The following is a 57671-nucleotide window of genomic DNA, read 5'->3' as shown; positions in this document are numbered from 1 at the left end:
GTGGATCGGCGTCACCTGCCCGGGCCGCCAGACGAGCCCTACCAGGGAGAAGGTGCCGCCGGGCTCGACGTACAGGGTGTGGCTGACGTACCGGTCGGGGTCGCCGAGCCGTTCCTCCGCGGTCAGCACGTCCGGCGTGGGCAGGTGGCGCCGCAACTCGGCCGCGACGAGTCGTGCGGTCTCGCGCCAGTCGGCGTGACGGTTCACGGCGGCGCGTACCCCCGTCACCAGATCTTCCAGGCCAGGGCGCACGGTCTCGAGAACGGCCGTCATCTCGGCTACCTCCTTCGTCTCCCCCAGGCTGCCGGAGGACGCACTCATCGGTCCAATGCCAATCCGCTGCCGCTCTCATAGACCGAATCGATATATTGACCGCATGCTGGACGTTTCCCGGCTCCGGGTGCTCGTCGCCGTCGCCCGTACGGGCTCGGTGACGGCCGCGGCCAAGGAGCTGCACTACTCCCAGCCGTCCGTCAGCCACCACCTCGCGCGGCTGGAGGCCGAGACCGGCGCCAAGCTCGTGCAGCGCGCCGGCCGGGGCATCCGCCTCACCGAGGCGGGCCGGACGCTCGCCGAGCGCGGCGCGGAGATCCTCGGCCGGCTCGACGCGGCCGAGGCCGAACTGTCCGCCCACGTGGGGCTCGACCAGGGCCGGGTACGCCTGGCCGCGTTCCCGTCGGCGCTCGGCACATTCGTGCCCCGCGCCGCGTCACTGCTGGCCGAACGCCATCCCGGCCTCCGCGTCAGCCTCACCGAGGCGGAGCCGCCCGAGGCCGTCCGCATGCTCCGCGCCGGCTACGTCGACGTGGCGGTGATCTTCCGGTACGACCCCGGCACCGAGGAGGACGACATCCGCACGCGGCGGCTGCTGGACGAGCCGAGCCACCTCGTGACGGCCGAAGCGGCCGAGCCGGACCTGGCGGCGTACGCCGACGCCGAGTGGATCGCCGGCTGCGACCGCTGCCGCCTGCACCTACTCGAGATGTGTGAACGCGCGGGGTTCAGCCCGCGCGTGTCCTTCACCACGGACGACTTCGTCGCCGTCCAGGCGCTCGTCGCGGCCGGTCTCGGCGTGACGGCGCTGCCCGCCCTGACCCTGCGGGCGGCCCGCAACCCGGACGTGCACACCGTCGCGCTCCCCGGCTCGACGCGGTACGTCCTCGCCGCGACCTACGGCGAGCCGCCCGAGCCCCCGGCCACCGCCGCGCTCATCGACGCTCTCATCGAGAGCACCGGGACGGAGCCCTCACCCCTGGTCGGCGGCTGACCGGACCTCGCGTCCGGCCCCTGCCGCGGATTCGCCCTGACCACGGCCGGTCAGTCCGGCCGCGGTCAGGGTGAGGTGCCGGGCCAGAACCTCGGCCGCGGTGTCGGCGTCGCGGGCCAGCGCCGCCTCCTCCAGCCGGCGGTGCTCGCCGATCGCGTCCCGGCCGGGGGTGCGGTGCGCCGAGAGGCGGCGGGCCAGTTCGCTGGCGGTCCACATCCGGTCGAAGGTCTCCAGCAGGACGGGGTTGCCGCACCCCTCCAGCAGGGTGCGGTGGAAGACCCGGTGCGCCTCGGCCCACGCATCGCTGTAGTACTCCCCCTCCCCCGGCGCGTACGGCGGGGTGCGGGCCAGACGGTGGTGGGCGGCTCGTACGCGGGCCTCCCAGTCGACGTCGCCGCGCTCGATGGACATGCGCAGCACGATCGGTTCGATGGTCCGGCGGGCCTCCGCGATCTCTTGCCAGCGGCGGTCGGAGAAGGCGGGGACGGCGAAGCCGCGGTTGGGCAGCCGGTCGGCGAGGCCCTCGCCGACCAGCCGCACGAGCGCCTCGCGCACGACGGCCAGGCTCACGCCCTGCTCCTTGGCGAGGTCCTGCGGTTTGAGGGCGTCGCCGGGGGCGTGGGCCCCACGCATGATCGCATCTCGCAAGTGTGCGTGGACCTGGTCGGAGAGCATCCGTTTCCCCGACGAAACCGGGGTTCGGGTCGTCTGACTCATGACCTCAGGATAGACGATTCGACAAATAATCGATTATCTGTGTTATGGTCGATTCCGTTCGGGATGCTCGGCGCGACGCCCGCGGGCCGCTTCGGCGGCCGCATTCCCGTCACCCGAGAGCACGACCTGGAAGGAACGACCGATGAGCTTCAACGACCCCTTCGCCCGCCTCCCCGAGACGGCCTCCTTCACCGTGACGAGCACCACGATCACCGACGGCGCCGCCTGGCCGCCCGAGCAGTGGTCCTCCGGCGTCCCCGGAGGGAAGGACCTCTCCCCGCATCTGGCCTGGCACGGCGCGCCGGCGGGCACCAAGAGCTACGCCGTCACCGTCTACGACCCCGACGCCCCCACCGGGTCCGGGTTCTGGCACTGGGCGGTCGCCGACATCCCCGCCACCGTCACCGAACTGCCCGAGGGCGCCGGCGACGACACCGGGTCGGGCCTGCCCGAGGGCGCCTTCCAGCTGCCCAACGACGCCCGGCTGCCCCGCTACATCGGCGCCGCCCCACCGGCGGGGCACGGCCCGCACCGCTACTTCGTGGTGGTGCACGCCCTCGACGTCGAGTCCATCGGCGTCCCTGCCGACGCCACCCCGGCCCTCCTCGGCTTCACCATGGCCGGCCACATCCTCGGCCGCGCGGTCCTGACCGCCATCGCCGAGACCCCCGCCTGACGGGCAGGGCCCCCGGACGGCCGCCGGCCACGATCGTGGCCGGCGGCCGCGAGCCCTCTCGGCCGCCCCCTGCCACGGGCGCTCCGCGCCGAGGATTCGTTCGTTATAGTGAACGAATGGTTCATCGAATTGCGGTATGTCGTCCTCAGTCGGCCGTCTACCTGGAGGACTGCTACCTCACGACGATCAGCACGAGCGTCGCGGTGACGGGCCGGGAGGCCGACGGCGGGGCATGGGTCGCACTGCGGGAGAACATCTTCCATCCGCAAGGGGGCGGGCAGCCCGCCGACCGGGGGCGGCTGGGCGAGTGCGCGGTGGTCCCGGTTCGCCACCCTGATACGGGCCTGGTCGTCCTGCGCGCGCGGGACGAGGAGGGCGGCGCGCTTGACGCGCTGGCCGAAGGCGACCCCGTGGAGGCCCACGTCGACAGGGACGCGCGCCTGCTGCACGCGGCCCTGCACACGGCGGGTCACCTCATCGACGCGGCCGGGCGGAGCCAGGGCTGGTATCTCGCCGGCAACATGCACTTCCCCGGTCAGGCCCGCATCGAGTTCACCCCGCCGGAGACGGCCACGTCTCTCGCCGCACCAGAGGCCCGGGAGGAGGCAGCCGACCGCCTGCGGGCCGAGATCGCGGCGGCGATCGCCGCCGACCTCCCGGTGAGCAGTGAGTACGACATCGATGGGCGACGCGTCGTCCGGCTGGGCGATCTGCATGCCCAGCACTGCGGCGGGACGCACGTACGGAGCCTCGCCGACCTCGCGGACGTTACGATCACGGCCGTGAAGCTGAAGAAGAGCCGGATCCGGGTCTCCTACACCGCGTTCCACGGGCCGCGACGGTGACGGCTCCGGACCGGGAACGCCGGGCGGCCAGCAGCGCGGCGGCCGCGGCCGGGGCCCAGATCCAGCGCCGCCGCCGGCAGCGCGGAATGAGCCAGGCGGAACTGGCGCGGCGCACCGGCCTGAGCAAGGCGACACTGTCGCAACTGGAGGCCGGCGCCGGCAACCCGACGATCGACACGCTCGACGCCATCGCCGTCGCGCTGAGCATCCCGCTCACCGACCTGCTGACCCGCGACGCGTCACCGGGCACCGTGCATCTCCCCGCGACCGCCGCGAGCGACGAGGGCCCGACCCGCGAATTGCTACGGCGGATCAGCGGCGGTCACAGTCTCGAGCTCTGGCGGCTCCGCCTCCCGGCGCACACCTCGGTCGACGGTGTGCCGCACGCGCCGGGCACCGTCGAGCACCTCCTCGTCGCCTCCGGGCGGCTCGTCGCCGGCCCGGCCGACGACTCCCGGCCGCTCAAGACGGGAGATCTGCTGGCCTTCGCCGGAGACGCCCCCCATGCCTACCGCACCGAGGACGTCCCCGCGGACGTCACCGTCGTCATCGCCTCGCCGGCCGTCGGCTGAGGGCGCGGGCAGGAGGCCGTGGACGGTCAGCCGAGCTGTTTCACCCGCTCGATGACCTCCGGCGAGACCTCGTTGTTCCGGGCGAGGTAGCGGAGCACGGTCCGGAGGTCCTCGTCGCTGTAGCCGGCCAGCACCTTCTCGTACATCTCGGCCACCGGCATGAAGCGCCTGCCGAGCTCCGCGATCGGGCCCTCTTCCAGGGCCTCGACGATGACGCGGCGCCGGTCCTTTTCGTCTCGCCGGCGCCGCACCATCCCGGCCCGCTCCAGCCGGTCGATGACGGCCGTGATGGCCCCTCCGGTGGTGAGGAACATGGCGTCCGCGAGCTGGCCCGGCGTCATCGGACCGCGGAGCTGCAGGAGGTTGATGCACTGCATGTCGGTGACGTTGATGCCCGACCGGCTGGCGATGGCGTTGTGCAGGAGCACCGTCCACATCGTGCTCACCCGCGCCTGGTGGCTCAGCTCCGCGATGAGCTCCGCACGCTCGGACGCCGCCATCGAACCTCACATCCGGTCGACTCAAGACGCTCTCATTTAGAGCTATCACTCTCAGTCTATCCGTGGCCGACGAGGATCCGACTCGCAACACGGCCGATTTCGGGGGAACCGAAATGCGCACCACCGGGCCGGGGCCGGCGCGACGCTCGCCGGTGACACGATCTCGCCGACCATGACGAGCCCATCGGTGAAGACCTCCCGCTCGCCCCAGCGTGGTGCGTCCTTGGACGCCATCGCGAAATCCGGCTCGAACGGCTCCCTCGCGCCGGGCAGGCACACGTCGAGCCCCGGATGCACCCGCCACCCCCGCTCTCGCGCCAGCGGAGCCAGCGCCTCACTCAGCACGGCGGTCATCCAGCGCTCACCGGGAGTACCGCGTGGCCCGATGATCAGCCTCCTGTCGATGATCTCCGCACGCCACCGGCCAAGGCCCGGTACCAGGCTGTCGTACAGCTCACGAAGCCGCACATCACCCGACGGCGTTCCGTCACCCCCATGCGCAGTCATGCACCTTATGTAGCATGTTGGTGACTCTGCGCGATCAATGTTCTCCTAAACAGGCGGCCTGCTGGGCGACCTGTTTCGCCCAGCGGTAGTCGGCCTTGCCGGCCGGGGAGCGTCGCATCTCCGGGACGAAGGCGTACGCCCGGGGGACCTTATAACCGGACAGGACGCCGCGGCAGTGGGCGTCGAGGTCGGCGGCGGCGGGCGGCTCGCCGTACGGCTGGACGACGGCGGCGACGCGGCTGCCGAAGCGCTCGTCGGGGATGCCCGTGACCAGCGCGTCGAAGACGGCGGGGTGGCGTTTCAGAACCGCCTCGACCTCCTCGGGGAAGACCTTCTCCCCGCCGGTGTTGATGCACTGCGAGCCCCGGCCGAAGATCATGATGGTGCCGTCCGCCTCAACGGTCGCGATGTCGCCGGTGAGCAGCCAGCGGACGCCCTCGACCTCGACGAACGTCTTCGCCGTCTTCGCCGGGTCGCCCCAGTAGCCGAAGGCGATGGGGCCGCTCTTGGCGACCTGTCCGATCACGCCGGAGCCCGGCTCGACCTCCTTCAGCGTGTCGTCGAGCACCCGCAGGCGCGTGGTGTTCGGCCGGTAGCGCATGCCCGATTCCGGTGAGGAGCCCTCGACGCCCGACGCGGTGAAGCCGGACTCCGAGGAGCCGAAGTTGTCGAGGATCATCACGTTCGGCAGCAGTTCCCGCAGCCGCTCCCGTACGGCACCGGACAGGATCGCGCCCGTGGAGCTGAGCACGCCGAGAGAGCTCAGGTCGTAGGAGCCGGCGGCGATGGCGTCGGTGAGGGGCCGGGCCATCGCGTCGCCGGTGACGTTCACGGTGAAGACCTTCTCGGCCTCGATGGCGCGCAGCACCTCGGCGGCGTCGAAGCGGCGGGTGTAGACGATGGTCGCGCCCATCCACCAGCCGATGAACGTGGCCATCTGCGCGGCGCCGTGCATGAGCGGCGCGGCGGCCATCATCACGAGCGGCCCGGAGCCCTTGGCGGCCTCGATGACCTCACCGGGGGTCCGGCGCGGTTCGCCGAACGGGTTGCCGCCGCCGAACGCCATGAAGAGGTCCTCGCACCGCCACATGACGCCCTTGGGCATGCCGGTCGTGCCGCCCGTGTAGATGATGTAGACGTCCTGGCCGGACCGCTCCGGGAAGTCTCCGGCGGCGGGCCGCTCCGCGAGGGCGCCGGCGTAGGGAACGGCGCGGGTGGACTCCCCGCCGACGACGATCCGGTGCCGCAGTAAGGGGGCGCCGGCGGCCGCGGCCTCGACGCGGTCCTCGAACTCCGCGTCGTACACCAGCGCCACCAGGTCGGCGTCGGCGTAGAGGTAGGCCAGCTCCGCCTCGACGTACCGGTAGTTGACGTTGACCGGCACGGCGCGGATCTTCAGCGCGGCGAGCAGCGCCGTCACGTACTCGACGCCGTTGTACAGCTGGATCCCGACGTGGCCGCCGGGCTCGACGCCCGCCTCCCGAAGGTGGTGCGCGAGCCGGTCCGCCTCGTCGTTCAGCTCGGCGTACGTCCGGCGTTCGGTGCCACCGGCCGAGTCGAAGACGACCACGGCGGTGCGCTCACCGATCGCGTCCGCGAGTCCTTCGAACAGGTCGGCGTGGTTGAACTCCATCACGGGCCTCCCTGGGGGCCGGTCCGGGTGTCAGGGCCGGTCGGAGCCGACGACCCACATCGCGTAGAACTGCGCGCCGCCGCCGTACGCGTGGCCGAGGGCCCGGCGCGCGCCCTCGACCTGGTGCTCGCCGGCCAGCCCGCGGACCTGCAGGGCCGCCTCGGCGAAGCGGATGAGCCCGGACGCGCCGATCGGGTTGGACGACAGGACACCGCCCGAGGCGTTCCAGGGGATGTCGCCGTCGAGGCCGGTCGCGCCGCTCTCGGTGAGCTTCCACCCCTCGCCCTCACCGCAGAACCCGAGGTTCTCCAGCCACATCGGCTCGTACCAGGAGAACGGGACGTACACCTCGGCGCAGTCGAGTTCGCGGCGCGGGTCGGTGATGCCCGCCTGCCGGTACACGTCGGCGGCGCAGTCCTTGCCGGCCTGCGGGCTCACGGTGTCGCGGCCCGCGAAGAAGATCGGCTCGGAGCGCATGGCGGTGCCGTGCACCCAGGCGGGCGGGTTCGGGGCCCGCCGGGCGGCGCTCTCGGAGGCGAGCACCATGGCGGCCGCTCCGTCGCTGGACGGGCAGGTCTCCAGGTAGCGGATCGGCTCCCACAGCATCGGCGTCGACTCGACCATCTCGCGGGAGATGCCGGGGATGCGCAGGTGGGCGTAGGGGTTCTTCAGGGCGTTCTGCCGGTCCTTGACCGCGACGAGGGTGCCGATGTGGTCGGGCGCGCCGGTCCGCCGCATGTACGCGCGGATGTGCGGGGCGAAGTAGCCCCCCGCGCCGACGACGATGGTCGGGGACAGCGGCGGGTGCGTGGACAGCGCCCAGGTGGCGTTCGACTCGGACTGTTTCTCCCAGGCGACGACGAGGACGCGATCGTGCACGCCGGCCTGTACGAGGCTCGCCGCGACGAGGGCGGTGGACCCGCCGACCGACCCGGCGGTGTGCACGCGGATCATCGGCTTGCCGCGCGCGCCGAGCGCGTCCGCGAGATACGCCTCGGGCATCATGACGCCCTCGAACAGGTCGGGCGCCTTGCCGATGACGACCGCGTCGATGTCCTTGAACGTCAGCCCGGCGTCCTCGAGGGCGCGCAGCGCCGCCTCGCGTACGAGACCGGCGATGGACACGTCGGTGCGTTTGGTGCGGTACTCGGTCTGGCCGACCCCGATGACCGCGCAGGGCTCTCCCATGACTCAGGCCTCCAGGACGCAGACGAGGTTGTGCTGCAGGCACGGCCCGGACGCCGCGTGCCCGAGCGTGCGGCGGGCCTCGCCGCGGTGGATCCACGACGCGGCCTCGCCGATGCGGATCAGGCCGGTGGCCATGACCGGGTTGGCGGCCAGCGGCCCGCCGGAGGGGTTGACGCGGACGCCGTCGGCCAACCCGATCGCCTCCCGCAACATGAGCTCCTCGTGGCTGAACTGCGCGTGCAGCTCGGCCACCTCGACGTCCCGCGCGCCCGCCCGCTCGGCCGCCAGCGCCGCCGACTCCGACCGGCTCAGGTCGCGGGCGCCGAGGGAGTGCGCCTCGATGCGGTGGTCGATGCCGCGGATCCAGGCCGGGCGCTCGCTCAGCTCCCGGGCGCGGTCGCCGGCGGCCAGCACGACCGCCGCCGCGCCGTCGGTGATCGGCGCGCAGTCATGCGGGCGGAGCGGCGCGACCTCGTAGCCCTCATCCGCAGGGTCGGGCAGATCGAGGGCGTACGGGTTGGCGCGCCCGGCCGCGCGGGACCGGGCGGCCACGGCGCGCAGGTCGTCCTCCTTGTGCCCGGCGTCGAGGAACGCGCGGGCCTGCAGGGCGGCGAGCGACACCTGGTCGGGGCCGAGCGGCGCGAGGTAGTACGGGTCGAGCTGCAGCGTCATGAGCTCCCGCAGCGACCCCTGGGTGGACTTGCCGAAGCCGTACACCAGCGCGGTGTCGACGTCGCCGTGCCGCAGCCGGGCCCACGCCTCGTACAGCGCCCACGCGCCGTCCATCTCGACGTGGCTCTCGGAGATCGGCGGCCAGGCCCCGACCGTGTCCAGCGCGGACACGAACGAGAACGGCGCCCCGGCGAGGTAGTCCAGCGACCCGGAGCAGGTGAACCCGAAGCGGTTCAGCCCGGTCGCCTGCTTGATCTCGGTGATGACCGGGGCGAGCAGCTCGACCTCGGTCAGCCCGGCGTCCTCGCCGGTGTGCTTCGTCTGCGCGAACGCGACGACCGCGACGTCCCTGCTCACAGATACTCCTTGATGGCGTCGAAGGGGACGTCGGGCTCGCCGGTGGGTTCGAACCACCGGATGTTCTCCATGGTCCGGCCCCACTCCTCGCGCGGCTTCCAGGCGGCCTTCACGCGCATGCCCATCCGCACCCGGTCGGCGTCGATGCCGGCGACGAGCGCGAGCAGGGAGATGTCGGAGCCGTCGAGCAGGATGTACGCCGAGACGAACGGCACCTGCGGGGCGCGCGGGTCCGGGATGTTGTTCACCGCGAACGTCGTGACCGTGCCGGTGTCGGCGACCTCCACCTCTTCGGTCGTGGGCACGCCGTCGACCGGGCACAGCCCCCGCATCGGCACGTACACCTTGCCGCAGACGTCGCAGCGGTGGCCGAGGAGGCGGCCCTCCGACACTCCGTCGAGGAACCTGGTCAGCGCCCGGCCCGCGTTCAGGCGGTACTCCGCCCGGCTCGGCGCGGTGATCATCGTGACGTCGGGCCGGAAGCACGCGATGTCCCGGATCGAGCCGGTCCGCTCCGCCCGGAAGCTCGGCCGTACGCGCATGCCGGTGCGCAGGGACCTCGGCGGGTCGGCGCCCGGTTCGAACGTCCCCACGTCGAGGGCGTGCAGGAGGGCCGTGTCGGCACCGTCGGGCCGGATCAGTGCCCAGGCGAACGGCCGGTCGAGGGGATGGGTCGCGCGCGGCCGGGACACCCACGACCAGGACGTGACCGTGCCACCGGGCCCGACCTCGACGTACTCGTCCGTGACCGCCTCGCCGTCGGCGTCGTACTCGGCCGGTGGGAACAGCACCCCGCCGGAGGCCGTACGGACCCCGACGAGGCGGCCGTCGCGCAACTCGGTCAGGAACCGCCCGATCACCGGCCCGACCGACCGCGTGTACCCGCCGGGAAACTCCAGGACGTGCTCGGCGACGAGCGGTTCCGAGCGGTCGGATGGCTCAGATGGCATTCTGGCGGTCCTTCCAATATGGGTCCCGCAGTTTGCGTTTGAGGAGCTTGCCGTTGGGTTCGCGGGGCATTCGCTCGATGAAGTCGAACGAGCGCGGCCACTTCATCCGGGCGAGCCGCCCGTCCAGGGAGGCGAGGATCTCCTCGGCCAGCTCCGGCCCCGGCGGCACGCCCTCCGCGGGCTCGACGACGGCCTTGATCTGCTCGCCCCACTCATCGTCCGGGACACCGAAGACGGCGACGTCGGCGACCTTGGGATGGACGATGATCTCGTTCTCGATCTCGGCGGGGTAGATGTTCGCCCCACCCGAGATGATCAGGTCGGCCTTGCGGTCGGACAGGAACAGGAACCCGTCCTCGGTGAGATGACCGACGTCGCCGACGGTGAAGTAGTCGTCGAGCCGGTTCGCCCGCGTCTTCGCCGGATCGCCCTTGTACTCGAACGAGGTGCTCGCCATCTTCATGTAGATGGTGCCGGGGGTGCCCGGGGGGACCTCGTTGCCGTCGTCGTCGACGATCAGCAGCTCACTGATCGGCCAGGCCCGGCCGACGGTGCCGGGGTGCTCGCGCCACTCCTGGGGGCTCGCGATCGTGCCGCCGCCCTCGGTGGCCGCGTAGTACTCCCAGACGCAGTCGCCCCACCAGTCGAGCATCGCCCGTTTGAGCGGCACCGGGCAGGGCGCCGCGGCGTGGATCGCCCACCGCATCGACGAGACGTCGTACCGCTTGCGCACCTCCTCGGGCAGCGACAGCAGGCGCTTGAAGTGGGTCGGCACCATGTGCGTGTTCGTGATCCGGTACCGCTCGATGAGGCGCAGCGCCTCCTCTGCGTCCCACTTGTCCATGTAGACGAGCGTGTGCCCCATGTGCAGCGCCGACCCGCCGAACTGCGTGACCGCCGTGTGGTAGTTCGGCGAGGTGACGAGGTGCGCGTTCGGCGGGCCCGGCGTGAAGCCGAAGAACGTCAGCAGGAACGTCATCAGCTCCGCGCTGTCGTCCGGGTCGATCCCGGCCAGCGGACGGCGGACCCCCTTGGGCCGGCCCGTGGTCCCCGACGTGTAGTGCATGGTCGCGCCGTTCGTACGGTCCGGCGGGAGCGTGTCCGGCCGCCCGGCGACCAGCTCGCCGAAGTCCCGGAATCCCGGCACCTCGCCACGGCGCCCATTCCGCGTCTCCGGCACGAGCGAAAACCGCCGCCGCGGATCGAGCCCCGCCTCCTCCGCGCCCCGGGCGCCCTCCGCGGCGTACCGCTCGTGCACGAAGAACGCCTTGGCCTCGCTGTCCGCGACGATGTAACCGATCTCCGGGCCGGTCAGGTGCCAGTTGATCGGCGTGTAGTACCAGCCCGCCTGCAACGCTGCGAGGTAGAGGACGAGGCCGTCGACGCCGTTGGGCACGAGCCCGCAGATGCCGTCGCCCGGCTCGAGCCCGAGGTCGCGCAGCCCGTGGACGACCCGGTTGCAGCGGACGAGCAGGTCCGCCGCGCGGTACTCCGTCCCGTCCGGGTCCACGGCCGCGACCCAGTCGGGGTTCTGCTCCGCCAGCCGCCAAAAGCCCAACGAGCCCATGGACTACTCCCTGTACGTCTCGGCATCGGTCGTACGGAGGTTCCGCTCGCAGTAGATCACGTTCTCGTTTTGGTCGACAACCCCTGTTCGGATGCGATGAACATTACTAGAATCCGTTCTTGTTTCGGCGTCGCGTGACAGCGTGCGCGGCCGCGAGCAGGGAGGACGGCCATGGCGGAACGCCTGCCCATCAGCACCCCGCACTGCACGGTCGAGCGGGACGGCCACGTCGTCATCGTCACCATGAACCGGCCCGAGGCCCGCAACGCCCTCAGCACCGACATGCTCGTCGGCATGGCCGACGCGTGGGCCTACGTCTCCGATACCCCGGAGGTGCGGGTCGCCATCCTCACGGGGGCCGACGGGCAGTTCTGCGCGGGCGCCGACCTGAAGGCCATGGGCCGGCCGTCGGATAACGAGCGGGTACGGCGGCGGGCGGCCGAGATCCAGGACTTCCACTGGAAGGGCCTCCTGCGCGCCTGCCGGCCGAAGAAACCGCTGATCAGCGCGATCGAGGGGTACGCGGTGGCCGGCGGGACCGAGCTGCTGGTCGGCACCGACCTCCGCGTCGTCGCGGAGGGCGCGACCCTCGGGCTGTACGAGGCGAGACGCGGCCTGTTCCCCATGGGCGGCAGCGCGATCCGGCTCCCCCGCCAGATTCCGTACGCCTTCGCGATGGACATCCTGCTCACCGGCCGGTCCGTCACTCCGGAGGAGGCGCTGCGGATGGGCCTGATCAACCGGATCGTCCCGGACGGCCGGGCGCTCGCGACCGCCCGCGAGATCGCCGACCAGATCGCCGCCTGCGGCCCCCTCGCCGTCCAGGCGATCCTGGAGACCTGCCGCAGGACCGAGGGCCTGCCCGAGGCCGACGCACTGAAGATCTCCGACGAGCTCGGCTGGCCGGTCATCGGCTCCGCCGACGCCAAGGAGGGCGCCCGCGCCTTCAAGGAGAAGCGCCCCGCCGTCTTCACCGGCGAATGAGAGCCTCGACCGCCACGGCCAGGTTGCCGCCACCGTCGTCTCGTTGCCGTCGATGTCGACGAACGGCGACCGGTTCGCCGGATCTGTGACGTCGTCACCGGCGTCACAGTGATCCCGATCCGCCCGGCGGGAGGTGTGAGTTCTCCCATCTGGTTGACGCTTCGCAGTGAGCGAGGCACACTAAGCGACAAGGCCGCCGCTTTGCGAAGCGGTAGGAAGTGGGCCCGGGAAGTTCCCGCCGGACGACGGGGTCCCGGGCTTGCGTCTTTCTAAGCTTCGATCATGCAGATGGTCACGAGCGGCATGAGTGAGGCAAGGTGGCACGGATCGCCGCATCGCGCAGCCACTACCGAGCCGGCGACGACATCCGGTAGCCAGAGAAGAGGCTCTTCCGAGCCGAAGGCGTGGTCGACCCGAAAGCCCGAGGGTACTTCCTTGCGCGCGCGCAGCGCTCTGACAAGCGACAGATCATGGCGGTTCTGCTTAGCCTCCCTGCCTTCCATCAACATTCCGTGCACGCCCATTGCGGACAACTCGAACAGCAGCCGCTCCCTGGTCTTACGCCTGCGGCGTTCCGAGGGCTCGCCGACGTAGCCCCGCCTCACTACGACGAGGTGCAACGCATCGAGAGAGGCGACCGCCTCAGCCAGCCATCGTCGCCGCTTTTCCGACTCGTCACGCCAGTGCACCTTTCGCTGGCCAGGTAGCCTAAATCGGCGGACGGCGTCTCGCACCGCCTCGCACGAGTCGGCGGAAATGATCGACGCGGCGAGGATGTAGACGTCGGGGTCGAGTTTGCGGTTGGACTCGGACTCGTCGACGAAAGCGGACCAGGACAACGCGCCCTCCTCCGCGCGAAGCGCCTCTCTCCTTCCGCAGGTCGAGGGCGAACTGACCTTCGATTTCGGCTGCTCACCATGCCAGGTGGCGCTGAGCGCCGCAGGCGATTACGGGAAGTGACCGTTTAGTGGCTTTTCTCTGAGGGACAACTCCGTCAAAAGACGGGCCTCTGAGGAGGAACAGATGGCCACGCAGATATGGCGGCGCCGGCGTGAATCGGCGGCGGAGACGACGGCCCCGGCCGGGGCGGTGAGCGGCGCCCGGACCCGGCGATGGGACACCACGCGTGTCCGGCGGTTCCAGCGGCACGACGGGCTCAGCGCGTTCGTGTGGCTGGCCGCCTGGACCATCACACTCGTCCTGCTGTTCGGCATCGCGCTCACCTGGGGCGGCGCCAACCAGGCCAACAACGTGGTGCACGGCGTGATGCGGGCCGGCACCTGGCTGGCGTCCCCGTTCGACGACGTGTTCCGCAACGACGACGCGCGCAAGCAGTTGACGGAGAACTGGCTGTTCGCCGCCGGTGTCTACCTCGTCGCGGGCCGCGTCCTCGCCTGGCTGCTGCGCTGGTGACGCGCGAAACTTGACCAATCCGCGTCAGGTTCGGCGGATTTCTCTGGCTCGGGGCGATCCGGCGCTGTTAGCTTCGCCGCCATGACCGTTACCGACGACTTCATCGACGCGCTGCCCAAGGCCGAACTTCACGTTCATCTGGTCGGTTCGGCCTCCGTACCCACCGTGCTGGAGCTGGCCCGCCGGCACTCCGGCCACAACGTGCCGACGAGCGAGGCGGCGCTGCGGGAGTTCTTCGAGTTCCGCGACTTCCCACACTTCGCCGAGGTCTACTTCGCGGTCAACGGCCTCGTCCGGGAGCCGGAGGACGTCGCGACGCTGGTCACCGGGGTGGCCCGGGACCTGGCCGCGCAGAACGTCCGGTACGTCGAGCTGACCGTCACGCCGTACTCCCACGTGTCGGTGGGGATGACGATGCCGGCCGTGACCGAGGCGCTGGACCTCGCGGCCCGGGAGGTGGCGGACCGGATCGAGGTGGCCTACGTCTTCGACATCCCCGGCGAATTCGGGGAGGACGCGGACCGCGGGACCCTCGACCACGCGCTGAACCACCCGCCGGAGAGGCTCGTCGGCTTCGGCATCGGCGGGGTCGAGCAGGATCGGCTCTCGCACCAGCAGTCGATCCGGGACGCGTTCCGAACGGCGGTCGCGGCCGGGCTGCACAGCGTGCCGCATGCCGGGGAGATGACCGGTCCGGAGACGATCTGGGAGGCGATCCGGGAGCTGAAGGCCGAGCGGATCGGGCACGGGATCAGCTGCCTCGACGACCCGGAGCTGGTGGCGTACCTGCGGGAGACGCGGCTGCCGCTGGAGGTGTGCCCGACCTCGAACGTCTGCACCAAGCAGGTGCCGGACATCGCCGCGCATCCGCTCCCCCGCATGCTGGCCGAGGGCCTGTACGTGACGCTGAACAGCGACGACCCGCCGATGTTCGGCACGACGCTGACCAATGAGTACCGCGTCGCGGCGCGGGACCTGGGGCTCGGCCGCAAGGAGCTCGCGGACCTGGCCCGTAACGGCGTCCGCGCGTCCTTCCTGAGCGAGGGGCGCAAGCGGGCGATCCTCGCCGAGATCGACGCCGTCGAGCCCGCCTGAGCCGGGATCAGGGGTCGGTGAGGGTGTTCAGGCGTTCCATCGTCTCGACGTACTCCTCGATGAGGTCGTAGATGACCTGGGCGGCGGGCCTGACCTGGTTCATCGAGCCGACGATCTGGCCGACCGGGAAGGTGGTCAGCTCGCCCGCGCCGGCGCGGTTGATCCGGCGGAGGGCGTCGGAGATGAGCATGAACTGCATCGGCATCGGGAGTGTGCCGGGCGACTCCGGGGACTCCCAGGCGTCGGTCCAGGCGGTCTTGAGCATCCGCGCGGGCTTGCCGGTCCAGGAGCGGGACCGCACGGTGTCGCGGGACGTCGCGGCGAGGAGCCGGTCGCGGGACGCCTCGGGGGTGTCGGCCTCCTCGACGGTGAGCCAGATCGAGCCGGTCCAGACGCCCTCGGCGCCGAGCGCGAGGCCGGCGGCGATCTGACGGCCGCGGCCGATGCCGCCGGCGGCGAGCACGATGGTGCCGGGGCCGACGGCGTCGACGACCTCGGGGATGAGGACCATCGTCGCGACGTCGCCGGTGTGGCCGCCGGCCTCGGTGCCCTGCGCGACGATGATGTCGACGCCGACCTCGACCTGCTTGCGGGCGTGGCGGGCGTTGCTGGCCAGGCCGGCGACCTTCACGCCGTGGCGGTGGGCCTGCTCGACGACGTCCGCGGGGGGCGGCCCGAGCGCGTTGGCCAGGAGGGCGATCGGGTGCTTGAGCGCCACCTCGACCTGGGGGCGGGCGGTGGCGTCGGTCCAGCCGAGGAGGTAGTGACCGGCGCCCTCCTCGGTGAGCGGGTCGATGCCGTGGCGTTCGAGCAGGTCGTTGACGAATCGCCGGTGGCCTTCGGGGATCATGCCCTGGAGCCTGGTGAGCAGTTCGCCGGCGTCGCCGAGGTCCGCGCCCTCGTACTTGGCGGGCATGACGACGTCGACGCCGTACGGCCTGCCGCCGACGTGGTCGTCGATCCACGCCAGCTCGGTCTCCAGCTGCTCGGGGGTGAAGTAGAGGGCGCCGAGGACGCCCATGCCTCCCGCGCGGCTGACCGCGGCGACGACGTCACGGCAGTGGCTGAAGGCGAAGATCGGATATTCGATGCCGAAGAGTTCCGTTACCCGTGTCCGCACAGTCCCGACCATAGGTGCCAGGACCGCCAACTGCAACAGGTTCTAGTTCTATTCCATTGGAAGCCCGGGCCGGTGTGCCGCTCCGCACACTGAAACATGTAACAGACGAATGCGGAGAACATCCCGACCAGAGGTGTTGACGGCCGTATGACCGATTGTTAGCTTGCCCGCTCGGGGCTCCTGCACCAGGAGCGCACCCCGGAGGGCCAGCGCGGATGACCGATCCGTTCGGATCAGCCAATGGAACGGCCGCCCGGCCGGCGGCAACGCGGCCGCGGGTCAGGGGACCGTCGTCGCCTGCCCTGGGGCAGGCGCGGATCGAGAGACCGCCGCCGCCCGCGCCGGTGGACCGCGCGCCCCTTCTCGCCCGTGCCCGCGACCATCTCGCCGTGGGCGGCAGCGTCGTACTGACCGGGCCCGCCGGCATCGGCAAGTCCACACTGCTGGCGACCCTGGCGGAGGAGTTCACCGGGCACCAGGTGCTGCGCTGCTCCCTGTCGGCGACCGAACGGCACCTGCCGTTCCTCGGTCTCATCGACCTGCTGGCCGAGACCGGCGACGAGCTGCTGGAGACCCTCCCGAAGCACCAGCGGGCCGTCCTGGAGGCGGCGCTGCTGCGCCGCGACGACCCGGTCGGCGAGCGCGACGTCCTCGGCCTGCGCGTCGCCGTGCTGGCGGCCTTCCGTACGCTCTGCGCCGCCGGGCCGGTGCTGCTCGTCGTCGACGACGCGCAGTGGCTGGACGCGCCGAGCGCGGAGTTGCTGGCGTTCATCGCCCGGCGCGCCGACGGACTCCCCCTGCGCGCCCTGGTCGGCCTGCGCGCCGGTCCGGGCGACCCGCAGGATCCGCCGGGGCTCTGCCCGCCGCCCGTGCTGACGCTGCCCGTGCCCGCGATGACGACCGCGGAGATCGGCGGGCTGCTCGCCGACCTGCGGCTGCCGCGTCCGGTCCTGGCCAAGGTGCACCGGGCCAGCGACGGCAACCCGTTCTTCGCCCTCGAACTGGGCCGGGCGCTCGCCGACCACCGCGAGCCGCTCGATCCGGCGGCGCCGCTGCCGGTGCCCGACGGGCTGCGCACGCTGATGATGGGCCGCCTGCTCGCGCTGTCCTCCGGCGCGCGGCGGACGCTGCTGGTCGCCTGCGCGGCGGCGCGGCCGACGCTGGCCCTGTTGCGCGCCGCGGGCCGGCCGGAGGCCGCCGCGGACATCGCCGAGGCGCGGCACGCCGGGATCGTCGCGCCAGGGGACGTCATCCGCTTCACACATCCGTTGCTGTCCGCGGTGCTGTACGCCGAGTCGGCCGAGCGGGACCGGCTCGCCGCCCACAGGGCCCTCGCCGACGCGGTCACCGACCCGGTCGAACGCGCGCACCATCTCGCGGTGGTCGCGCCGGGCCGTGACGCCCAGGTCGCCGAGACCCTCGCCGAGGCCGCCACCGCCGCCCGCCGGCGCGGGGCCCGCGCCGCCGCCGCGCGGCTGGGCGTCCTGGCCGCCGAGCGCACCACCAAGCCGGAGGCGGAGCCGGGGTTGCGGCTCACCGCCGCCGAGGACGCGCTGGCCGCGGGTGAGTTCGCCATGGCGCGCGGCATCGCCGAGAACGTCCTGGCGTCGGCCGTACTGCCCGCCGAGCGGGTACGGGCATGGATCGTGCTGCTGGACTCGTGCGGGCAGGCCCTCGCCGAACTCGACGAGGTGTTCCCGCGCGCGCTGGCCGACGCGCGGGACGACCCGGCGCTGCTCGCCCCGCTGCACTACCGCCTGGCCTGGCGGGCCTGGCTGGTCAAGGGCTCCGCGTCGCAGGCCCGCGCGGAGGCGGCGACGGCGGCACGGCTCGCGGCGGAGGCGGGCGACCGTAGCACGGAGCTGCTGGCCCTGACCAAGCAGGCGCTCGCGGAGTTCCACATCGGGTCGCCGGAGGCGGAGCGGACCATGGCGCGGGCGCTGGCCGGGCCGCAGGATCCGGCGATCCGGCTCGGCCACAACGGCCCGGTGTACCTGCGCCACAAGCACCACCTGCTGCACGACCGGCTGGAGGAGGCGCGCGCGGAGCTGCGCGCGCTGACCTACGCGGTGCGCCAGCGCGGCGCCGTGGAGAGCCTGTTCATGTGCCTGTACGGGTCCGCGCAGGTGGAGACCGCGCGCGGCCGCTGTGACCGGGCCCTCGACCTGGCCTACCAGTGCCTGCGGCTGGCCCAGGACAGCGAGCTGAGCCAGGGGCCCGCCTGGTGCGTGGTCGCGTCCGCCGAGGCCGCGGGCGGTTCGCTCGACCGCGGGCTGGCCGCCGCCGAACGCGGCGTCGGGCACAGCGAGGACGACGGGGACCTGCTGTTCCTGCCGACGACGCTGCACGCGCTGGGACACATCCGGCTGGTGCGCGGCGATCCGGCCGGGGCGGTCGAGGCCCTTCGCCGGGTCCGCGCCATGGAGGCGGCGCAGGGTCTGGCCGAACCCGGCCTGCGGCGCTGGCACGCCGACCTCGCCGAGGCGCTCGCGGCGGTCGGGGAGGTCGCGGAGGCGGACGCGCTGATCGAGGAGACGCGGCGGCAGGCCGTCCGGCTGGGCCGGCCGAGCGTGCTGGCCGCCCTGGACCGGGCCGCCGCCCTGGTCCTCGCCGCGCGCGGTGACCTGGAGGAGGCCGTACCCGCGATGGAGCGCGCCGTACGGGCCCAGGCGGCCCTCCCCTACCCGGTCGACGAGGGGCGGGCCCGGCTCGAACTCGGCCGCCTGCACCTGCGGGCGGGAGACGTTCCGGCGGCGCGGGAGGCGCTGCACGGGGCCCGCCGGGTGCTGCTGCGCGCCAAGGCCGCGCCGTGGATCGCGGCGGTGACCGCCGAGCTGGACCGGCTCGACCTGGGCGTTCCGGCGGCGGCCGGGGACGACGACCCGCTGCGCGCGCTGTCCGGCATGGAACGCCGGGTGGCCGCGCTGGTCGCCGAGGGCGCCACGAACCGGGAGATCGCCGCCCGGCTGTTCGTGAGCATCAAGACGGTCGAGGCGGCTCTGACCAGGTCGTACCGCAAGCTCGGGGTGCGGTCCCGCGTCGGCCTCACCCGGGCGGTCACGAGCCCGCGCGCGGCGGACCGGCCGGCGTAGGGATTTCCCTACGGCTGCGTGAAGAGTCTTCTCACCTTCTTCTCGGAATCGGACACTCTGCCACAAGGTCCTCCGCACCCCGGTGGGCCGAGACCCTGCACCTTCCGCCTGCCCGCGATGACGCGGGCCCACCCCCTTGGCGAAAGGATTTCTCCGCTCATGTCCAAACGACGCATCGCGACGGTGTCGGCCACGGCCGTCATCGCCGTCGCAGGCGGACTGCTGACGGCTCCGGCCGTCACCGCCGCCCCGTCCCAGGTTCCCGCGAAGGCCCCCGCCCAACCGCAGCCGGCGGGGCGTTCGGGGTTCACGCCGAACGACTTCACGGTCGACCCGTCCCCCTCCACCCGCGACAAGGTCGTCGCCGACGCCCGCAAGGCCCTCGCGGCGCACAAGAGCGCCGGGCACGTGAAGTCGGGTGACGCCTTCACGCCGCGTACGGTCGTGGTCGCCGAGAACGGCGCGGCCGACGTGCGGTTCGACCGGACGTTCCACGGCCTGCCGGTCTACGGCGGCGACCTCATCGTCCACCTCAAGCCCGGTGGCGCGTACCGCGCGCTGAACACGGCCACCCCCGCCGCGGCCGTGTCCACGACGCCGCACGTCGCCGCCGCCGACGCGGCCCGCACCTCGCGCGCGCAGCTGGCCGGCACGGTGTCCTCGGTCGGCACGCCGCACCTGGCCGTGTGGGCCACCGGCCGGTCCTCCCAGCTGGTGTGGGAGACCGTCGTACGCGGCGTGCGCGCCGACCGTACGCCGAGCGTCCTGCACGTCCTGGTCGACACGACCAAGGGCAAGGTCGTGACCACGCGGGACGAGATCGACACGTTCCTGTCGCCGGCGCAGCAGCGCGCCGCCGAAGCCCGCGCCAAGGCCGCGCCGGGCGGGGGTGTCAGTGCCCTCACCGCGGGCACCGGCAACTCGATCTACAGCGGCACGGTGTCGATCGACCTGACGCAGTCCGGCAGCACCTGGTCGATGAAGGACCCGTCGCACGGCAACGGGTACACCACCAACCTGAACCACGCGACGAGCGGCACCGGGACGACGTTCAGCAACTCGACCGGGACGTTCGGCAACGGGACGAACAGCGACGCGGCGTCGGCCGGCGTCGACGCGCACTACGGCGCGGCGAAGACGTTCGACTACTTCAAGAACGTCCAGGGCCGCAACGGCATCTTCGGCGACGGCCGCGGCGTGCCGTCCCGTACGCACTACGGCAACGCCTACGTCAACGCGTTCTGGGACGGCTCCCAGATGACGTACGGCGACGGGTCCGGGAACTCCCGACCCCTCGTCGAGATCGACGTCGCCGGCCACGAGATGAGCCACGGCGTCAGCGGCGCGCTCACCGGCTGGGGTGAGAACGGCGAGACCGGCGGCATGAACGAGGGCACCAGCGACATCTTCGGCACCATGGTGGAGTTCTACGCGAACAACGCCAAGGACACGCCCGACTACACGATGGGCGAGCTGATCAACATCGACGGCACCAACAAGCCGTTGCGGTACATGTACCAGCCCTCGCTCGACGGCACCTCGCCGAACTGCTACACGAGCGGCAACGGCTCGCTGGACCCGCACTACTCGCTCGGCCCACTGGCCCACTGGTTCTTCCTGCTGGCCGTCGGCAGCGGCAACCACGGGTACGGCAACAGCCCGACGTGCAACAACTCCACGGTCACCGGCATCGGCAACGACAAGGCCGGCAAGATCTGGTACAAGGCGCTCGCGTCGTACGCCAGCAGCAGTGAGAACTACTCACGGGCGCGGACCGACTCGCTGAAGGCCGCCGCCGACCTGTACGGCGCGCACTGCACCGAGTACAACACCGTGGACGCCGCCTGGGCGGCGGTCAGCGTCACCGGCTCCGACCCGGTCCCCGGCACCTGCTCCGGCCAGCCCGGCGGCCCGTCGGTGACCAACCCCGGCAACCAGACGAGCACGGTCGGCACGGCGGCGAGCCTGCAGATCAAGGCCACCGACCCGGCCGGGCAGACGCTGACCTACAGCGCGACGGGCCTGCCCGCCGGGCTGTCGATCAACTCCTCCTCCGGCCTGATCTCCGGGACGCCCACGACGGCCGGGACCTCCTCGGTCACCGTGACGGCGAAGAACACCTCCGGGGCGACCGGCACCACGACGTTCACGTGGACGGTGAACCCGGTCGGCGGCGGGTGCTCCTCGTCCGGCAACAAGGTGAGCAACGGCGGGTTCGAGAGCGGCACCTCACCGTGGACGACCACCTCCGGCGTCGTGTCCACCAGCGGCAGCGGTGAGAGCCCGCACTCGGGCAGCTACTTCGCCTACCTCGACGGGTACGGCACCACCCACACCGACAGCGCCACCCAGTCGGTGACGATCCCGTCCGGCTGCACGGCCTCGCTCAGCTTCTGGCTGCACATCGACACGAGCGAGACCGGCAGCACCGTCTACGACAAGCTGACGGTCAAGGTCGGCAGCACGACGCTGGCCACCTACAGCAACGTCGACGCCGCGTCCGGATACACGCAGAAGACCTTCGACGTGTCGTCCTACGCGGGCCAGACCGTGACGCTATCGTTCAGCGGCACCGAGGACTCGGGCCTGCAGACGAGCTTCACGATCGACGACGTCGCCATCAACGCATCCTGACCGTGATCCATCGGGGCCCCGCGCGTACGGCGCGCGGGGCCCTCTCCATCACCAGGAGTTCTCCTTGAAGAAGGCCTTGCTCGCGCTGGTCGCCTCGGCGGCGACCGCGCTGACCCCGCTCGGCGCGGCCCACGCCGCGTCCCCGACCGCCCCGTCCGCCCCGTCCGCCGCCCTCGCGGACTCCGTACGGACGCCGGCGACGCCGTCGTACACGGTCAGCCTGACCAGCAACTCCAGCGGCTCCACCTGGACCGGGCACGAGAGCGTGAGCTTCACGAACGCCTCGGCCACCCCGCTCACCGAGGTGTACCTGCGGCTGTGGGACAACTACCACGGCAGCTGCCCGTCGACGCCCATCACGGTCTCGAACGTGACCGGCGGCACCGCCGGCTCCCTCGAGGTCGGCTGCACGGCGCTGAAGGTGACCCTCCCGAGCGCGCTGAACCAGGGGCAGAGCGGCTCGATCGGGTTCGACCTGAGCATCGTCGTCCCGAGCGGCATCGACCGGTTCGGCCGCGACGGGTCGTACAACTTCCTCGGCAACGCCCTGCCGGTCCTGGCCGTACGCGACGGGTCGGGCTGGCACCTGGACCCGTACACGAACAACGGCGAGTCGTTCTACACCCTCGCCGGTGATTTCAAGGTCACACTGGATCACCCGAGTTCGATCAGTGTCCCGGCGACCGGCACGTCGGTGGACACGCCCGGCTCCTCCGGCCGTACCGTCACGACGGCGACCGCGGCGAAGGTCCGCGACTTCGCCTGGGCGGCCGGGCCGTTCAGCCTCGTGTCCGGCACCTCGCCGAACGGCGTGAAGATCAACGTCTACCGGGTGAGCTCGATCGGCTCGAGCTCGGCGAACTCGATGCTGAGCACGGCGAAGTCGGCGGTCGACGCGCACAGCGGGCGGTTCGGCGCCTTCCCGTACGGCGAGGTCGACGTCGTCCTGGACAACGGGTACTGGTTCGGCGGCATGGAGTACCCCGGCTTCGTCCTGGACCTGGTCAGCTCCACGGCGCTCGCGCACGAGCTGGCGCACCAGTGGTGGTACGGCATCGTCGGCGACGACGAGTACACCAGCCCGTGGCTGGACGAGGCGTTCGCCGACTACTCCACGGACCTGTACCAGGGCCTGAGCGGCTCGGGCTGCTGGAGCAACGTCTCCTGGGCGTCGTCCGCCGAGAAGATCACCAACTCGATGGCGTACTGGGACGCGCACTCCAGCCGGTACAGCACGGTCGTGTACGGCTACGGCAAGTGCGCGCTCCACGACCTGCGCCGGCTGATCGGAACGACGGCGATGACGAACCTGCTGCGCACCTACGCGCAGTCGCACTGGTACGGCGTGTCGACGACGGCGGAGTTCAAGGCGGCGGCCCAGGCCGCGACCTCGACCGACCTGACGTCCTTCTGGACGCAGCACCGCATCGACGGCTGAGTTCAGTTCCCGGATCGGGGGCGGACGGCCCGGCTCGGGCCGTCCGCCTTCGTCGTGCCCGCGGCGCCCTCGGCGGACTCCGGCAGCGGAATGATGGTCTGGCGGCCGGGGATCGCCAGCACGAGCCCGACGACGAGCAGGACGAGGCCGAGGACGGCGCCGCCGATCGGCACGACCGTCCGGAACGCCGCGATCTTCAGCGCCTGATCCTTGTTCACCTCGGCGAGGGCCTTCTGGCTCGCATCGGTCATCTTCAGGTCCAGGTCGGCGGCGACGAGCCGGTCTACGCCGTCTCTAGTGCGCAGCGTGGTCCGTACCCGCTGCTCCTGGCTCACCTGGCCGCCTGTGCGCGGGTCCACCCACAGCGTCACGGTCGCGTCGTAGACACGGTCGACGGCGACGTTCCCGGTCTTCTTGTCATAGCCGGAGAGCTTCTCGGGGTTCTTCACCTTCAGCAGCGCGGCGGGCAGCCCGCCCTTGACGGACTCGGTGACGGTCGGCGGGATCCGCTGGACGAAGCGGTAGGTCTTGATCTTCTGGACGCGCTCCTCCCCCGCGAAGACCGCGGGCCAGGTCCGCTTCGTCGAGAGGTCGAAGTACGGGTAGGAGTGCTTCTTCACGCCGATCGGCCAGAACGTCCCGATCCCGGACTGCCGGACGCCGGTGTCGCCGCCCACCGAGGCGCCCTTGGTGTTGTGGAGCGTCCCGGTCCGGCGGTCGAAGGCGGCGCGCTGCTGCTGGATCTCGATGCTCTTCCTCGTCGCCGGGTCCTCGATGGAGGTGAAGGAGTCCCACACGGCGATCTTGTGGGTGGCGGCGCGCGCGTCGCCGCGGACGGTGTTCACCGCCCGCAGGTGCGCGCCCGTGCGCATCTTGAGGGTGGCGGTGTCGAGGTACGAGGCGCCGGTCGCCTCCAGCGTCGACTGCTGGAAGAAGTTCGCCGGGGCGGCGATCACCTGATCCGCGACGTAGAACCGCACGAGCGCGCCGAGGGCGAGGAAGAACGCCGCGACTCCGACCAGGACCAATCCGACATTGCGCCGCACAATTGACCTCCCGCTCGACGTGCACCGCATCGTAGAGGACAAAAGGGGCAATGCACCCTTGGGCTGAGCTGCTGTGATGAGTACGTTACCGAGGCGTAGGATTACCGCCTCGCCGTCCCGGAGGTCCCCCGTGCCGCCCGTCCCCCACCGCGCGACGCTCGCCCGCTCGGTGCGCCTGCTACGCGCCTTCCGCGACGAGCAGTCCGACCCGGAGGGCTTCTACCGCCTGCTGGCCGCCGACACCGTCGCCCAGCTCGGCCGGTACGCCGCCCTGGACGGCGCGACGGTCGCGGACGTCGGCAGCGGCCCCGGGTTCTTCACCACCGCGCTGCGGGACGCGGGCGCCCGCTGCGTCGGCGTCGAGTGCGACGCCGGAGAGCTCACCCTCCACGGCCCGCCCCCGCCCGGCACCGTCCTCGGCACGGCGCTGAGCCTGCCGCTCGCCACCGGCTCGGTCGACGTGTGCTTCTCCTCGAACGTCCTGGAGCACGTGCCCGACCCCTGGCGGATGGGCGCCGAGATGATCCGGGTCGTCCGCCCCGGCGGGGTCGTGTTCCTCGCCTTCACCAACTGGCTGTCGCCCTGGGGCGGCCACGAGACCTCGCCCTGGCACTACCTCGGCGGGCACCGGGCCGCCCGGCGGTACGAACGGTCGTACGGCCGGCCGCCCAAGAACCGGTACGGCCACAGCCTCCACCCCGTCTCCGTCGGCGCCGCCCTCGCCTGGGCCCGCCGCCGCGCGGACGTCACGGTCGAGGCGGCGGCGCCGCGCTACCTCCCCGGCTGGGCCGCCCCCGTCATCCGCGTCCCCGGCGTCCGGGAGTTCCTCACCTGGAACCTCCTCCTGGTGCTGCGCAAGATGCCATGACCGCGACGCGCGCCGAGGAGCGGACGCCGGACCCGCCCACCGGCCTGCCCAGGATCTCCGGCCACCAGGACGCCCTGGACGGCGTCCGGGCCGTCGCCGCGCTCGCGGTCCTCGTCTTCCACGTCGCCGCCGACACGGGCCACACCTTCCGGAACGACCCGACGGCCTGGCTCCTGTCCGGGGCCGGAATCGGGGTCCCGGTGTTCTTCACCCTGTCCGGCCTGTTCCTCTACCGCCCGTGGGCCGCCGCCCTGCTGCTCGACGGCCACCGCAGGCCCCGTACGGGCCGGTTCCTGTGGCGGCGCGCCGTCCGCATCCTGCCCGCGTACTGGCTCGTCGTCGTCTTCGTGATGGCCACGATCCTCACCGGTCACACCGGCGACCCGTGGACCTGGCTGAAGCTGGCGACCCTCACCTACACGTACGACCCGCACCCGTGGTGGCACACGTACCTCGGCCCGTCCGGGCTCGGCCAGATGTGGAGCCTCACCGTCGAGGCCGCCTGGTACGCGCTGCTGCCCGTCACCGCCACCGTCCTCGGCCGGTACGCCCGCCGCGGCGGCGAGGACCCCGGCGTACGGGCCCGGCGGCTGCTCCGGGCCATCGCGGTCTACGCGGCGATCTCGTTCGTCTTCACGATCTTCATGTTCACGCCGCACCTGTCCGTCCAGCTCGGCGTGTTCGTGCCGCGCTACTTCGCCTGGTTCGCGATCGGCATGGCGCTGTCCGTCGTGACCGTCTGGGCCCGTACGGGCGCCGCCGCGCCGGTCCGTTTCTGCCGCACGATCGCGCAGTCCTGGGGCACCTGCTGGGCGATCGCCGGCGTGCTCTACTGCGTCGCGGCGTCCCCGCTCACCGGCCCCACCGACATGGTCACCCTCGACTCGACCTGGACGTCGGAGCTGCGCGTCCTGCTGTACGGCCTGGTCGCGGCCTTCTTCGCCGCCCCGGTCGCCCTCGCCGGACCGGACGACGACGGCGTGCGCCGGATCCTCGGCAACCGCGTCATGCGCTTCCTCGGCCGCGTCTCCTACGGCGTCTTCCTCTGGCAGCTCGCCGTGTCCGTCACCTGGTACCGCGCCACCGGCCACGCCGCCTTCACCGGCGGCTTCCTCACCGCCTTCCCCGTCATCACCGCCCTGACCCTGGCGGCGGCGACGCTCAGCTTCTACGCCGTCGAGAAACCCGCACTCCGCCTCACCCGCCGGAGGCGTTAGCGAGAAAGGCGGTGCGGAGGTCCGCGATGCTCCGGCGCTCGCGTACGGGGGGTGTCGTGCCGTCCGGAAGCGGAACCCCGATGGCCGTCATCGTGAGGATGTGCCACCCGGGCGTGACACCGAGTCGGCCGGTCAGGCCTTCGAGGTCGAAGGCGCGGAACTGCCTGCACGCCAGGCCCATCGCGTGGGCCTGCACGGTCATGTGGGCCACGGCCTGGCCGAGGTCGTAGTCGGCGAACTCCGAGTAGAGAAAACCGCTGTCGTCGACCTCCCGACGAGCCAGGTTGACGACGAGCGCGCTCGCGGCGGGCGCCCATCGGCGCGAGCTCGGCGCGAGGTGTTCGACGAGCTGCTCGTGCCCGTCCTCGCCCCGGCGGCGCAGGTGGAACGCCCAGGGCTGGGAGTTACCGGCGGACGGCGCCCACCGGGCCGCCTCCAGCAGGGTCTCGATGTCCGAGCCGGACAGCCGATGGTCCGGGTCGAAGCGCAGCGGGCTGGACCGCCCCTGGAGCGCCGCCGTGAGCCGCGGCGCGTTCACGCCTGCCGCCAGTGGGCGGGGTCGTGTGCGCCGAGCAGCCGCGTCAGGATCGTCATCAACTGGGTGGCCTCCGCAGGGCCGAGCGGCTCCAGGAGACGCGCAGTGGCGGCGGCGAGAGCGTCGTCGGCGCGGGCGAGCAACTCGCGGCCGAGCGCCGTCGCCTCGATGACGCGGCGTCTCCTGTCCTTCGCGTCGTGCCTGCGGCTTATCGCCGCCCGCGCCTCCAGCCTGTCCAGGTACGCGACCAGGTCGGCGGGGTCCAGCGCGAGGCGTGCCGCGACATCGCGCTGCATCAGCGGACCGCATTCGTGGAGGCAGGCGAGGATCCCATGCTCGGCCTGCGTCAGGCCGACCTCCGCCAATGCCTCGCCGCAGGCCCGGCGCGCCGTCGTGGCCGCCCGGGACAGGACGAACGTCGGCTGCCGGCGAAGGGACTCAGGATGTCGCGACACGACGCCAGACTAACCCAACCTTTGGACTTGCCAATGGTTGGGTGCCCCTACTAATTTCGCGGTTCTTCGACCAAGGGGGACACGATGACGTCGGGACTGGAGATCACCGTGCCGGCCGGGACATTGACGTACACCGAGGAAGGAGACCCGGGCGCACCGGCGCTCGTTCTGCTGCACGGCTGGCCGCAGAGCCGGCGGTGCTGGGACCTGCTCATTCCTATCGCCGCGGACACGCACCGGGTACTCGCCTTCGACCTGCCGGGCGTCGGCGACTCCGCCGGCGTTCGCACCGACGGCACCAAGCACCAGATCGCCGCCATCCTCCACGAGGCGCTCACCGGCCTCGGCGTGACGGACACGGTGCTGATCGGACACGACATCGGCGGCATGGTCGCCTACGACTACGTCCACCACCACGACGACGTCTCCCGCGCCGTCATCCTGGACACGGTCGTCCCCGGCGTCGACCCGTGGGACCGGGTCCTGGCCAACCCACGGCTGTGGCACTTCGCGTTCCACGCCACGCCCGACCTTCCGGAGACCCTCGTCACCGGCCGGGAAGCCGCGTACTTCGGGCACTTCTTCGATCCGCTCACCCGCCCCGACCGCCCCATCCCCGCAGAACGGCAACGCGTCTACGCCGACGCGTACGCCGCCCCGGCCGCCCTCACGGCGGGTTTCGACATGTACCGCGCCTTCGCCGCGGACAGCGACCACAACCGTTCACTCGGCGCCTGCGCGACGCCGTTGCTCTACCTGCGCGGCGAGCACGGCATGCGCATGACCACGACCTCTCTCGGCGTCTACCGAGACGGACTCACCGCCGCCGGGAACCAGAACCTCGCCGTCGGACTCGTCCCCGACGCCGTTCACTACCTCGCGGAAGAGAACCCGCACGGCACCTGGCAGGCGATCGCCCACTTCCTCGACGTCTGAACGAGTCAACCGGACCACACCCATGAAACGGCGGCGGGTGACCGGCACGGGACGGCCACCATTTGAATCGGCGCGCTCGACCGCGTGGCGGTCTAAGAGTCCTCGCTCGCGGCGAAGATGTCCTCCAGTACCAATCGCGCCCGGTCAGACACGGCTTCGTCGGGGAACACCTCGGCACAAACGGCAAGGGCTTCCGCAGCAGACTGCAGCTTGAGCTGCTCGGCCAGGAACCGGATGTCGTCGGCATCACGACGACGGGCCGCCATGATCTTCATCGCGAGCAGGTGCTCAGGAGATGCAGCGGACACTCGGAGTCCCGGATGGTCGAAAACGCGTCGCGCTGAAGGGTCACCGCCAGGCGCGACGTAGACGCTGGCTTGTTCATTGAGCCACCAAGGAGGCAGGCCGAGCTCCTTAGCCGTGTTCTGCGCCTCGTCGAGGACGATGCCGTGGGGCTCAAAGACGGCATCGATATCGCGTGTGGAGCGGCGAGCGTCGTAAGCGAGGGCCATCGCCGCTCCTCCGTCCGCGACGACTCCACGACGGACAAGGCGATCGCCGAGCCTGCTGAAAGCCTCCTCGATGCCCTTCCGATCGAGTAGCGGCGCTGCGTCACTCACGCGACTTCGAGTTCCTGCGGAGCGATGAACACTCCGCGACGGCGGAAGGCCGCCGGCGCGTGAACCACCGCGTCCACACGCGCGGCCGGCGTGTTGAAGGGGAACCAGAAGCGCCGGAGACAGCGTCCTTCGGCCCAGCTTGGGGCACCCCGGCCATCACGTGCAGCCAGATGCTCGGCAAGAGCCGCCAAAAGGACATCCCACCGTTGATCGCCGCTGCTTAGCGGCTCTCGCAACAGCAGACGTCCACGTCCTTCGACGCCTTCCTGGCGATACTCTTCCAGGAATTCAGCGATCAGACGCCACCGGGTCGCATCATCTGTCGCATTCTTCAGGTACAGGGCGAGATCGGCCACCGTCATCGGTCGATATGCCTGGTCAGACACTGCTCGCCACCTCCACTTCGGAGTTTAGGGCGTCGCCTCACGAGTCGCCCACCTCTTCTGATGACCGGGCGAGGGAACCTCACCGTTCACCCGGGCCGGCCTGATCGGTGGCGAGCTGTTGGATGATTTTGAGCAGGGCCGTCCTGAGGTGGGCGCGCTCTTCGTCGGTGAGGGTGGCGGTGGCGTGCTCCGCCAGCTGGCGGCGGCTCTCCCTGATGGGCTGCTGTGCGGCGCGGGCGCGGTCGGTCAGGTAGAGGCGGACGAGCCGGCCGTCCTTCGGGTCGCGGCGGCGGGTGAGCAGCCCCGCCGCCTCCATGCGCGTGGCGGTGTTCACGATCGTCGGGGTGGTGATGGGCAGGCGGGCCCGTGACGCCACCTCACCCGGAGTGAGGCCGTCCGTCTCCCAGAGCGCCTCCAGGATGAGGTTCTGGCCGATCCGGACGCCGTGCCGGCTCATCGCCTCGTCGGAGGCCGCCTGCAGGAGTTTGTGCGCCCGGACCAGCAGCGTCAGGAAGTCGTCCACCTCTCGATCCTAAAGGTCGATTGCATGCTAATGACTTGAGCGCTACCGTCTCATTAGCAAGCTAATGATACTCCTGGAGGCTCTGCATGATCCTGATCACCGGCGGGCTCGGCTTCATCGGCTCGCACACCGCGCGTGCCCTGCTCGACCTCGGCGAGTCCTGCGTGCTCACCCGGCGCCGTACGGCCCGGATCCCCGCCTTCCTCGAAGAGGAGGTCGGCCGGCGGGTCTTCGTCGAACCGCTCGACGTCACCGATCTAGACGCGCTGCTCGAACTGGGCAAGCGTCACCCCATCACCGGCATCGTGCATCTGGCCGCGGTGTTCTTCCGCGACCACTCCCCCGTCGATGAGGTGCAGGCCAACACGCTGGGGCTGCTGAACGTCCTGCGGGCGGCCACCGAGTGGGGCGTGCCGCGGGTGAGCCTCGCGAGCACGATCGGCGTCTACCTCGGAGTGGACGACACCGTGCTCCGCGAGGACGCGCCGCTGTCGATGGCCCCCTCACACCCGATCCCCGCAGGTAAGAAGAGCGCCGAGCTGCTGGCGGGCACGATCGCCGAGCGGTCGGACTTCGAGGCGGTCAACCTGCGCATCGGGGCGATCTGGGGTCCGCTCGGCCGCTCCGAGTCGCCGTTCTTCCCGGTGCCCCGCCTCGTGCACGCGGCGGTGAAGGGCGAGCCGGCCGACTTCTCCCCACCGCGCCGGCCCGCGTACGCCGACGACGGCGGCGACTACTGCTACGTCAAGGACTGCGGCCGCGCCATCGCCCTGCTGCAGACCGCGCCGACGCTGCACCACCGCACGTACAACATCGGGTCCGGCCAAGTGACGAGGAACGCCGACGTCGTCGACGCGATCCGTACGGTCATCCCCGACGCGGCGATCGACCTGCCCGCAGGTCGCGGTCCCGATGCTCCCGGCGAGGACCCGTACCTCGACATCACCCGGCTCCACCAGGACACCGGCTTCACTTCCGCGTACGACACCGAGCGTGCGGTCCGCGACTACGTCGGCTGGCTACGTGCGGGGAGCGAGCGGTAGACGACCGGCGAAGCAGCCGTCACCGCACTCAGTCGCCGCGCCCCTCGCGCTCATCGAGCACCGTGACCTCGACGCACTGGCCGCCTTCTTGACCACTCCGACTGCTCTTCCGCCACATGAGGGCTGCTTCGACACACTCTCCACCCTCTTGACCACTGTGGGTGCTTTTACGCCATTCCGGGGAGGAGCTGTCCATAGGGCTCACGTGCCTTCCATCAGGGCTCGGATCAGATCTGCCGACGCCGCCGTCGGGAGGGCGGTGGACCTGATGAGGTCGAACATCACCCTAAGTCCCTCGATCGGTTTGCGCTGCTCGATCAGTGGACCATGGCCGTTAACGGCCTCCGCATATCCGAGGTCTGGCGCTTCATCGAAGCTGAAGATCGTGAAGCCTCCCGATGGGTAGACGGGTGCGTCATCTGGGAGGACGTGGATCGTGATGTTCGGCCGCTCTGCCAATTCGAGCAGCCGCGCATACTGCTCACGCATGACTTCGGGACCGCCCACGACCCGCCGCAGCGCCGACTCGGAGATGACGAAGACCAGCCATGGCGGGTCTTCTCGATTCAGGATCTCCTGCCGCGCCAGCCGTGCGGCGACAAGTTGCTCCAGCTTGCCGTCCTGCTGTCCTGCTCGCAGTACCTCGCGTGTGTACGCCTCGGTCTGGAGAAGCCCGGGGATCAACAATGGGTTGAAGAGGCGGAGGGAGGCGGCGCGGGCTTCGGCGGCGACGTAGTCGCGGAACCAGCTGGGGGTCTGTTCGCGGCGGACGTGCCACCAGAGCTCTTCGAAGTAGGCGTCGAGGCCGAAGAGCTCGTCGAAGCCCTTGGACATCTCCGGGGTGGTCGGCCGTTTGGCGGTCTCGATATGACCGATCATCTGGCCGGTCACCCCGACTCGCGCTCCTAATGCGTCTTGGGAGAGATTGGCCTTTTTCCGGTAATAGCGGAGGCGATAGCCGTACTGCGCGATCGCCGAGACGCGCGGATCGAGTTCCCGTTCTCGCCCCATCGTTTCGATCTCCCTTGTCTGCTGTTGTGATGTGTAGCGATGAAACCGTATCGACGGTAAAGCCTGCGCGACACGCTGAGGAGGCGATCCCTTCAGCGACCTGCGAGGGGTAGGAGAAATCGTCGACCGCGGAGGAAGTCTCGTGATCGAATCGCGTCTTCCGTATGAAATATCTCTTAGCCCGAACACGGCGGCGGCACCGTGCGCCCGCCTCGTACTCGAAGATCGGTTGCGGGAATGGGGCCTGACGGAACTGCTGGAGGACGCGGGCACCGTCACGGGCGAGCTCGTCGCCAACGCGGCCAGGCTCGGCGAGATCTTCGAGGCCCGGTTCATGCCCGAGGACGGGGCTCTGCTCATCGAGGTGGTGGACTCATCCCCGGACGAGCCTCGGGTCAGGGACGCGTTCGGGGACTCCGACGCGGAGGGCGGACGGGGTCTGCTCATCGTCGAGGCGCTCGCCGCCCACTGGGGAGTCCGCCGGGAGGGCTCACGGAAGACCGTGTGGGCCCGGGTGACCCGATGACGGTCGGCGACGTCGAGACGGAACTGTACGGCCTCCGGCGCGCCCATCCGGGGTGGCTCATCCTTTTCGGCGCATATACCCACCGCTATGTCGCGCACGGCTACATGCTGGGCAGACCAGGCATCTGGCTGACCGCCGAGTCCTCTGCGGAACTCCACCACAGAATGGCGCTAATGGAGAACACCTACCCGGCGATCCAGCGTCGAGATCAGCTTCCAGGCCGCCACGAATAGGGTCAATGTCGGACGACGCCCCCTCACCCCCGACGCCCTTCGTTCCCGAGGGTGTTTCCTGAGGCGGAAATTTTCCCGCCTCAGGAAACACCCCAGAAAAAGATGCCCCCAGCCGGCGGCCTCGGCCGCAGCCCCATCAACCCTCATGACGCACATATCGCATACCTCCTCGAAGCCCCCCTGCGCCGGCGGGGCCCGCGCCCCCTCCCCAGGCCGCCGTACGACGTCGGGGTCCGGCGATCCAACGCTCGAGATCGCGGCAGGCGCCCTTGCGGGCGCATACTCGTACACGTATATTCGTAGACGAGTAATCGACTGAGGGGAGGCACCGTGGTCAAGAAGCGGAAGGTCGGCAATCTGTTGGCCCTCGCCGTGCTGGCCACGGTGTACACCCGGCCGATGCACCGGTACGAGATGGCCTCCGTGATGCGTGCCCGCGGCAAGGACCAGGACATGGACATCAAGTGGGGGTCGCTCTACACCGTCGTGCAGAACATGGAGAGGCACGGCCTCCTCGAGGCCATCGGGACGAACCGCGAGGGTGCTCGCCCCGAGCGCACGATCTACGCGATCACCGAGGCGGGCAAGCGTGAGCTGGTCGACTGGACGCGGGAACTGATCTCGGCCCCTCGGCGCGAGCACCCGAGTTTCGCGGCGGGACTCTCGGTGCTCGCCACGCTGTCCCCGCAGGAGGCGATCGCCCTGTTCCAGGAGCGACTCGGGCACCTCGATGAGTCGATCAGGGCGCAGCGGGCGGCACTCGCGGAGGTCGCCGACGACGGGGTTCCCCGGCTGTTCCTCGTGGAGAACGAGTACGGCGTGGCGATGCTCGAGGCGGAGGCCGCCTGGGTTCGCTCGCTGCTCGACGAGCTGACGTCCGGGACGTTCCCGGGCCTCGCCGGATGGCAGGCCTGGCATGAGACCGGCGCCATGCCGGAGGAGATGGCGGAGATCGCCGAGAGGGGGACGACACCGGACTGAAGCCGGCTCCCAAGAACGGTCCCGGCGGCGGTGCGCCAACACCGCCACCGGGACCTACCTCGAACCGATGCCCGCGCACGCGAACCCGGCCACAAGGCGGCAACCGAAGGATATCCGGGTTCTCTACGCGGGGGACGGTTCGCACCCACGCGCGAATCAGCACGTCGGCGGGCTGCGCCGACGCATCCTCACAGGAGAGAACCATGTCCAAGGTACGTACCGCGCTGGTCATCGGCGGCGGAATCGCCGGTCCCGTCGTGGCCGCCGCGCTGCTCAAGGCGGGCATCGAGGCGACCGTTCACGAGGCGTACCCGGCCGGGTCGGACGGCATCGGCGGCGCCCTCGGCCTGGCGCCCAACGGCCTCGCGGCGCTCGGCGTCATCGGGGCCGACGAGGCCGTCCGCGCCATCGCCATCCCGATGCGGCGGATGGTCATGTCGTTCGGCGGAAGGCCCCAGGTGCTGCCCACCCTGCCGGACGTGACGCCGCTGCACATGGTCGAGCGCGGCGACCTGCACCGGGTCCTGCGGGAACGGGCGGTCGCCGCCGGCGTGCGGTTCGCGTACGGCAAGCGCCTGGTGGCCGCGGACGACGGCCCGGACGGCGTCACCGCGCGGTTCGCCGACGGCTCCAGCGCCCACGCCGACGTGCTGATCGGGGCCGACGGGATCCGCTCCACCGTCCGTGCCCTGATCGATCCGGACGCGCCCGGCCCTGACTACACCGGCCTGCTCGGCCTGGGCGGCCTCGCCGACGTGGACCTCGGCGTCGAGCCCGGCACGACGACGTTCGCCTACGGTAAGCGCGCCTACTACCTGTACTGGCCGCAGCCCGGGGGCGGGACCGCGTGGGGCGCCAACCTGCCCTCGCGCACGTACCTGACGCTCACCCAGGCACGGGAGATCCCCGCCGAGGAGTGGCTGCGCACGCTACGAGAGACGTACGCGGACGACGTCCCCGGCGGTGCGCTGGCCGAGCGCACGACTCCGGAGAACCTGCACGTCGTCGGAGGTCTTCACATCATGCCGCCGGTGCCGCACTGGTATCGCGGCCGCATGGTGCTGGTCGGCGACGCCGTGCACGCACCGTCCAACAGCACCGGGCAGGGCGCCTCGCTGGCCATCGAGAGCGCGATCGAGCTGGCGCGCTGCCTGCGCGATCTGCCCGACCCGTCATCGGCGTTCGCCGCGTACGAGCGCCTGCGCCGGGCCCGGGTGGAGAAGATCGCGGCGCGCGGCGCCAAGGTCAACCATACGAAGGCTCCCGGCCCGGTGGCGCGCAGGATCGTTCCGGTGCTGATGCCGCTCGCATTCAAGGTCATGAACATCGAGAAGTCCCTCACCTGGGAACAGCGCCACAGGATCGACTGGGATACGCCGGCCACGATGGTCGAGCACCGCTCTACGGCTCGCGCCGAGACGGCAGGACCCTGAGGTTCAGCGGCCGGAGGCGCTGCCGGTTCCGCCGGGAGGGAACCGGAGTCTGGAAGAATCACGTCCGAGCTGACAGACATCGATGTTCTTTTCAGGTGAGGCGCTTACGCATGGACCTCCTGCAGCCCGGCGATCCGCACCAGGTCGGGCCGTATCGCCTGCTCGGACGGCTCGGCGGGGGTGGGATGGGGCAGGTCTACCTCGGCCGTTCTCGCGGAGGCCGGCTGGTCGCGGTGAAACTCGTGCGCCCCGAGCTGGCGAGCGACGCGGGGTTCCGGCGCAGGTTCGCCCAGGAGGTCGCCGCGGCCCGCAGGGTCGGTGGCTTCTACACCGCACCGGTCGTCGACGCCGCTCCCGGCGCCGATCCGCCGTGGCTGGTCACCGCCTTCATCTCCGGACCGTCCTTGCGACAGGCCGTCGACGCCCATGGACCACTGCCGGCCCAGGCCGTCGGTGTCCTGGGAGCGGGGCTGGCGGAGGGGCTGGCCGCGATCCACGCCGCGGGTCTGGTCCATCGGGACCTCAAGCCCGGGAACATCATCCTCGCCGCCGACGGTCCCCGTGTCATCGACTTCGGCATCGCCCGCGCGCTGGACGCCGCCCAGGTCTCGGCCACCGTTCTCGGGACCCCTGGGTACATGTCTCCCGAACAGGCGCGTGGACGTCCGGTCGGGCCGCCCAGTGACGTGTTCGCGCTGGGATCGGTACTCACGTACGCCGCGACCGGGCACAACCCGTTCGGCACGGGTTCGGCCGAGGCGATGATGTACCGCGTCGTCCACGACGATCCCGACCTGACCCGGCTCCCCGCCCACCTCTCCGGGTTGGTCGGCGCCTGCCTGGCCAAGAAGCCGGAGGACCGGCCGGGCCTCGCCGAGATCCTGAACCGGCTCACGGCGCCCTCGGGGACGGACGGCGCGTGGCTCCCGCCCGCCGTGACCACGATGATCAGCGACCGCGACCGTGAACTCCGGCACCGAGGTCGTGGACCGGCGCTCGACACCGGGGCACCGACCTCGAGGACGCGCGTCCGCCAGTGGCGTCCGAGCCGCCGCGACTTCATGGTGGCCGGATTAAGCGTCGCCGCCGTCGCGGCGATCCCGACGGCCGCCATGATGCGCTCGGGGAAATCGGGCCGGCACCCGGCTCCACGGCCGGATGCCACGCGAAGTCCCCTCCACATCGGAGCGCCGGTGACGCTCCTCGACGGCGGCGTCGTACGGTCGGTGACCTTCAGCCCCGACGGCGGAACGCTGGCCGGTGTCGGCGACGACGGTAAGGCCAGGTTGTGGGACACCCGCACCACGAGGCCGGTCAGGACCTTCACCCACAGGGTCAGCAACCCGTGGCCCAGGCCGCTCGCGCAGGTCACCGCCTTCAACCACCGGTTCACGGCCGCCATGTCGGCCGCGTACAGCCCGGACGGGACCCGCCTGGCGGTCGGCAACGGTGACGGGACGGTCAGCCTGTGGAACGTCGCCACGGGTGCCGTCACCACCCTTCCCTACCTCGACCCCGTCGAGTGGAACGGCTCCCTGAGCTCCGTGGCGTTCGACCCGTCCGGCAGGGCGCTGGCGACCACCTACGACGCCCCGGCCGTCCGGCTGTGGGATCCGGCCACCCGAGCGAACAGCGCGACCCTGCACACCGGCGATGGCCACTGGGTCGCGGCCCTGGCGTTCAGCCCCTCCGGCGGGATCCTCGCCACGGCCAGCGGCAACGGCAACCCCGGGAACAGCAGCAGTGACGGGCTGCTTCAGCTGTGGGACACCTCGACCCGCGCGAACATCGCCACCCTCGCCAAGGTCAATTCCGACGTGCATTCCCTGGCGTTCAGCTCCGACGGGAAGACGCTGGCGAACCTCTGCAACGACGGGACGATCACCCTGTGGGACGTCGGCACCCGTACGAGGACCACCACCCTCACCGGGCCCGGTTCCGGCGTCACCTGTATAGCGTTCGGTCCGAAGGCCGTCTTGGCGAGCGGCTTCAAGGACGGCTCCGTCGCGCTGTGGGACATCACCCGCCGCACGTCCATCGCGACCGTCAACAGCCGGACCGGGATCGGCTGCGTCGCCTTCAGCCCGGACGGCAGGACCTTCGCCGCCGGCGGAGGGAACCTCACGCTGTGGACGATCGGCTGACGGCCGCCGGGGAGTCCCCCGGCTCGCTCAGGATGGGCCCGGCCGGTCCGCCACCGATCCGAAGGCGCCCGCCTGCCAGAGGGTACGGACATGGTCGATCACCCGCGGTCCGATGGCGCGCAGGCCCTCGATGTCGTTGTCGGCGACCGCCCTGGTCACCAGGGTGCTGGTCGCCGCGACGATCATCTGGCACGTGAACCGGCCCGCGTCGCCGGTGACGCCCATCAGGTCGGCGAACCCGTCGGTGATGGCGGCCTGCAGCTCGCTCCGCCGCCGGATCGCCGCGGGCCCGGCCGCGTACACCTCGATCAGGAACAGCCGGGTGTAGGGCAACTCGATGGCGAGCGCCTCGAGGTAGGCGGTGAACGCCCGCTCGAACCGGTCCAGCGGGTCCCCCGTCGCCTCCGGGCCGGGTACCCCGTGTTCGTCGGCGCCGACCATCTCCAGCAGCCGCCGCATCAGCAGGTCACCCGCCGTGTCGAAGGCGGCCATGAAGCAGTCGATCTTCGAATCGAAGACCTGGTAGAAGCTCTGCCGCGACACACCCGACCGCCGCAGCACGTCGGCGACCGAGGTGGCCACGTACCCCTTCTCGGCCATCACCTCCGCCATCGCCGCGCACAACCGCGAGCGCTGGATGCGTTCCACTTCCTCCCGCGCGAGCGCGTAACGCCCGCGGGGCAGCCGACGCGGCGATGAATCCGGCACGCGATCACCCTAGATGGTCATCGCGCTGGGACGGTAGGAGGGCGAGGCCGAGCCGCCGGAGGCACTCGGGATCGGCGGCGATGTCGTACTCGGCGACCCGGTCGTCCTCCACCGTGCTCACGACCGCGAGCAACGGCCGGATCGTCGCCGGATGGGCGGCGGCTCAGCGGCGTGGGTCGACGGCCCGCTCGGTGTAAGCGGAGCGGGGGGTGGGCCAGCCCTGCGGAGGGGGCGCCTGCCGGGACAGGCCGATCAGCGTGGCGCGGACGACGCGTTCCGCCTGCGCGTACACGGCCTCGGGGGTGTCGAGGTGCACCAGGCCGTCGACGAGCAGGGCGGCGAGGCCGTGCACGGCCGCCCAGACGACGAAGTCGGCTCCGGGCCTGGCCTCCGCCGGCAGCCCACCGGTCTCGACCAGCCGGTCGAGCGCGGCGGCGAGGACACGGTGGGGATGGGGGGCCGTCCGATCACCGCCCCCCGCGTTGTACGCCAGCCAGTGCCGGGCCACGGCGGGGTCCTCCAGCGCCCACCGCACGTAGCCGCGCCCGAACGCGACCACGCCCTCCACGCCGTCGCCGCCCGCACGCTCGACCTCGTCTCCCAGACGTTCGCCGAGCCGGGCGAGGACGCGCCGTGACAGGGCCTGCACGAGCGCGTCGCGGGAGGCGAAGTGGTGGTACGCGGCGCTCGGGCTGACGCCGACGCGGACGCTCACCTCCCGCAGCGACCAGCCGTCGACGCCTCGCTCCCGGATCAGGGCCTCGGCCGTGTCGAGGAGGGCGGTGCGGAGCTCACCGTGGTGATAGGGGCGGTCGGCCATGCCTCGATCTTAACGGCGTTCAGATTGATGTGCTACGTTCGGGGCGCGAACTGAACACTGCTCAGATTGGAGTCCTCAGATGAGCGTTCCCGATTCCGCCGGACCGGTCTCGGCCGCAGGCCAGGCTCCTCCCGACCTCAGCTCCGCGCCGGCACCGATCGTGCAGGGCGAGCCCGTCCAGGTCACCGACGGGATCTTCGTGATCCCGGACCGGCGAATCCCGATCGTCCCGAACGTGGGCATCGTCGTCGGCGAGCGCGCCGCCCTCGTGATCGACACCGGCGTCGGCCCGCGCAACGGCGCGTACGTGCTCGATCAGGCCAGGCGCCTGGCGGGCGACCGGCGGCTGTATCTGACCATCACGCACTTCCACCCCGAGCACGGGTTCGGCGCGCAGGCGTTCCAGGGAGCGGCCACGATCATCTACAACCGGGCGCAGCACGAGGAGCTCCGCCGCAAGGGCGCCGCCTACCTGGACATGTTCAAGAGGATGAGCGAGCACATCGCCGCCGAACTCGCGGACGTCGAGTTCGTGGATCCCGACGTCACCTACGAGGGCGAGACGCGGCTCGACCTCGGCGGGCACACGGCGGTGCTGCGCGAGTGGGGCCCGGCGCACACGGTGGGCGATCAGACGGTGCTCGTCGACGACGCGGTGCTCTTCGGCGGGGATCTGATCGAGACGCGGATGTTCCCCATCGCGCCCTACATGCCGCCGTACGACGTCGACGTGGACTGCGGCCGCTGGATCGAGGTCCTCGGCGCGTCGGCGGCCATGGGCCCGCGGACGGTCGTGCCCGGACACGGCGAGGTCACCGACCTCGGGCTCATCCGCGACGTGCGCGACTACCTCGCCCACGTCCGCGAGCGCGTCGCCGAGCTCAGGAGCGTCGGCGTGCCCGTCGAGGAGGCCGTGGCCCGGCTCGACCAGGAGGCCCGCGCCCGCTGGAACACCTGGGCCAACCCCGAGTGGATCGGCTTCACCGTCCGCGCGTTCTTCGCGGCCACCTGACGAGAGACCGCCATCGGCCGCCTCCCGGCGGCCCGGCGAAAGTGACGATCAGACGGGCCACGATGAGGAGGCAGAGGAGCTGCGGAACGGTCTCGGCGAACAGATGCGCCCGCGTATTCTGCGCCGCCTCCAGGCGCAGGCCGGCGATGAGGGAGATCGTCGCGGCGAGCATCGCCGCTGCGGGGAGCCACGCCGCGCCCAGCCGGGTACGCGCGGGGACGACGGCGAAGGCCACCGCCGCGACCGCCGTCACGTCCATCGCGACGAGGCCGCCGGTCCAGTAGCCGATGCCCGCCGCCGCTACGGCCGTGAGGACCAGCGTGGGCACCGTGGCGGCGCGGGACCTCGCCCGCTCGGCCTCCGGTCGCGGCTCCGGGCCGGCGGGGTGGTGGCGGGACGGCCAGAGGGCGGCGATCACCAGGATGACCAGGAAGTTCAGGCCGATGAGGACGGCGGCCTGGTACGTGCGGTCGGGGGTGTACGACAGGCGAACGGTGCCGGTGGTGCCCGCCGGGAGGGCCCACGCCTGACGCCAGCCGTCGATGCGCACGGGCCGCAGGGTCCGGCCATTGATCTTCGCCTGCCAGCCGGCGTTGTGGTTCTCGTCGACCACCAGGTACGAGGCGCGCTGCGCCGAGACCTCGACCTGCCGGTGCTCGGAGGTCCAGCGCGTCACGGTCACCGGGGCGGGTTCCCGGTCGGTCGTGGCCGTGGCGCTCGAAGGGACCAGCGCGGCGGAGTCGACGCGGAAGGCGTCGGAGGGTGCCGAGGCGAGCCGGTCCTCGCCCGCCTTCACCGTGACCGCGCGGCAGGCCTGGAATCGGACCGCCCGCCCCTGGAGGAGGTCCGCGTACGTGCCGGTGGCCTTGGTCGGCACGTCGGCGCCGTTCAGCCGGAGGTGCGGACCGAAGCCGCACGGCAGCGGGACGCGGGCGCCGGGGAGCGTACGGAACGGCGTGACGCCCGGCACGGTGACGTCGGTGATCTGCGGCAGGCCGGAGAACCGCAGGGTCAGCCGGCTCGTGCGCATCGGCTTGAACGCCACGCGGCCCTTGTCGTCGAGGGGTGCCTCGCGCCACTGGCCGTCGTCGCCCTCCACGCGGACCCGGGTGAGGAACGCCGCGCCGGCCGGGCGCCGCACGGTGATCTGCCCGACGCGGACCTCGCGCCCCCAGGACAGCGACAGCCACGGCGCGCGGTCCCCCGTCGCGGGCACCCAGGTCGTCGCGGGGTCGGCGTCGAACGCCGAGCGGGGCAGCGTCGCGGGTTCCCCGGTCAGGGTCGAGCTCGCGGTGACCTTCAGGCGGGGGTCGGTGCTCGTGTAGCGCTGGATCAGGTCCGGGTCGGTGAGGACGGCCGTCCCGGTCGGCTTCGCGGTGGTCGTACGGGCGGCGGTGAAGACGCGGTCGAAGGCGTACGGTTCCTCCGCCCGGCGTTCGAAGTACGGCGAGCAGACCCAGCGGATGGAACCCCGCATGCAGGCCGGCATCGCGTCCGGGGTCCGGGACATGACCACCGTGGCGCCGGCCGGGACGTCCGGGAGGCGGTACTCGCGGCCCGCGCGCACTCCGTCGACATGCAGTTCGGAGACGGCGACGCGGGCGGCGGCGGGGACGGCGGGCCGGCCGGTGAGCGACCGGATCCGGACGCGGAGCCAGCGGGTCCGCCCGGCGGGGACGCGCAGGGGCTGGGCGGCGGAGGTGCGGGCGAGGTGCTGGACGACCCGGCCGGTCTCCGTCTCGACGGCGATCTCGTCGGGCGGCGGGCCGAGGGCGTCGTCCCGGGCGAACGCGGCCGTGACGTTCCCGGGCGTCAGCGGGTGGTCGAAGTCGACGCGCAGCCACTGGCTGGCCGGGCCGGTCCAGCCGCCGCTCTCCCACCGCGTGCGCGGGTCACCGTCCACGGCGGCGTACGGGAGGGCGCCAGGCCGGCCGAGTTCGGCGGGCGAGGTGATGTCGGACGCGGACGAGGAGGCCGTGACGTCCTTGACGCCCGTGTAGGCGGCGACGGTGGCGAAGCGGTCCCAGCCGGGTTCGAGGATGTCCCGGCGGGTGGCGGGCACGCCTCGCCTCTCCCCCGCGGTGAGGGTCGGCGAGGTGTGGCCCCGTAGTTCGCCGAAGTCGCGTTCGACCTTGCGCGGGGTGTCGGCGACGACGGGCCGGCCGGCCGCCGCGGGGTCGTCGCCGGCGAGCAGGACGGGCCGGTCGTCCAGCAGCCCGGCGTCGGCCATCGTGAGCAGGGCCTCCGGCGAGCCGGACAGCCGCAGGGCCCGGTCGGCGTCGAGCAGGCCGACGGCGGCGTCCGCGCCCGCGACCTCGTAGATCTCGACGGGCGCGTACGGCTGGTCCGGGGAGTTCACGGCGTCGTCGGGCAGGGTCGAGCCGGCCGGTACGCCGCCGAACCAGGCGACCCGCCGGATCCCGGGCGAGGAGTCCAGGGCCTGGTGCACCCGGGCGGGCCACGCGCCGCGCAGGTCGTCGCGGCGCAGGTCGTTGCGGACGAGGAGGTACCGGATGCCCATCCGGGCCAGGATCTCGGTGAGCCCGGCGGAGCCCCGGCCGGTGGTGATCCGCTGGTCGACGGCGTCGAGCAGCCGGGTGAGGCCGGCCGAGCCGGCGGGGACGAGCTGCCGTTCGCCCCAGCGGACGTTCAGCAGCGGCTGGGCGATGTCGTCCATCGGCCGGCCCCACAGGTACTCGCCGAAGCGCGCGCCGGGGACGGCCAGGACGCCCTGGTCCCCGGCGCGCCCGTTGAGCCAGGCGGCGGCCTCGCGCCAGTACTGCGGGACCTTCGCGAAGTCGCCGTCGGCGGACAGGCCGGTGCCGAGCGCGGACAGCATGACGCCGGCCAGCGCGGCGGCCGCTCCGGCGGCGGTCCACCGCCGCCTCGGGAACGGCGACGCGAGCAGGTGTGCCAGGCCGAGGGCCAGTGGCAGCCGGACCAGGCCGTCGAACTTGTAGAGGTTGCGCAGCGGGGCGAGCGGCCCGTCGATCAGGTTCCGTACGGCGGGCGCGAGCGGGCCCGCGTGCCCGGCAACCACGACCATGAGGCCGGTCAGCAGGGTGAGGACGAGGAAGGTCCGCTCCGGGAGCCGGGCCCGTACGAGACCGGCGAGGCCGAGCGCGGCGACGACGCCGGTGCACAGGACGGGGACCGTCGCGGTGGCGAGGAGGTGGCCGAGGGGCCACCAGGGCCGGCCGTCCACGACGAGGAGGTCGTGCCAGCGCTCCGTCCCCCGCAGGACGTCGGCCGGGCCGGTCGTCGCGGTGGTGGTGACGGCCTTCTCGGTGTAGAGCAGCCAGGAGTAGGCGTACCGGCCGAGCAGGAGCAGTGGCACGGACCACCAGGCGGTGGCGCAGCCGACCGCGACCGTCCACCACGCGAGCAGGCGCGTACGGAACAGGCGGGGGCGTCCCCGGGGGCTCCGGGTCAGCACGTACAGGACCGGGACGACGAGGACGGCGAGGACGGCCGTGGCGTTGATGCCGCCGCAGCAGGCGACGGCGAGGCCCGACCGGGCCGCCGCGCGGACCCGGCCGCCGCCGCGGGCGGCGGTGACCAGGGGCAGCACCATCCACGGCAGCATCGCCAGGGGCAGGTACTCGGAGGAGTTCGTGCCGAGGGACGCCAGGCCGTGCGGGCCCAGCGCGAACGCGAGGGCGCCGATCAGCCGCGTGGCCGGCGTGCCGATCCCGAGGCGGCCGGCGAGGCGGCGGGCGCCGAGGAACGCCGTGCACAGCAGCGTCGCCAGCCACAGCCGCTGGACGATCCACGGCGGCAGGCCGGCCAGGTGCCCGAGCGCGTAGAACGGGCCCATCGGGAACAGGTAGCCCGACACCTGGTTCTGCAACTGGCCGAACTGTTCGATGTCCCACAGGTGCAGCGCCCGGCCGAGGAAGCCGAGCGGGTTCACCGCCATGTCGATCTTGGTGTCGGCGACGATCCGGCCGGGCCGGGTCGCCGTCGCGAGCAGCGTCAGGAGCGCGCAGCACAGGAGGGCCCGCAGGCGGTCCCGCAGCCGTTCGTCGAGGGGGTACGGCTCGGTGCCGGGGGACGGTTCGACGCGGGTCAGCGCGGCCATGGGAACGACTGATCCCCCAGACCGCGGGCGGTCCCGCGCCGGACTGCGGCGTCGAGCAGCGCCGCCATGCGCGCGGCGCTGCGCGCCCACGTGAACTCGGCCGCCCGGGCCCGGCAGGCGGCGGCCGTCGCGCGGCGCCGCTCCGGGGCGGTCAGCTCCTTCAGCTCCCGCTCGACCACGTCGGCGAGGTCCTCGCCGCCGCGTACGAGCCGGCCGGTCACGCCGTCGACGACGGCGTCGCGCAGCCCGTCGACGTCGTAGGCGACGGTCGGCACGCCGAGCGCCGCCGCCTCCATCACGCTGAGGCCCCAGCCCTCGCCGCGGGAGGCGCTGAGGTGCAGCCGGGCGCGGCCGAGGAGCGCGCTCTTTTCCCGCTCCGGCAGGTAGCCGTGCAGGACGACGAGATCGGACAGGCCGCGCGCGGCGATCCGGGCCCGCAGCCGGGCCTCCTCGGGCCCCCGCCCGATGACGTGGGTGCGGACGCGGAGGCGTTCGGCGACGTCGAGGATCCGGTCGACGCGCTTGTGCGGGACGAGCCTGCTCACGCACACCAGCTCCGGCTCACCGCCCCCCGGTTCTGGGGCGGCGTCCGGCAGGGCGACGCCGTTCGGGACGATGTGGATGGGGCCGGTCCAGGCGAGGCGTTCGCGCATGGCGGTCACCGTGGACGGGGACACCGCGACGCAGGCGTGCCGCCGGTACGTCCACCGGGCCACCGGCCCTTCGAGGAACCGGCCGATCCGCGCCAGCCACCCCGGGAAGTAGACGCCGAACTGCGCGTCGTGCACGTGGTGGACGACGCACAGCACCGGCACGCGGCGCGGCAGCACCCACGGGGTGAAGAAGGGGATGCCGTTCTGGCAGTCGAGCACGGCGTCGAACCCGCGCCGGTGCGCGAGCATCCACGCCAGGACCAGCGGGTAGACGCCGAACCGGCCGCCCCGGCGCACGATCTCGACGCCCTCGATCCGCTCCCGGCGGGCCTGGCCGGGCGCGCGTCCGGTGACGAAGCACACCCGCGTCCCCCGCGCCGTGAACCATCGCGCCATCTCCCACGCGTAGCGCTCCGCCCCGCCGGCCTCCGGATGCCAGGGGTCGCGCCAGTTCACGATCGCGAGCGTACGCAGGTCCCGCCCGGCGGTCATCCGCGCCCCCGCTCAGGAACGCTCATCCCGCTCCGAGCTCGTCGGCGACGGCGTGGGGCCGCCGCGCCGCCGGGGCGCGCCGGGCGTCCGCGTGGATACGGGCCAGGTCGCGCAGGCAGCCGGCCGCGTGCCGCCGCACGGAGAACGTCGAACCCGGGACGTCGTGCCACACCACGGGGATCTCCACCGGTTCGGCGCCCCGGCGACGGCAGTGCAGCAGCAGTTCAACGTCGAAGGCGAAGCCGGGCGTGCGGAGGTCCGCGGCGGCGGCCCGGGCCAGCGGGCCGGTGAAGAACTTGAATCCGCACTGCGTGTCGGCGACGCCTCCGGTGAGGTCGCGGACGAGACGGTTGAAGGCGAGCGCGCCGACGCGCCGCAGCGGATGCCCGTACACCTCGACGGTCGAGCCGGGGTGCCGCCGCGAGCCGATGACGACCTGGTGCCCGGCCCGGAGAAGGGTGAGGACCTGGTCGAGGGCGGCCGGGTCGGTGGCCATGTCCGCGTCGCAGAACCCGGCGTACGGGGCGGTGGTGGCCAGGAGCCCGGCGCGCACCGCCGCGCCCTTGCCGGGAACCGGGCAGTGGAGGAGGCGCACCGGAACGGGCCCGGACCAGGTCGCGGCGATCCGGGCGGTGGCGTCAGTGCTGGCGTTGTCCACCACGAGGATCGACGCGCTCAGCGGCAGCGCGGCCAGCGTGGCGGACAGCCGTTCCAGGCCGTGCGGAAGCCGCCCGGCCTCGTTGCGCGCGGGGATGACGACGTCCAGCGCCGGGGCGGGCGGGCACTCCGGACGCACGGCTCACCGGGTGCCGTAGTTGTACAGCGGCTTGACCACCGGGTCCTGCTGGGAGGTCGTGATGACCCGCACGACGCCGAACGAGGCGAGGAGGGCCAGCACCACTCCGGCCAGCATGGCGACGGCGATCCGCATCATGGCTCCTTCGGCGACGATTGTGCGAGAAGGCTACCGACCAGTAGCCGGATTGACCAGACAAGTGCCGCAAAAGTAGTGAACGATGCTATTGCAGTAGGCCATTGCGCAGCCGGTGCGGCCCTGCTCCGGGCGGCACCGGGGATGCGATAGAGGAGCAGGTCCGGTCCGGTGACGACGCGCTCCGCCCCGGGCAGCCGGCCCGCCCAGGTCGCGAACTCCTCCGGCGCGTCCACGGCGACGTACCGGACGCCCCGGGCGCGCAACGCGCCGGTGAGCGGCGCGCCGGAGCGGATGAGGGGGTCCAGCGCGCGGGCCCTCGGGTCCTCCACCGCCATCCGCAGGTCCCGCCGCCCGCCCGTCCCGACCCGTACGGCGTCGTTCAGGATCACCCGGCCGGGCAGGAAACGGGGCAGCGGATCGAGCACCCGGCGCCCGCCGTTCCAGGCGTAGCCCCGGTACGCCTCCCACGGCAGGACGAGCACGTCACCGGGGGCGGCCCGTACGACGGCGCGCGCCCGTGACCAGTCGGCCGGGTAGCGCACCGCCGCGAGCCGGCCGCCCGCGCCCCAGGCCAGGCCGGGCAGCAGCGCCACCGGGACCAGGAGCGCCAGGGCCGCGAGCTCCGGGCGCCGCCCCGCGACGCGGTCGACGGCCACGCCGATCCCGACCGCGACGACGACGGCGAGCGGCGCGACGTACTGCTGGCCGTCCCGCAGCACCGCGAACCCGGGCCACAGCCCGATCGCCCACCGCAGCAGGCCCGGGACGACCGCGCCGAGGGAGGCGAGGACCAGACCGGCGAGCGCGGCGGCGCCCAGGCCACGAAGGCCGGCCGCCCGGCCGCCGCGGGCGTACGCGGCCAGGGCGAACAGGACGACGCACAGCCAGGGCACCGCGGTGACGGCGGCGCCGTATCCAGGCGGCACGGTCTCGGCGTTCCAGCCGCCGCCGAGCAGCAGCAGACTGCCGAGCGTGCCGAACGGCGTGTCCGCGCGGGCCGCGAACGCCGCCACCCCCGCCGGATCCGCCGGCACCCCTGAGAACCGCGCGAGGGACGGCACGAGCCACGGCAGGCTCATCACGAGCAGCCCCGCGAGCAGCCACGGCAGTCGTCTTTCCCCCGACCGACCGACCCCGACCGACCTCCCGGGGCGCGGGCGGTGCAGGCCGACGACGAGGACGACCAGGCCGGACACGGCCATCGCGGCGAACCCGCCGACCGCCGCCGGCACCAGCGCGAGGACCAGCCGCCGGGGCTCACCGCGCGCGGCGGCCCGCGCCACCCAGGGCAGCGCGGCGTACCCGAGGAGCAGCGCCCACTGGCCGAGCAGCAGCCGCTCGGCGACGAAGGGGTTCCAGGCGTAGACGACGCCGCCCGCCAGCCGGGCCGTGCGCCGCTCGGAGGGGACCAGCGCGGACGCGGACACGCAGGCGATCACGAAGACGGCCAGCAGGATCGCCTTCTGCACGAGGTCGGCGGGCGCGACCTGGGCCAGCGCCGTCACGACCGCGTCACTCGGCACGTGCCGGGGCAGCATCCCGGCCAGCCCGAACGTCTCCCGGTCGAACACCGGGTGCGGCACGAACACCATGTCGTACGCGAGCGTGAACCCCGGCGCCAGCGCGGGCCCGAGCGCCAGCAGCCCCAGGACCAGCCCCGTTCCGGCGGCGACGGCGGCGGAGCCGCGGGACACGCGTTACCTCCCCGGTTCGGGGTCCCGGGGCAGCCCGAGGAGGCGTTCGGCGATCACGTTGAGGTTGACCTCGGTGGTGCCCCCGCCGATGGTCATCGCCCGGGAGGCGAGCAGCAGCCTGGTCCACTCCGCGCGCGGGCCCGCGCCGGGCGGGCCGGTCAGCGCGCCCTCCGCGCCCAGCAGCCCGAAGCCGTACTCGGTGACACGCTGGCCGTGCTCCATGCCGACGAGTTTGCCGACGTTCGCGGTGGCGGCGGCGTCCACTCCGGACAGCCGCTTGAGCGTGGCGCGCAGGCCGAGCAGCGCGAACACGTGCGCGTCGGCGACCAGCCCGCCCAGGCCGTCGCGGACGACCGGGTCACCGGCGAGGCCGAGGTCGCGGACCAGGTCGAGCAGCCGGGGCACGTCCGCGCCGAGCTGCCAGCCGGTCGACAGGTTGACGCGCTCGGCGGTGAGCGTGACCCGCGCGACCCGCCAGCCCGCGTTCACGGGGCCGACCACAAGCGCGTCGGGCACGAAGACCTCGTCGAGGAACACCTCGTTGAAGACCTCCGCGCCGGTGAGGTCCGTCAGCGGCCGCACCTCGACCCCGGGCGTGGCCATGTCCACCAGGAAGTACGTGATGCCCTCGCGTCTGGGCGCGTCCGGGTCGGTGCGGGCCAGGCAGATCCCCCACTGGGCGTGCTGGGCGAGCGAGGTCCAGATCTTCTGCCCGGAGATCCGCCATCCGCCGTCGACTCTCTCGGCGCGGGTGCGCAGGCCGGCCAGGTCCGAGCCGGCGCCCGGCTCGCTGAACAGCTGGCACCACACGAGCTCGCCGCGCAGCGTGGCGGGCAGGAAGCGTTCCCGTTGCTCCGGCGTGCCGTACGCGGCCAGCGACGGCGCGACCCACGCGCCGATGCCGAGGTACGGCCCCGTGATCGCGGCGGCGCGCAGCTCCCGGTGGATGATGACCTGTTCGAGGGGCGAGGCGTCCCGGCCCCACGGCCGGGGCAGGTGCGGCTGCACCCAGCCGCCGGCGGCCAGCTCCCGGATCCGCTCCCGCTCGCCGAGCGCGGCCAGCCCGGCGATCCGCTCCCGGATCTCCCGGCGCAGCGGCTCGGCCTCGGGCGGCAGGTCCAGGTCGCGCTCCCGCGTCTCCCCGGCGAGGGCGAGCCCGGCGATCGACGCCCGCTCGTCCGCCGCGCGGCCCAGCACCGCGCGGATGGTCAGCGCGCGCCGGTAGTACAGGTGGGCGTCGTGCTCGTAGGTGTACCCGATGCCGCCGTGCACCTGGATACAGTCCTGCGCGCAGGTCACCGCCGCGTCGGGGGCGACGACGGCCGCCACGCCGGTGGCGTACGGCACCTGGTCTCCGGCCACGACGGCCTGGGCGGCGTCCCAGACGGCGGCCCGGGCCCGCTCCAGCTCGATCAGCATCCGGGCGCACTTGTGCTTGACGCCCTGGAACCGCCCGATCGGCCCGCCGAACTGCTCACGGGTCCGGGCGTACGACGCGGCCGTCTCGACCGCCCACGCGGCCACCCCGCACGCTTCCGCCCCGAGGATCACCGCGGTGAGGGCCCGCGCGTCCCGGGCGGTGAGCCCGGTCAGCACACGGCCGGCGGGCACGACCGCGTCCCGTGCCCGCACGCGCGCCGCACCGCGTACGGCGTCGACGGCGTTCAGGGGCTCCGCGTCGAACTCCCCGCGGCGCAGCACGATCCAGGTCTCGCCGCCGTCGTCGACGGTCACCGGGGCCACGACGACGTCCGCCGTCAGGCCGCCGGGGACGGGACCGGCGGCACCGTCCACGACCAGGCCGTCGTCGCCCCGCCGCCCGGTGAGCCCGGCGGCCGGGCACACCGCGCCGGTCAGCGTCCCCCCGGCGAGGCCGGGGAGCAGCTCCCGCTCCGCGCCGGGCGCGCCGGCGGCCGCGATGACCGCGCTCGCCAGCACGGTCGGGACGTACGGCCCCGGGACCAGCGCCCGGCCCATCTCCTCGACGGCGACCGCGAGCTCCAGGACCGTGAAGCCCTGCCCGCCGTGCTCCTCCGGGAGGTGCAGCCCGAGCAGCCCCTGCCCGGCGAGCTCCGGCCAGTAGGCGGGCGTCGCGGCGCGTACGGCCTGCTCGAGGTCTCGCCCCACGGCCCGCTCGTCCGCGACGGCCGCCCGTACGACCGGCCGGGGCGCGTGCCGCTCGGCGAGGCGGCGCACGCTCGCGGCCAGTTCCTCGTGCTCCTCGGTCAGCCCGATGCCCACCGGACGCTCTCCCGCACCGCCGCTACCTGCCCGGCTCCGGGTCGCGCGGCAGGCCGAGCATGCGTTCGGCGATGACGTTCAGCTGCACCTCGGTCGTCCCGCCGTAGATGGTCATCGAGCGGCTGAACAGCATGTACCGCGCCCAGAGGCCGGTGGCCTGCCCGGGCTCCTCCTCGGCGGCCACCGCGCCCTGTGACTCCCAGATGAAGTCGGCGACCTCCTGGTTGAACTGCACGCCGAGCAGCTTGCGGACGCTCGCCTCGGCGCCCGGCTCGTGCCCGGAGATCTGCTTGAGGGTGAGGCGCAGGCCGAGCAGGTCGATGGCCTGGCCCTCGCAGAGCAGCCGGCCGAGCTCGATCAGGGTGGGCGGGGTGATGAGCTCCTTGCCGTCGAAGGAGTTGAGCAGCTCGCGCGTGCCGGCGCCGAGGCCCTGCCCGCTGGACAGCTGCACCCGCTCGTTGCTGAGGGTGTTGCGGGCGACCTTCCAGCCATTGCCGACCTCGCCGACGACCTGGTCGTCCGGCACGAACACCCCGTCGAGGAAGACCTCGTTGAACATCGCGTCGCCGGTCAGCTCGCGCAGCGGCCGCACGTCGACGCCCTCGGCCTTCATGTCCACGATGAAGTACGTGATGCCGTCGTGCTTGCGCGGCTCGACCGAGGTACGGGCGACGCAGATCGCCCACTGGGCGTGCTGGGCCAGGGACGTCCAGATCTTCTGCCCGGTGAGCCGCCAGCCGCCCTCGACCCGCTCGGCCCGCATCTGCAGCGAGGCCAGGTCGGAGCCCGCGCCGGGCTCGCTGAACAGCTGGCACCACACCAGCTCGCCGCGCAGCGTCGGCGCCACCCACCGCTCCTGCTGCTCCGGCGTGCCGTACGTGACGAGCGACGGCACGACCCACGCGCCGATGCCGAGCTGCGGCCCCTTCACCTTCGCGGCCCGCAGCTCCTGGAGGATGAGCACCTGCTCCACCGGCGAGGCGGCCTTGCCCCAGGGCTTCGGCAGGTGCGGGAACACCCAGCCCTCGTCGCCCATCCTCGCGTGCCGTTCCCGGTCCTCGGAGATCGCGGCGAGCTCTTCGACCTCCGCGCGGACGCGGTCGCGCAGCGGCTCGGTGTCCTCGTCCAGTTCGACCTCGACCGCGCGGCGTACACCGTCGAGCGCCAGCCGCGCCACCTGACCGGCCCACTCCTTGCCGGGGCCGAGCAGGACCCGCAGCGTCGAGGCACGGCGCAGGTAGAGGTGGGCCTCGTGCTCCCACGTGAAGCCGATGCCGCCGAGCACCTGGATGCAGTCGCGGGCGCAGCGCAGCGCGGCGTCCGGCGCGATGACGGCGGCGACGCCGGCCGCGAAGCGGGACTCGTCGGCGGGGTCGTCGCAGGCGCGGGCGGCGTCCCAGACGGCGGCGCGGGCCTTCTCCAGGTCGATCAGCATCCGGGCGCACTTGTGCTTGACGCCCTGGAACTGCCCGATCGGGCGGCCGAACTGCTCGCGGACCTTGGCGTACTCGGCGGCGGTGGTCACGCACCAGTCGGCGAGGCCGACGGCCTCGGCGCCGATCAGCAGCGCGGCCAGGTCGCGGACCTCCGCGCCCGTGAGGCCGGTCAGGATCCGGTCGGCCGGGACGGCGACGTCCTCGGCGGACAGCCGTGCGACGCGGCGGGTCCGGTCCAGGCTCTTGACCGGCGTGACGGTGAGGCCGGCGGCGTCGACGGCCACCCACTCCTCGCCGTCGCCGACCGCGACCGGCAGCACGATCACGTCGGCGAGCGCCGCGCCCAGGACCGGCTCGACCGTGCCGCTGATCGTCAGGCCGTCGCCGGTACGGCGGCCGGTGAGGCCGGTCGTGAGGGTCAGGGCGCCGATCAGAGAGCCGCCGGCGAGACCCGGCAGCAGTTCGGACTGTGCCTTGCCGGCCTGCCCGGCGCGCACCAGCGCGGCACTGGCCAGCACGGTCGGCAGGAACGGGCCGGGGACGACGGCGCGGCCGAGGGCCTCCAGGGCGACCGCGAGCTCCAGCAGCCCGGCGCCCTGCCCGCCGTGTTCCTCCGGCACGTGCAGCCCGAGGAGACCCTGCTCGGCGAGGCCGGCCCAGAAGGCCGGGCGGGTCTCGTCCTCGGCGTCGAGCGTCGCGCGTACGACGTCGACGGATGAGTACCGCTCAGCCCAGCCGCGCGCCGCATCGGCGAGCGCCTCCTGCTCCTCGGTCAGACCGATCGCCATGTCCCCACCTCATCCCGCGATGTCCCGTTGCGGCCTACCTTAGATGGCCACGGACACCGATTGGAATGGCATTCGGTATGTGACACGACTCTCGGGGACCGAGGCCGGATCAGGACACCTTGATCGAGCGCATGACGTAATTGACGTCGGGCCAGAGCTTCTTGGCGGTGTTCGGCACCGACATCAGCAGCACTCCGGGCTCCTTCCTGCCCGTGTCGACCACCGCGACCGTGAAGAGCTCCCCGGTGGTCTTCACGCCCCGCTGACGGTAGGTCAGGTAGTAACCGACCAGCCATCCCTTGTGGCCGTCGACGGTCAGCGACTGCGAGGCCAGCACCCTCTTCTTGTGCTTGTAGCCGTACATCCGCTTCTCGTAGGAGTCGGCGACCTGGGTCGCGGCGGCACGCTCACTTCCCGGCCCGGTGTAGGCGTCCTTGTTCGCGCCGCCCAGCTGCGCGCTCAGCAGCCGGCCCCAGCGCTTGGGCTCGCTCACGGCGTACTGGCCCGCGCTGAACCCGAGCTCGGCCATGGCGCCCTTCTGGGTCTGCATCTGCCACGGCTTGCCGAGCTTGGGGTAGGACAGGCCGGCGTGCGCGTCGGCGATGTGCCCCACCGGCTTGGTGTGGTCGCCCTTGAACTGCGCGAGGGGCTTCTCCGGCTGCGCGTCCGCCGGCTGACCCGCCTTCGACTTGGACTTCGACTTCGCCGGGGCGGTCTTGTGGTGGCCGGTGCCGGCGTCGGCGGACTTGTCCGAACCGCCGCCCGAGCTCAGGAAGTAGGCGCCGCCCGCCGCGATCAGGCCGACGAGGAGCACCCCCAGCCCGGCCAGCAGCGGCCGCTTCGACCGGCCCTCCTCGAAGTCGTCGCTCGGCGGGGCGGTCAGCCCCCCGGGCGCTCCGCCGTCGCCGTCCTGCTCCCGCATCCATTCCGGCAGCCGCAGGTTGCCGCTGCTCGGCTTGCCGGGCTGAACCGGGCCGGTCGGGCCGAGCGGTTTGTTCCACAGCGCCGGGTCGTCGTTGTGGGAGAAGAAGTCGTTCTCGGCGGCCTGGTCCTCGGCCGACACCGGCCCGCCCGCCGGAGGCATGCCCGCGCCGGGAACCGCCCCCGCGCCGGGGAACGGCCGGGGCGGGACCCCGTCACCGTAGGGCTGCGGACCGCCCGGCTGCACACCGCCCATCTGCGGGCCACCCGGTTCCGCACCGCCCGGCAGTGAACCGCCCGGCTGGGCACCGCCCGGCGCCGCCGGGCCGGCCGCGCCGTCCTCGGGACCGAGCAGGGACTCGAAGGAGTAGGGCTCGGACGCCGGGCCCGGGCTCACGGACGGGGCGGCGGGTCCGGGGTCGGCCTCCCGGCCCGGATGCGAGGTCGCGAAGCCGAACGACGGATCCGCCACCTCGTACCCGTACGTCGCGTCCCGCGCGTCGTACGGGGCGACGTCGGGGGTCTCGGAATCGAAGGGCGACGGCGTCGAACCGGTGGACCCGGCGGTCTGCGACCAGGCGGCCTCGGACGCGCCGGAAAAGGTCTCCGGCGTCCTACGGCCGTGCGACGGCGTCTCCTCCTCCGGGACCGGCACGGACGGGAACGCCGTGGTCGGCTCGAACGAGATCTGGGGTTCGGCCGATGCCTCGGAGCCGTAAGGATCACGCTGCTCGCCCGGCTGCTCGGCGCCGTACGACCCCCCGGCGGGGAACGAGCCGGTCGGCTCGGACGGGCCGAAGCCGCCGTAACCGGCGGGCGCGCCGGATCCGGCGGGCTTCGCGGGAGCCTCGGCCGGGCCGGGGAACGGATCGGCGGGCTCGAACGGGGCGCGCTCCCGGCGCGGGGCGCTCGGGGCCTGATCCTGCTCGGGTACGGCGGGGAACCCGCCCGTCGGCGCATCGTCGTCGCTGGACCAGGAGCCGGGCCCGCCGTTCGGGGACGAGACGCCCGATGCCGCGGAGTCCTGTCCGCTGACCTCGGGAAGCGGGCCCGTCGGCTCGTCCGGTTCGGAGTACGGGCCGCTGTGGCTGTTCGCCGGACGCCACTGCCCGGCGCTCCCCTGATCAGACATGCCGCACAGGTTACGTGAAGATCAACATTTCTCGCTTCGGACACCAATTACGCTCAGGCCACAGATTGTTGGCCACGACATGGACGCGATGTGACGTCCGTCTCACGCCGGAGTGTCGGCGAACGCACCGTGATCTGGCGGAACTCCCGGCCCGGCAAGCCTTTCCCGCGCCAGCAGCGTACCGCCGGCCACCGCACCGGGCATCGCCAACACGGAACCGAGCGGAATGATGAAGGTCACGAACACCGACACGCCGAATCCCAGGGACAGCCCCCGGTGGCGGCGCAGGAGGGCGAAACGCTCACGCCGCCGCACGCCGCGCCGCTCCAGCGCGATCGACGTCAGCTCGAACGTCAGGAAGTAGCCCGACACGAATGCCGCGATGACCGGGACGACCGTCTGGCCGACGGCCGGAAGAAAGCCCAGGGCGAAGAACAGCACGGCGAGCAGCGTGGTCACCGCCCCGACGACGATACCGTCGGCGATCGCCCGCGTGAGTTGCCGCAGGAGCGGGACCTGGACCTCCGGCGGCAGCCCGCCCTCGCTCTCCTCCACCCTCCCGGACAGGCTCTCGTAGAAGGGATCGCCGACGATCAGGGTCACCGCGGTGAACGTGACGATCGCGATCATGACCGCGGTCCCGAACAGGAGGACGGCGATCAGCCCGCGCGCTGCGTCCCGGGCGCCCTTCGACCAGTGATCGGCGAACGGGCTCATCGCCTTCGCCAGGTCCCAGTCGTAATTGGCCAGGAACACAAGGGCGACGACGTAGATCGCGAGGACGATCAAAGCCGGAATCAGGCCGAACAACCACTGCCGCGGCCGCCGCGCGACCCATGCCATGCCCCGCAGGAAATACCGGACGCCCATCGCCAAATCTCGCACGCGCCCACATTAGAGCTCGAACAGCGTGTGAGGCTCCGTTCTCCCGGCCCGGGCCCGGTGGAACCGCTCCCGGCCCTCGGCGAGACCGATCACGGGATCCGGGTAGTCCAGGCGCCGGCGGACCTCGGGCGGCAGGAGCCACGGGCGGTGCACGGCGCCGCCCTCGATCCCGGCGAGTTCCGGCACCCAGCGGCGCACGTAGTCCCCGCGCCCGTCGAACCGCCGGGCCTGCACGAGCGGGTCCATCACCTGGTCCGGCCGGGTGCTGGCGCCCGTCCCGGCCACCCACTGCCAGTTGAGCTGGTTGTTCGCCACGTCCCCGTCGACCAGGAGGTCGAGGAAGTGCCGCGCCCCCACCCGCCAGTCGACATAAAGAGTCTTGGTGAGGAAGCTCGCGGTGATCAGCCGCCCGCGGTTGTGCATCCAGCCCTGCTCCGCCATCTGCCGCATCGCCGCGTCGACCAGGGGATATCCCGTACGCCCCCGCCGCCAGGCCGCGACGAGCGCCTCGTCGGTCCGCCAGCGGTCGTTCCGCGGCCGGTAGTCCTCGTGCGCCGTCTCCGGCCGGTCCGCGAGCAGCTGCCGGTTGAAATCCCGCCAGGCCAGCTGGCGTACGAACGCCTCGGCGCCGGGACCGCCCACCGCCGTGGCCCGGCGCACCAGCTCCACCGCGGACAGGCACCCGAAGTGAAGGTACGGCGACAGCCGGGACGTGGCGTCCCCGGCGAGGTCGTCGTGACGGTCGGCGTACCGCGTGACCGGCCCGTCCAGCCAGGCGGCCGCGCGCCGCCGCCCCTCCTCCTCGCCGCCTCGCGGCAGGGCGGGCGACGGGTCGCCGTCGGCCAGGTCCGCGCCCGACGGCAGGCGCTCGGACCGTACGGCCGGGACCGGCACCGTGTCCGGAGCGCCCAGCGGCTCCCGTACCGGGACCTCGCTCCACTTCCGGTAGTAGGGCGTGAAGACCCCGAAGTGTCCCCGGGACGCCGGAGTGAGCGCACCCGGCGGAACGACGAAGGTCACGGAGTCATGGACGCACAGCCGGCGGCGGGAGCGGTCCAGCATGTGGCCCAGCCTCGCCTCGCGGCGCTGCGCGAACGCGCTGACGTCCCGTGCCAGATGCACCTCACCGGCCCCGGTCTCCTCGGCGACCCGGGCGACCTCCTCGACGACGTCCCCGCGCCGGACGACGAGACGACCGCCCCGGCCGCGCAGCGCGCCGTCCAGATCCGCGAGACAGTCGGCGAGGAACGCCGCCCGGTTGGGAACGACGAAGCCGGCGTCCCGCACCCCGTCGTCGATCACGAACAGCGGCACCACCTGATCCGCCGCGCCCACCGCCGCACGGACCACCGGATTGTCGTGAACCCGCAGGTCGGCCGTGAAGAGACAGATCGCGACGGACATCACCTGTGGCCATGCCCGCCGCCGCCGAACGGGACACCGCCCATCCCGGACTGTCCGGGACACCGAACGAGCTTCCGGCCCATGGGTCACATCCGTACCTTCGGGCGGCAACAGACCTCGAACCCAGGAAGGTGCCCCGGTATGAGAACGAGGATCATCCCCCTGCTCGCCTCCGCGGGTGTGACCGCCACCCTGTTCGCCGCGTCGGCCGGAACGGCGCACGCGAGCACCACGGCACTGGTCGGATGCGGGTCCGCCGGCAAGGTCACCGCCAAGATGTGCCGCCTGTACAAGGCGGCGAGCAGCGCTTCCAGTAAGGGCAAGTACCACTGGGACTCGGTCGGGTGCAAGCATTCGGACCCGCTGCCCTACCACCCGCAGGGCCGCGCCTGCGATCTCGTCTACGGCAAGATCGGCAAGTCGGCCACCGGCGACAACAGGGCCGACGGCGCGAAGATGGTCAAGTGGCTGGTGAAGTACCACGGCAAGTACTCCATCGACCACGTCATCTGGCAGGGGATCATCTACTCGCCCAACGGCAACTGGCACGGCCACGCGGACAAGAACTGCAAGAAGGGCTCCGGCGTCACCGTCTGCCATCGGGATCACGTGCACGTCGCGGTAAAGCCCTGACCATCACCGGTCTCGTCCGGCCCGCCACGCGGGCCGGACGCCGGCCGATGGCCGTCACCAGCGCCGCCCCGACGGCCACGGCCGCCAGGACACCACCGGCCGCCGCCAGATGCCGCCTGGTGATCCGCGCCGCCCGCGGCTCGGGGGCGTGGGCGCGGAGCAGCAGGTGCCGGCGCCGCTCGAGCCACGCCTCGACGACGGGCGGCGGGCAGCCGCAGGCCCGGGTGAACGCTTCGACGATCTCCTCGCGCGGCAGCCGGTCCCGGTTCAGCGAGGAGGCGACCGTGCTGTGCGGAAGAGCGTCTCCCACCAGCGCCGCCCGTTTCTCCAGCTCGCGATAGGAGCAGCCGGACCAGGCCTTCAGGCTTCGGAGCCCGGCGACGAACTCGCCCACGCTACCCGCCGCATCGGGCACCGGCGCAGAGGTAAGCACTCGTACGAACCTCACTTCGAGCCCTCGAAGATGATCCCCGAGTCTCGCCCATCCCTCCGGCGACTTCAAAGGGCCCCCAGTCCCATCCCAAAGTCCCGGAACGCAAAAAAGCCGCCGGCCCGAAGACCAGCGGCACCCCCACCACAAGAGGGACAGCAACCCCCACCCGCCGCGAGCACCCACCCCCGCCACAGGGGGGGGCACGGGGGCGAAGCCCCCA

53 protein-coding genes (1 of these 53 running past the window's edge) are annotated in these 57671 nt (G+C 72.3%); 21 read left to right on the top strand and 32 right to left on the bottom strand.

From position 1 onward, the window contains the following. Positions 1–273, bottom strand: the 5' portion of a protein-coding gene (locus NE235_RS24900; RefSeq protein ID WP_252807059.1) for a cysteine dioxygenase family protein. 264 nt of this gene lie to the left of the window's left edge; 273 of the gene's 537 nt are visible here — the first part of the coding sequence; its start codon is at positions 271–273; its stop codon lies off the left edge, out of view. Between the two features lie 103 nt (positions 274–376). On the opposite strand from NE235_RS24900, the gene NE235_RS24895 reads away from it, so the two are divergent. Beyond that, a complete protein-coding gene (locus tag NE235_RS24895; protein WP_252807057.1) occupies positions 377–1267 on the top strand; it encodes a LysR family transcriptional regulator in 891 nt (296 codons plus the stop codon). Here NE235_RS24895 and NE235_RS24890 read toward each other — a convergent pair. Beyond that, the gene (locus tag NE235_RS24890; RefSeq protein WP_289849179.1) at positions 1247–1942 is read right to left on the bottom strand and encodes a GntR family transcriptional regulator; all 696 of its coding nucleotides are present in this window, start codon (positions 1940–1942) and stop codon (positions 1247–1249) included. The genes NE235_RS24895 and NE235_RS24890 overlap by 21 nt on opposite strands. A gap of 184 nt (positions 1943–2126) precedes the next feature. Between NE235_RS24890 and NE235_RS24885 the strand changes: the two genes are divergently transcribed. The 3 genes from NE235_RS24885 (at position 2127) to NE235_RS24875 (ending at position 4077) form a co-directional block, all read left to right on the top strand. Continuing rightward, entirely contained in the window at positions 2127–2660 is a 534-nt protein-coding gene (locus tag NE235_RS24885; protein ID WP_252807053.1) for a YbhB/YbcL family Raf kinase inhibitor-like protein, read from the top strand. A gap of 116 nt (positions 2661–2776) precedes the next feature. Next, positions 2777–3505: an alanyl-tRNA editing protein gene (locus NE235_RS24880; protein WP_252807051.1), complete on the top strand. Its 729-nt coding sequence runs from the start codon at positions 2777–2779 to the stop codon at positions 3503–3505. Next, the gene (locus NE235_RS24875) at positions 3502–4077 is read left to right on the top strand and encodes a helix-turn-helix domain-containing protein (protein ID WP_252807049.1); all 576 of its coding nucleotides are present in this window, start codon (positions 3502–3504) and stop codon (positions 4075–4077) included. Before NE235_RS24880 ends, NE235_RS24875 begins: the two co-directional genes overlap by 4 nt. A 26-nt stretch (positions 4078–4103) precedes the next feature. Here NE235_RS24875 and NE235_RS24870 read toward each other — a convergent pair whose 3' ends face one another. From NE235_RS24870 to NE235_RS24845, 6 genes are all read right to left on the bottom strand, one after another. Then, positions 4104–4577 (bottom strand): MarR family winged helix-turn-helix transcriptional regulator, encoded by a 474-nt coding sequence (locus tag NE235_RS24870; RefSeq protein ID WP_252807047.1) that lies wholly within the window; start codon positions 4575–4577, stop codon positions 4104–4106. Between the two features lie 541 nt (positions 4578–5118). Continuing rightward, on the bottom strand, positions 5119–6717 hold the full coding sequence (locus tag NE235_RS24865; protein WP_252807045.1) for an acyl-CoA synthetase: 1599 nt from the start codon (positions 6715–6717) through the stop codon (positions 5119–5121). 30 nt (positions 6718–6747) lie between these two features. After that, complete coding sequence (locus NE235_RS24860; RefSeq protein ID WP_252807044.1) at positions 6748–7905, bottom strand: thiolase domain-containing protein; 1158 nt, start codon at positions 7903–7905, stop codon at positions 6748–6750. Positions 7906–7908: 3 nt separating this feature from the next. Beyond that, positions 7909–8934 (bottom strand): thiolase domain-containing protein, encoded by a 1026-nt coding sequence (locus NE235_RS24855; RefSeq protein ID WP_252807042.1) that lies wholly within the window; start codon positions 8932–8934, stop codon positions 7909–7911. Then, positions 8931–9884 carry a Zn-ribbon domain-containing OB-fold protein gene (locus NE235_RS24850; RefSeq protein ID WP_252807040.1) on the bottom strand — a complete coding sequence of 318 codons (954 nt, stop codon included), beginning with the start codon at positions 9882–9884 and terminating at the stop codon, positions 8931–8933. Before NE235_RS24850 ends, NE235_RS24855 begins: the two co-directional genes overlap by 4 nt. After that, a complete protein-coding gene (locus NE235_RS24845) occupies positions 9874–11451 on the bottom strand; it encodes an acyl-CoA synthetase (RefSeq protein ID WP_252807038.1) in 1578 nt (525 codons plus the stop codon). The genes NE235_RS24850 and NE235_RS24845 overlap by 11 nt, the downstream gene beginning before the upstream one ends. 171 nt (positions 11452–11622) lie before the next feature. Between NE235_RS24845 and NE235_RS24840 the strand changes: the two genes are divergently transcribed. Next, a complete protein-coding gene (locus NE235_RS24840; RefSeq protein WP_252807036.1) occupies positions 11623–12435 on the top strand; it encodes a crotonase/enoyl-CoA hydratase family protein in 813 nt (270 codons plus the stop codon). Between the two features lie 269 nt (positions 12436–12704). Here the strand turns inward: NE235_RS24840 and NE235_RS24835 are convergent, their stop codons facing one another. Then, positions 12705–13274 (bottom strand): hypothetical protein, encoded by a 570-nt coding sequence (locus NE235_RS24835; protein ID WP_252807034.1) that lies wholly within the window; start codon positions 13272–13274, stop codon positions 12705–12707. Positions 13275–13458: 184 nt separating this feature from the next. On the opposite strand from NE235_RS24835, the gene NE235_RS24830 reads away from it, so the two are divergent. After that, the gene (locus tag NE235_RS24830) at positions 13459–13848 is read left to right on the top strand and encodes a hypothetical protein (protein WP_252807032.1); all 390 of its coding nucleotides are present in this window, start codon (positions 13459–13461) and stop codon (positions 13846–13848) included. An 81-nt stretch (positions 13849–13929) separates the two neighbouring features. Next, complete coding sequence (add, locus tag NE235_RS24825; RefSeq protein WP_252807030.1) at positions 13930–14943, top strand: adenosine deaminase; 1014 nt, start codon at positions 13930–13932, stop codon at positions 14941–14943. A 7-nt stretch (positions 14944–14950) separates the two neighbouring features. Here the strand turns inward: add and NE235_RS24820 are convergent, their stop codons facing one another. Further along, positions 14951–16063 carry an NAD(P)H-dependent flavin oxidoreductase gene (locus NE235_RS24820; protein ID WP_252807028.1) on the bottom strand — a complete coding sequence of 371 codons (1113 nt, stop codon included), beginning with the start codon at positions 16061–16063 and terminating at the stop codon, positions 14951–14953. A 215-nt stretch (positions 16064–16278) separates the two neighbouring features. Between NE235_RS24820 and NE235_RS24815 the strand changes: the two genes are divergently transcribed. The 3 genes from NE235_RS24815 to NE235_RS24805 all read left to right on the top strand — a co-directional run bounded on the left by NE235_RS24815 (position 16279) and on the right by NE235_RS24805 (position 23227). After that, positions 16279–19155 carry a helix-turn-helix transcriptional regulator gene (locus tag NE235_RS24815; protein WP_289849164.1) on the top strand — a complete coding sequence of 959 codons (2877 nt, stop codon included), beginning with the start codon at positions 16279–16281 and terminating at the stop codon, positions 19153–19155. A 159-nt stretch (positions 19156–19314) separates the two neighbouring features. After that, complete coding sequence (locus tag NE235_RS24810; protein WP_252807025.1) at positions 19315–21789, top strand: M4 family metallopeptidase; 2475 nt, start codon at positions 19315–19317, stop codon at positions 21787–21789. Between the two features lie 64 nt (positions 21790–21853). Then, entirely contained in the window at positions 21854–23227 is a 1374-nt protein-coding gene (locus NE235_RS24805; RefSeq protein ID WP_252807023.1) for a M1 family metallopeptidase, read from the top strand. Positions 23228–23229: 2 nt separating this feature from the next. Here NE235_RS24805 and NE235_RS24800 read toward each other — a convergent pair whose 3' ends face one another. After that, positions 23230–24273, bottom strand: coding sequence for a DUF3068 domain-containing protein (locus tag NE235_RS24800; protein ID WP_252807020.1), 1044 nt, complete (start codon positions 24271–24273; stop codon positions 23230–23232). Between the two features lie 76 nt (positions 24274–24349). Between NE235_RS24800 and NE235_RS24795 the strand changes: the two genes are divergently transcribed. Together NE235_RS24795 and NE235_RS24790 are read left to right on the top strand one after the other, a co-directional pair. Further along, entirely contained in the window at positions 24350–25141 is a 792-nt protein-coding gene (locus tag NE235_RS24795) for a class I SAM-dependent methyltransferase (protein WP_289849162.1), read from the top strand. Further along, the gene (locus tag NE235_RS24790; protein WP_252807016.1) at positions 25138–26358 is read left to right on the top strand and encodes an acyltransferase family protein; all 1221 of its coding nucleotides are present in this window, start codon (positions 25138–25140) and stop codon (positions 26356–26358) included. The genes NE235_RS24795 and NE235_RS24790 overlap by 4 nt, the downstream gene beginning before the upstream one ends. Here the strand turns inward: NE235_RS24790 and NE235_RS24785 are convergent. Then, on the bottom strand, positions 26339–26896 hold the full coding sequence (locus NE235_RS24785; RefSeq protein ID WP_252807014.1) for a nitroreductase family protein: 558 nt from the start codon (positions 26894–26896) through the stop codon (positions 26339–26341). The genes NE235_RS24790 and NE235_RS24785 overlap by 20 nt on opposite strands. Next, positions 26893–27348: a MarR family winged helix-turn-helix transcriptional regulator gene (locus NE235_RS24780; protein ID WP_252807012.1), complete on the bottom strand. Its 456-nt coding sequence runs from the start codon at positions 27346–27348 to the stop codon at positions 26893–26895. Before NE235_RS24780 ends, NE235_RS24785 begins: the two co-directional genes overlap by 4 nt. A gap of 84 nt (positions 27349–27432) precedes the next feature. On the opposite strand from NE235_RS24780, the gene NE235_RS24775 reads away from it, so the two are divergent. Further along, positions 27433–28284 carry an alpha/beta fold hydrolase gene (locus NE235_RS24775; protein WP_252807010.1) on the top strand — a complete coding sequence of 284 codons (852 nt, stop codon included), beginning with the start codon at positions 27433–27435 and terminating at the stop codon, positions 28282–28284. A 92-nt stretch (positions 28285–28376) separates the two neighbouring features. On the opposite strand, the gene NE235_RS24770 is transcribed toward NE235_RS24775, so the two are convergent. The 3 genes from NE235_RS24770 to NE235_RS24760 form a co-directional block, all read right to left on the bottom strand. Next, on the bottom strand, positions 28377–28904 hold the full coding sequence (locus tag NE235_RS24770; RefSeq protein WP_252807007.1) for a DUF6036 family nucleotidyltransferase: 528 nt from the start codon (positions 28902–28904) through the stop codon (positions 28377–28379). Next, positions 28901–29290 carry a hypothetical protein gene (locus tag NE235_RS24765; RefSeq protein ID WP_252807005.1) on the bottom strand — a complete coding sequence of 130 codons (390 nt, stop codon included), beginning with the start codon at positions 29288–29290 and terminating at the stop codon, positions 28901–28903. The genes NE235_RS24770 and NE235_RS24765 overlap by 4 nt, the downstream gene beginning before the upstream one ends. 79 nt (positions 29291–29369) lie before the next feature. Beyond that, on the bottom strand, positions 29370–29813 hold the full coding sequence (locus NE235_RS24760; protein WP_252807003.1) for a MarR family winged helix-turn-helix transcriptional regulator: 444 nt from the start codon (positions 29811–29813) through the stop codon (positions 29370–29372). 86 nt (positions 29814–29899) lie between these two features. On the opposite strand from NE235_RS24760, the gene NE235_RS24755 reads away from it, so the two are divergent. Beyond that, a complete protein-coding gene (locus NE235_RS24755; protein WP_252807002.1) occupies positions 29900–30856 on the top strand; it encodes an NAD-dependent epimerase/dehydratase family protein in 957 nt (318 codons plus the stop codon). Between the two features lie 28 nt (positions 30857–30884). On the opposite strand, the gene NE235_RS24750 is transcribed toward NE235_RS24755, so the two are convergent. After that, positions 30885–31052 (bottom strand): DUF397 domain-containing protein, encoded by a 168-nt coding sequence (locus tag NE235_RS24750; RefSeq protein WP_252807238.1) that lies wholly within the window; start codon positions 31050–31052, stop codon positions 30885–30887. Between the two features lie 5 nt (positions 31053–31057). Continuing rightward, positions 31058–31867: a helix-turn-helix domain-containing protein gene (locus tag NE235_RS24745; RefSeq protein ID WP_252806999.1), complete on the bottom strand. Its 810-nt coding sequence runs from the start codon at positions 31865–31867 to the stop codon at positions 31058–31060. Positions 31868–32009: 142 nt separating this feature from the next. Here NE235_RS24745 and NE235_RS24740 point away from each other — a divergent pair, with 142 nt between their 5' ends. The 5 genes from NE235_RS24740 to NE235_RS24720 all read left to right on the top strand — a co-directional run bounded on the left by NE235_RS24740 (position 32010) and on the right by NE235_RS24720 (position 37184). Further along, positions 32010–32393, top strand: a complete 384-nt coding sequence (locus NE235_RS24740) for an ATP-binding protein (RefSeq protein ID WP_252806997.1) — start codon at positions 32010–32012, stop codon at positions 32391–32393. After that, positions 32390–32626, top strand: a complete 237-nt coding sequence (locus NE235_RS24735) for a hypothetical protein (protein ID WP_252806995.1) — start codon at positions 32390–32392, stop codon at positions 32624–32626. Before NE235_RS24740 ends, NE235_RS24735 begins: the two co-directional genes overlap by 4 nt. Before the next feature lie 330 nt (positions 32627–32956). Further along, positions 32957–33607, top strand: coding sequence for a PadR family transcriptional regulator (locus NE235_RS24730; RefSeq protein ID WP_252806993.1), 651 nt, complete (start codon positions 32957–32959; stop codon positions 33605–33607). A gap of 203 nt (positions 33608–33810) precedes the next feature. Continuing rightward, positions 33811–35040 (top strand): FAD-dependent oxidoreductase, encoded by a 1230-nt coding sequence (locus tag NE235_RS24725; protein ID WP_252806991.1) that lies wholly within the window; start codon positions 33811–33813, stop codon positions 35038–35040. Between the two features lie 110 nt (positions 35041–35150). Then, the gene (locus tag NE235_RS24720) at positions 35151–37184 is read left to right on the top strand and encodes a WD40 repeat domain-containing serine/threonine protein kinase (RefSeq protein ID WP_252806989.1); all 2034 of its coding nucleotides are present in this window, start codon (positions 35151–35153) and stop codon (positions 37182–37184) included. A 27-nt stretch (positions 37185–37211) separates the two neighbouring features. Here the strand turns inward: NE235_RS24720 and NE235_RS24715 are convergent, their stop codons facing one another. The 3 genes from NE235_RS24715 to NE235_RS24710 are packed head-to-tail and all read right to left on the bottom strand — an operon-like array spanning position 37212 to position 38712. Continuing rightward, on the bottom strand, positions 37212–37892 hold the full coding sequence (locus NE235_RS24715; protein ID WP_252806987.1) for a TetR/AcrR family transcriptional regulator: 681 nt from the start codon (positions 37890–37892) through the stop codon (positions 37212–37214). A gap of 4 nt (positions 37893–37896) precedes the next feature. Beyond that, complete coding sequence (locus NE235_RS37660) at positions 37897–38025, bottom strand: hypothetical protein (RefSeq protein ID WP_289849161.1); 129 nt, start codon at positions 38023–38025, stop codon at positions 37897–37899. 30 nt (positions 38026–38055) lie between these two features. Then, the gene (locus NE235_RS24710) at positions 38056–38712 is read right to left on the bottom strand and encodes a TetR/AcrR family transcriptional regulator (protein WP_252806985.1); all 657 of its coding nucleotides are present in this window, start codon (positions 38710–38712) and stop codon (positions 38056–38058) included. 79 nt (positions 38713–38791) lie between these two features. Between NE235_RS24710 and NE235_RS24705 the strand changes: the two genes are divergently transcribed. Continuing rightward, positions 38792–39724: an MBL fold metallo-hydrolase gene (locus NE235_RS24705; RefSeq protein WP_252806983.1), complete on the top strand. Its 933-nt coding sequence runs from the start codon at positions 38792–38794 to the stop codon at positions 39722–39724. On the opposite strand, the gene NE235_RS24700 is transcribed toward NE235_RS24705, so the two are convergent. The 10 genes from NE235_RS24700 to NE235_RS24660 form a co-directional block, all read right to left on the bottom strand. Then, positions 39693–43805, bottom strand: a complete 4113-nt coding sequence (locus NE235_RS24700) for an alpha-(1->3)-arabinofuranosyltransferase domain-containing protein (RefSeq protein WP_252806980.1) — start codon at positions 43803–43805, stop codon at positions 39693–39695. The two genes, NE235_RS24705 and NE235_RS24700, sit on opposite strands and share 32 nt — an antisense overlap. After that, on the bottom strand, positions 43793–44914 hold the full coding sequence (locus NE235_RS24695) for a glycosyltransferase family 4 protein (protein ID WP_252806978.1): 1122 nt from the start codon (positions 44912–44914) through the stop codon (positions 43793–43795). Before NE235_RS24695 ends, NE235_RS24700 begins: the two co-directional genes overlap by 13 nt. A 58-nt stretch (positions 44915–44972) precedes the next feature. After that, positions 44973–45746: a glycosyltransferase gene (locus NE235_RS24690; RefSeq protein WP_252806976.1), complete on the bottom strand. Its 774-nt coding sequence runs from the start codon at positions 45744–45746 to the stop codon at positions 44973–44975. A gap of 3 nt (positions 45747–45749) precedes the next feature. Beyond that, positions 45750–45881 carry a hypothetical protein gene (locus tag NE235_RS37655; protein WP_289849159.1) on the bottom strand — a complete coding sequence of 44 codons (132 nt, stop codon included), beginning with the start codon at positions 45879–45881 and terminating at the stop codon, positions 45750–45752. Beyond that, complete coding sequence (locus NE235_RS24685) at positions 45881–47578, bottom strand: hypothetical protein (RefSeq protein WP_252806974.1); 1698 nt, start codon at positions 47576–47578, stop codon at positions 45881–45883. The genes NE235_RS37655 and NE235_RS24685 overlap by 1 nt, the downstream gene beginning before the upstream one ends. A 3-nt stretch (positions 47579–47581) precedes the next feature. Further along, positions 47582–49819: an acyl-CoA dehydrogenase gene (locus NE235_RS24680; protein ID WP_252806972.1), complete on the bottom strand. Its 2238-nt coding sequence runs from the start codon at positions 49817–49819 to the stop codon at positions 47582–47584. A 22-nt stretch (positions 49820–49841) separates the two neighbouring features. Continuing rightward, positions 49842–52043: an acyl-CoA dehydrogenase gene (locus NE235_RS24675; protein WP_252806971.1), complete on the bottom strand. Its 2202-nt coding sequence runs from the start codon at positions 52041–52043 to the stop codon at positions 49842–49844. Positions 52044–52152: 109 nt separating this feature from the next. After that, a complete protein-coding gene (locus tag NE235_RS24670) occupies positions 52153–54096 on the bottom strand; it encodes a hypothetical protein (protein ID WP_252807246.1) in 1944 nt (647 codons plus the stop codon). Positions 54097–54198: 102 nt separating this feature from the next. Continuing rightward, positions 54199–54981, bottom strand: a complete 783-nt coding sequence (locus tag NE235_RS24665) for an EI24 domain-containing protein (RefSeq protein ID WP_252806969.1) — start codon at positions 54979–54981, stop codon at positions 54199–54201. A gap of 9 nt (positions 54982–54990) precedes the next feature. Next, the gene (locus NE235_RS24660) at positions 54991–56385 is read right to left on the bottom strand and encodes a cryptochrome/photolyase family protein (protein WP_252806967.1); all 1395 of its coding nucleotides are present in this window, start codon (positions 56383–56385) and stop codon (positions 54991–54993) included. A gap of 141 nt (positions 56386–56526) precedes the next feature. On the opposite strand from NE235_RS24660, the gene NE235_RS24655 reads away from it, so the two are divergent. Beyond that, complete coding sequence (locus NE235_RS24655; protein WP_252806965.1) at positions 56527–57018, top strand: hypothetical protein; 492 nt, start codon at positions 56527–56529, stop codon at positions 57016–57018. Here the strand turns inward: NE235_RS24655 and NE235_RS24650 are convergent. Then, positions 56972–57412 (bottom strand): hypothetical protein, encoded by a 441-nt coding sequence (locus NE235_RS24650; protein WP_252806963.1) that lies wholly within the window; start codon positions 57410–57412, stop codon positions 56972–56974. The two genes, NE235_RS24655 and NE235_RS24650, sit on opposite strands and share 47 nt — an antisense overlap. Positions 57413–57671: the final 259 nt, after the last annotated feature.

Source organism: Actinoallomurus spadix (genome assembly GCF_024055725.1).
GTDB classification, from domain to species: Bacteria; Actinomycetota; Actinomycetes; order Streptosporangiales; family Streptosporangiaceae; genus Actinoallomurus; species Actinoallomurus spadix.
Note: the sequence above shows the minus strand (reverse complement) of the source record. Positions and strands in the feature narration are given on the sequence as shown.

Bases quoted from the DNA above. Each gene is read 5' to 3' on its own strand.
- NE235_RS24700 (WP_252806980.1), bottom strand. From the start codon at position 43,805: ATGGCCGCGCTGACCCGCGTCGAACCGTCCCCCGGCACCGAGCCGTAC.
- add (WP_252807030.1), top strand. From the start codon at position 13,930: ATGACCGTTACCGACGACTTCATCGACGCGCTGCCCAAGGCCGAACTT.
- NE235_RS24775 (WP_252807010.1), top strand. From the start codon at position 27,433: ATGACGTCGGGACTGGAGATCACCGTGCCGGCCGGGACATTGACGTAC.
- NE235_RS24890 (WP_289849179.1), bottom strand. From the start codon at position 1,942: ATGCTCTCCGACCAGGTCCACGCACACTTGCGAGATGCGATCATGCGT.
- NE235_RS24725 (WP_252806991.1), top strand. From the start codon at position 33,811: ATGTCCAAGGTACGTACCGCGCTGGTCATCGGCGGCGGAATCGCCGGT.
- NE235_RS24720 (WP_252806989.1), top strand. From the start codon at position 35,151: ATGGACCTCCTGCAGCCCGGCGATCCGCACCAGGTCGGGCCGTATCGC.
- NE235_RS24655 (WP_252806965.1), top strand. From the start codon at position 56,527: ATGAGAACGAGGATCATCCCCCTGCTCGCCTCCGCGGGTGTGACCGCC.
- NE235_RS24710 (WP_252806985.1), bottom strand. From the start codon at position 38,712: ATGGCCGACCGCCCCTATCACCACGGTGAGCTCCGCACCGCCCTCCTC.
- NE235_RS24845 (WP_252807038.1), bottom strand. From the start codon at position 11,451: ATGGGCTCGTTGGGCTTTTGGCGGCTGGCGGAGCAGAACCCCGACTGG.
- NE235_RS24670 (WP_252807246.1), bottom strand. From the start codon at position 54,096: ATGTCTGATCAGGGGAGCGCCGGGCAGTGGCGTCCGGCGAACAGCCAC.
- NE235_RS24850 (WP_252807040.1), bottom strand. From the start codon at position 9,884: ATGCCATCTGAGCCATCCGACCGCTCGGAACCGCTCGTCGCCGAGCAC.
- NE235_RS24895 (WP_252807057.1), top strand. From the start codon at position 377: ATGCTGGACGTTTCCCGGCTCCGGGTGCTCGTCGCCGTCGCCCGTACG.
- NE235_RS24865 (WP_252807045.1), bottom strand. From the start codon at position 6,717: ATGGAGTTCAACCACGCCGACCTGTTCGAAGGACTCGCGGACGCGATC.
- NE235_RS24815 (WP_289849164.1), top strand. From the start codon at position 16,279: ATGACCGATCCGTTCGGATCAGCCAATGGAACGGCCGCCCGGCCGGCG.
- NE235_RS24840 (WP_252807036.1), top strand. From the start codon at position 11,623: ATGGCGGAACGCCTGCCCATCAGCACCCCGCACTGCACGGTCGAGCGG.
- NE235_RS24750 (WP_252807238.1), bottom strand. From the start codon at position 31,052: ATGGACAGCTCCTCCCCGGAATGGCGTAAAAGCACCCACAGTGGTCAA.
- NE235_RS24885 (WP_252807053.1), top strand. From the start codon at position 2,127: ATGAGCTTCAACGACCCCTTCGCCCGCCTCCCCGAGACGGCCTCCTTC.
- NE235_RS24860 (WP_252807044.1), bottom strand. From the start codon at position 7,905: ATGGGAGAGCCCTGCGCGGTCATCGGGGTCGGCCAGACCGAGTACCGC.
- NE235_RS24675 (WP_252806971.1), bottom strand. From the start codon at position 52,043: ATGGCGATCGGTCTGACCGAGGAGCAGGAGGCGCTCGCCGATGCGGCG.
- NE235_RS24810 (WP_252807025.1), top strand. From the start codon at position 19,315: ATGTCCAAACGACGCATCGCGACGGTGTCGGCCACGGCCGTCATCGCC.
- NE235_RS24735 (WP_252806995.1), top strand. From the start codon at position 32,390: ATGACGGTCGGCGACGTCGAGACGGAACTGTACGGCCTCCGGCGCGCC.
- NE235_RS24705 (WP_252806983.1), top strand. From the start codon at position 38,792: ATGAGCGTTCCCGATTCCGCCGGACCGGTCTCGGCCGCAGGCCAGGCT.
- NE235_RS24755 (WP_252807002.1), top strand. From the start codon at position 29,900: ATGATCCTGATCACCGGCGGGCTCGGCTTCATCGGCTCGCACACCGCG.
- NE235_RS24790 (WP_252807016.1), top strand. From the start codon at position 25,138: ATGACCGCGACGCGCGCCGAGGAGCGGACGCCGGACCCGCCCACCGGC.
- NE235_RS37655 (WP_289849159.1), bottom strand. From the start codon at position 45,881: ATGCGGATCGCCGTCGCCATGCTGGCCGGAGTGGTGCTGGCCCTCCTC.
- NE235_RS24870 (WP_252807047.1), bottom strand. From the start codon at position 4,577: ATGGCGGCGTCCGAGCGTGCGGAGCTCATCGCGGAGCTGAGCCACCAG.
- NE235_RS24830 (WP_252807032.1), top strand. From the start codon at position 13,459: ATGGCCACGCAGATATGGCGGCGCCGGCGTGAATCGGCGGCGGAGACG.
- NE235_RS24880 (WP_252807051.1), top strand. From the start codon at position 2,777: ATGGTTCATCGAATTGCGGTATGTCGTCCTCAGTCGGCCGTCTACCTG.
- NE235_RS24795 (WP_289849162.1), top strand. From the start codon at position 24,350: ATGAGTACGTTACCGAGGCGTAGGATTACCGCCTCGCCGTCCCGGAGG.
- NE235_RS24660 (WP_252806967.1), bottom strand. From the start codon at position 56,385: ATGTCCGTCGCGATCTGTCTCTTCACGGCCGACCTGCGGGTTCACGAC.
- NE235_RS24745 (WP_252806999.1), bottom strand. From the start codon at position 31,867: ATGGGGCGAGAACGGGAACTCGATCCGCGCGTCTCGGCGATCGCGCAG.